42 protein-coding genes (1 of these 42 cut by a window edge) are annotated in these 57,671 nt (G+C 61.6%); 20 read left to right on the plus strand and 22 right to left on the minus strand.

The window, feature by feature from the left end:
• Both QB905_RS06910 and QB905_RS06915 read left to right on the plus strand, forming a co-directional pair.
• On the plus strand, positions 1-342 hold the final stretch of the coding sequence (locus tag QB905_RS06910; RefSeq protein ID WP_282973906.1) for a DUF1345 domain-containing protein. 348 nt of this gene lie to the left of the window's left edge; 342 of the gene's 690 nt are visible here — the last part of the coding sequence; its start codon lies off the left edge, out of view; the stop codon is at positions 340-342.
• Between the two features lie 67 nt (positions 343-409).
• On the plus strand, positions 410-628 hold the full coding sequence (locus QB905_RS06915; RefSeq protein ID WP_282973907.1) for a hypothetical protein: 219 nt from the start codon (positions 410-412) through the stop codon (positions 626-628).
• 349 nt (positions 629-977) lie between these two features.
• Here QB905_RS06915 and QB905_RS06920 read toward each other — a convergent pair whose 3' ends face one another.
• The 3 genes from QB905_RS06920 to QB905_RS06930 all read right to left on the minus strand — a co-directional run bounded on the left by QB905_RS06920 (position 978) and on the right by QB905_RS06930 (position 5,049).
• Entirely contained in the window at positions 978-2,867 is a 1,890-nt protein-coding gene (locus QB905_RS06920; RefSeq protein ID WP_282973908.1) for an SGNH/GDSL hydrolase family protein, read from the minus strand.
• Positions 2,868-3,034: 167 nt separating this feature from the next.
• Positions 3,035-3,496 (minus strand): response regulator, encoded by a 462-nt coding sequence (locus QB905_RS06925; RefSeq protein WP_282973909.1) that lies wholly within the window; start codon positions 3,494-3,496, stop codon positions 3,035-3,037.
• Entirely contained in the window at positions 3,496-5,049 is a 1,554-nt protein-coding gene (locus QB905_RS06930; RefSeq protein ID WP_282973910.1) for a sensor histidine kinase, read from the minus strand. The genes QB905_RS06925 and QB905_RS06930 overlap by 1 nt, the downstream gene beginning before the upstream one ends.
• A gap of 288 nt (positions 5,050-5,337) precedes the next feature.
• Here QB905_RS06930 and QB905_RS06935 point away from each other — a divergent pair, with 288 nt between their 5' ends.
• Positions 5,338-5,808, plus strand: a complete 471-nt coding sequence (locus tag QB905_RS06935) for a response regulator (protein WP_282973911.1) — start codon at positions 5,338-5,340, stop codon at positions 5,806-5,808.
• 13 nt (positions 5,809-5,821) lie between these two features.
• Here the strand turns inward: QB905_RS06935 and alkB are convergent, their stop codons facing one another.
• The gene (gene alkB, locus QB905_RS06940; protein ID WP_282973912.1) at positions 5,822-6,463 is read right to left on the minus strand and encodes a DNA oxidative demethylase AlkB; all 642 of its coding nucleotides are present in this window, start codon (positions 6,461-6,463) and stop codon (positions 5,822-5,824) included.
• The gene (gene ada, locus QB905_RS06945) at positions 6,463-7,512 is read right to left on the minus strand and encodes a bifunctional DNA-binding transcriptional regulator/O6-methylguanine-DNA methyltransferase Ada (protein WP_282973914.1); all 1,050 of its coding nucleotides are present in this window, start codon (positions 7,510-7,512) and stop codon (positions 6,463-6,465) included. The genes alkB and ada overlap by 1 nt, the downstream gene beginning before the upstream one ends.
• Positions 7,513-7,776: 264 nt before the next feature.
• Between ada and QB905_RS06950 the strand changes: the two genes are divergently transcribed.
• Positions 7,777-9,834: a BamA/TamA family outer membrane protein gene (locus QB905_RS06950; protein ID WP_282973915.1), complete on the plus strand. Its 2,058-nt coding sequence runs from the start codon at positions 7,777-7,779 to the stop codon at positions 9,832-9,834.
• A gap of 10 nt (positions 9,835-9,844) precedes the next feature.
• The gene (locus QB905_RS06955) at positions 9,845-14,173 is read left to right on the plus strand and encodes a translocation/assembly module TamB domain-containing protein (protein WP_282973917.1); all 4,329 of its coding nucleotides are present in this window, start codon (positions 9,845-9,847) and stop codon (positions 14,171-14,173) included.
• 417 nt (positions 14,174-14,590) lie between these two features.
• On the opposite strand, the gene QB905_RS06960 is transcribed toward QB905_RS06955, so the two are convergent.
• Complete coding sequence (locus tag QB905_RS06960) at positions 14,591-15,454, minus strand: alpha/beta fold hydrolase (RefSeq protein WP_282973918.1); 864 nt, start codon at positions 15,452-15,454, stop codon at positions 14,591-14,593.
• Positions 15,455-15,616: 162 nt separating this feature from the next.
• A complete protein-coding gene (locus QB905_RS06965) occupies positions 15,617-15,826 on the minus strand; it encodes a hypothetical protein (protein ID WP_282973920.1) in 210 nt (69 codons plus the stop codon).
• Positions 15,827-16,010: 184 nt separating this feature from the next.
• Here QB905_RS06965 and QB905_RS06970 point away from each other — a divergent pair, with 184 nt between their 5' ends.
• The 3 genes from QB905_RS06970 to QB905_RS06980 all read left to right on the plus strand — a co-directional run bounded on the left by QB905_RS06970 (position 16,011) and on the right by QB905_RS06980 (position 18,800).
• Positions 16,011-17,123 carry a heavy metal-binding domain-containing protein gene (locus tag QB905_RS06970; protein ID WP_282973922.1) on the plus strand — a complete coding sequence of 371 codons (1,113 nt, stop codon included), beginning with the start codon at positions 16,011-16,013 and terminating at the stop codon, positions 17,121-17,123.
• A 131-nt stretch (positions 17,124-17,254) separates the two neighbouring features.
• Positions 17,255-18,001, plus strand: a complete 747-nt coding sequence (locus tag QB905_RS06975) for a LuxR family transcriptional regulator (protein WP_282973924.1) — start codon at positions 17,255-17,257, stop codon at positions 17,999-18,001.
• A gap of 169 nt (positions 18,002-18,170) precedes the next feature.
• Complete coding sequence (locus QB905_RS06980) at positions 18,171-18,800, plus strand: SOS response-associated peptidase (RefSeq protein WP_282973925.1); 630 nt, start codon at positions 18,171-18,173, stop codon at positions 18,798-18,800.
• A 110-nt stretch (positions 18,801-18,910) separates the two neighbouring features.
• Here QB905_RS06980 and QB905_RS06985 read toward each other — a convergent pair whose 3' ends face one another.
• The 3 genes from QB905_RS06985 to QB905_RS06995 form a co-directional block, all read right to left on the minus strand.
• Positions 18,911-19,609, minus strand: coding sequence for a glutathione binding-like protein (locus QB905_RS06985; RefSeq protein WP_282973927.1), 699 nt, complete (start codon positions 19,607-19,609; stop codon positions 18,911-18,913).
• Positions 19,610-19,665: 56 nt separating this feature from the next.
• A complete protein-coding gene (locus tag QB905_RS06990) occupies positions 19,666-21,468 on the minus strand; it encodes a chloride channel protein (protein WP_282973929.1) in 1,803 nt (600 codons plus the stop codon).
• 107 nt (positions 21,469-21,575) lie between these two features.
• A complete protein-coding gene (locus QB905_RS06995; protein WP_282973930.1) occupies positions 21,576-21,728 on the minus strand; it encodes a hypothetical protein in 153 nt (50 codons plus the stop codon).
• A gap of 384 nt (positions 21,729-22,112) precedes the next feature.
• Here QB905_RS06995 and QB905_RS07000 point away from each other — a divergent pair, with 384 nt between their 5' ends.
• Complete coding sequence (locus QB905_RS07000; RefSeq protein ID WP_282973931.1) at positions 22,113-22,937, plus strand: kinase; 825 nt, start codon at positions 22,113-22,115, stop codon at positions 22,935-22,937.
• Here the strand turns inward: QB905_RS07000 and QB905_RS07005 are convergent.
• The 5 genes from QB905_RS07005 to QB905_RS07025 all read right to left on the minus strand — a co-directional run bounded on the left by QB905_RS07005 (position 22,928) and on the right by QB905_RS07025 (position 31,002).
• Positions 22,928-23,275 (minus strand): L-rhamnose mutarotase, encoded by a 348-nt coding sequence (locus QB905_RS07005; protein ID WP_282973932.1) that lies wholly within the window; start codon positions 23,273-23,275, stop codon positions 22,928-22,930. The genes QB905_RS07000 and QB905_RS07005 overlap by 10 nt on opposite strands.
• A 62-nt stretch (positions 23,276-23,337) precedes the next feature.
• Positions 23,338-25,614, minus strand: a complete 2,277-nt coding sequence (locus tag QB905_RS07010) for a glycoside hydrolase family 31 protein (RefSeq protein ID WP_282973933.1) — start codon at positions 25,612-25,614, stop codon at positions 23,338-23,340.
• A 132-nt stretch (positions 25,615-25,746) separates the two neighbouring features.
• A complete protein-coding gene (locus tag QB905_RS07015) occupies positions 25,747-27,324 on the minus strand; it encodes an alpha-L-fucosidase (RefSeq protein ID WP_282973934.1) in 1,578 nt (525 codons plus the stop codon).
• Between the two features lie 35 nt (positions 27,325-27,359).
• Entirely contained in the window at positions 27,360-29,417 is a 2,058-nt protein-coding gene (locus QB905_RS07020) for a beta-galactosidase (RefSeq protein ID WP_282973935.1), read from the minus strand.
• Between the two features lie 487 nt (positions 29,418-29,904).
• A complete protein-coding gene (locus tag QB905_RS07025) occupies positions 29,905-31,002 on the minus strand; it encodes a zinc-binding alcohol dehydrogenase family protein (RefSeq protein WP_282973936.1) in 1,098 nt (365 codons plus the stop codon).
• 230 nt (positions 31,003-31,232) lie between these two features.
• Here QB905_RS07025 and QB905_RS07030 point away from each other — a divergent pair, with 230 nt between their 5' ends.
• The gene (locus tag QB905_RS07030; protein ID WP_282973937.1) at positions 31,233-32,009 is read left to right on the plus strand and encodes an IclR family transcriptional regulator; all 777 of its coding nucleotides are present in this window, start codon (positions 31,233-31,235) and stop codon (positions 32,007-32,009) included.
• Positions 32,010-32,098: 89 nt separating this feature from the next.
• Here the strand turns inward: QB905_RS07030 and QB905_RS07035 are convergent, their stop codons facing one another.
• Positions 32,099-32,311: a YgaP family membrane protein gene (locus tag QB905_RS07035; protein ID WP_282973938.1), complete on the minus strand. Its 213-nt coding sequence runs from the start codon at positions 32,309-32,311 to the stop codon at positions 32,099-32,101.
• The gene (locus tag QB905_RS07040) at positions 32,308-33,606 is read right to left on the minus strand and encodes an NAD(P)/FAD-dependent oxidoreductase (protein ID WP_282973939.1); all 1,299 of its coding nucleotides are present in this window, start codon (positions 33,604-33,606) and stop codon (positions 32,308-32,310) included. The genes QB905_RS07035 and QB905_RS07040 overlap by 4 nt, the downstream gene beginning before the upstream one ends.
• A gap of 141 nt (positions 33,607-33,747) precedes the next feature.
• Between QB905_RS07040 and QB905_RS07045 the strand changes: the two genes are divergently transcribed.
• From QB905_RS07045 to QB905_RS07065, 5 genes are all read left to right on the plus strand, one after another.
• Entirely contained in the window at positions 33,748-34,074 is a 327-nt protein-coding gene (locus QB905_RS07045) for a rhodanese-like domain-containing protein (protein WP_282973940.1), read from the plus strand.
• A 33-nt stretch (positions 34,075-34,107) separates the two neighbouring features.
• On the plus strand, positions 34,108-35,133 hold the full coding sequence (locus tag QB905_RS07050; protein WP_282973941.1) for an efflux RND transporter periplasmic adaptor subunit: 1,026 nt from the start codon (positions 34,108-34,110) through the stop codon (positions 35,131-35,133).
• Entirely contained in the window at positions 35,130-38,420 is a 3,291-nt protein-coding gene (locus tag QB905_RS07055) for an efflux RND transporter permease subunit (RefSeq protein ID WP_282973942.1), read from the plus strand. Before QB905_RS07050 ends, QB905_RS07055 begins: the two co-directional genes overlap by 4 nt.
• Positions 38,417-38,722, plus strand: a complete 306-nt coding sequence (locus tag QB905_RS07060; RefSeq protein ID WP_282973943.1) for an ArsR/SmtB family transcription factor — start codon at positions 38,417-38,419, stop codon at positions 38,720-38,722. Before QB905_RS07055 ends, QB905_RS07060 begins: the two co-directional genes overlap by 4 nt.
• A gap of 102 nt (positions 38,723-38,824) precedes the next feature.
• Positions 38,825-41,383 (plus strand): PAS domain S-box protein, encoded by a 2,559-nt coding sequence (locus tag QB905_RS07065; RefSeq protein WP_282973944.1) that lies wholly within the window; start codon positions 38,825-38,827, stop codon positions 41,381-41,383.
• Positions 41,384-41,398: 15 nt separating this feature from the next.
• On the opposite strand, the gene QB905_RS07070 is transcribed toward QB905_RS07065, so the two are convergent.
• Complete coding sequence (locus QB905_RS07070) at positions 41,399-44,353, minus strand: sugar-binding domain-containing protein (RefSeq protein WP_282973946.1); 2,955 nt, start codon at positions 44,351-44,353, stop codon at positions 41,399-41,401.
• A gap of 258 nt (positions 44,354-44,611) precedes the next feature.
• On the opposite strand from QB905_RS07070, the gene QB905_RS07075 reads away from it, so the two are divergent.
• Positions 44,612-45,349, plus strand: a complete 738-nt coding sequence (locus QB905_RS07075; RefSeq protein WP_282973947.1) for an SDR family NAD(P)-dependent oxidoreductase — start codon at positions 44,612-44,614, stop codon at positions 45,347-45,349.
• An 81-nt stretch (positions 45,350-45,430) separates the two neighbouring features.
• Positions 45,431-46,150 (plus strand): FadR/GntR family transcriptional regulator, encoded by a 720-nt coding sequence (locus QB905_RS07080; protein WP_282973949.1) that lies wholly within the window; start codon positions 45,431-45,433, stop codon positions 46,148-46,150.
• 5 nt (positions 46,151-46,155) lie between these two features.
• Here QB905_RS07080 and QB905_RS07085 read toward each other — a convergent pair whose 3' ends face one another.
• Both QB905_RS07085 and QB905_RS07090 read right to left on the minus strand, forming a co-directional pair.
• Positions 46,156-48,624 (minus strand): beta-galactosidase, encoded by a 2,469-nt coding sequence (locus QB905_RS07085; RefSeq protein WP_282973950.1) that lies wholly within the window; start codon positions 48,622-48,624, stop codon positions 46,156-46,158.
• 7 nt (positions 48,625-48,631) lie between these two features.
• Positions 48,632-50,065: a sugar porter family MFS transporter gene (locus tag QB905_RS07090; protein WP_282973951.1), complete on the minus strand. Its 1,434-nt coding sequence runs from the start codon at positions 50,063-50,065 to the stop codon at positions 48,632-48,634.
• A gap of 310 nt (positions 50,066-50,375) precedes the next feature.
• Here QB905_RS07090 and QB905_RS07095 point away from each other — a divergent pair, with 310 nt between their 5' ends.
• A complete protein-coding gene (locus tag QB905_RS07095; RefSeq protein WP_282973953.1) occupies positions 50,376-51,995 on the plus strand; it encodes an MFS transporter in 1,620 nt (539 codons plus the stop codon).
• On the opposite strand, the gene QB905_RS07100 is transcribed toward QB905_RS07095, so the two are convergent.
• A complete protein-coding gene (locus QB905_RS07100) occupies positions 51,992-52,972 on the minus strand; it encodes a cation diffusion facilitator family transporter (RefSeq protein WP_282973955.1) in 981 nt (326 codons plus the stop codon). The two genes, QB905_RS07095 and QB905_RS07100, sit on opposite strands and share 4 nt — an antisense overlap.
• A gap of 133 nt (positions 52,973-53,105) precedes the next feature.
• Between QB905_RS07100 and QB905_RS07105 the strand changes: the two genes are divergently transcribed.
• Complete coding sequence (locus QB905_RS07105; RefSeq protein WP_282973956.1) at positions 53,106-53,990, plus strand: MBL fold metallo-hydrolase; 885 nt, start codon at positions 53,106-53,108, stop codon at positions 53,988-53,990.
• Positions 53,991-54,143: 153 nt separating this feature from the next.
• Positions 54,144-55,289, plus strand: a complete 1,146-nt coding sequence (locus tag QB905_RS07110) for a pyridoxal phosphate-dependent aminotransferase (protein WP_282973958.1) — start codon at positions 54,144-54,146, stop codon at positions 55,287-55,289.
• Between the two features lie 43 nt (positions 55,290-55,332).
• Here QB905_RS07110 and QB905_RS07115 read toward each other — a convergent pair whose 3' ends face one another.
• Positions 55,333-57,615 carry an outer membrane beta-barrel family protein gene (locus tag QB905_RS07115; protein WP_282973959.1) on the minus strand — a complete coding sequence of 761 codons (2,283 nt, stop codon included), beginning with the start codon at positions 57,613-57,615 and terminating at the stop codon, positions 55,333-55,335.
• Between the last annotated feature and the right edge of the window lie 56 nt (positions 57,616-57,671).

The raw sequence follows: 57,671 nt of genomic DNA on the forward strand, positions 1-57,671 counted from the left end.
GGGGCCTTGGGCGCCCTGCATATCGGCCTGTCGGTTCTGACCCTGCTCACCTCATGGGCCTTTATCCATACCGCCTTCGCTTTCCATTACGCCCACGGCTATTATTCGGCCCTGTCGCGCAATCCGAAGACACCCTGCCTGATCTTTCCCGGCAAGGACGCGCCCCACTATACGGATTTCCTCTATTTCGCCTTCATCATCGGCACATCGGGCCAGACCGCCGATGTCGATTTCGCTTCGACCCAGATGCGGCGCACCGGCCTTGTCCATTGCGTGATCGCCTATCTGTTCAACGCCACGGTGCTGGCACTGACCATCAATATCGCCGCCTCGCTGATCTGAATATGTAACCTTATGGCTGTCCGCGCCGTATCAGACGACATCTATACCGGCAGAAGGCGGGTTTCCGATGACGATCAGCACGAATTATCCTCAGCCCGTTCAGGTCAACGGCTTTACCTGCAAGACCTGCACGGATGTCGATTACGCCAAAAAGCATATCGATCCGGCCCATCCCAAATCCGGCCCTTACGGCGTCAATGCCGCCAGTGATCCGACGCAAAAGGCCAGTGCCGTAACCACTGCCGCCCTCACCGCGCCGGGCGTGACGGTCAGTGTCTATGCCTGAGCCCGCTTCTCTTTGACTTTAACTTTTCACCTCTCCCCACATGTGGGGAGAGGACGGGAGTTGAGCCACGCGAAAACGACCGGGTGAGGGGCATTCTGTAGGGTAGGAAGAGCCCCCTCATCCGGCCTTATACCAACTTGCGCAGCCCAGAACCTATTTGGGTGCAAGTTGGTATAAGCATTATTTGCAGCTCAAACGCCGCCATTTCTTTTAAGAAGAATGGGCTCCTCGCATAAGCTCGGACGGCCAGTCGGCCTTGCCAATTTGGGATGAGTCAAAGTCATCGCAGATTGGTATTAGCTGCACTCCGACCACCCTCTCCCCGCTGTGCAGGGAGAAGGGAAGCGCTTTAAAATGCCTTGCTGATCGACAAAAGGGCGGTCTGATTTTTTTGCTTCTTCGAGCCATAGGTGCCGCGATATTGCGCCGACACATCAAAGCCGCCGAGCTTCGTGGTCAGGCCAATACCCGCCAGCACGCCGGGGCTTTCGACATTGCCCATCGCGGTGGCAAAGGGCTGGGCGGTATTGTTGAGCAACTGGCCGCGCAGATCGCCTTCATCGCCGCTTAAGGTGCCTTCGTAACCGATGACACCATTCAGGGCCACGCTCTCAGTGAGCTGGCCTTTGGCGCGCAGTTCGACCGCGCCATTGGTGGCCGACACCTTGCGATCATCAAAGCCGACCGCCGCGATGGTGCCGAACTCATCAAAGCCCTGCATGGTGGCGGTGACGTAAGACAAACGCGCCAGAGGCGTGACGGTCCAGCGCCCGACCTGATGGTCGATCCCGGCCTGCAACGAAGCGGAATAGGCGCTGGTGCCGATATGGCCGCGCGAATTGCGGTAGGGGCCAAACAGGGTGGCGCGTTCGTAATCGGCATAGCTGCCCGCACCTGCGCCGACAGCGGCGGTGACGAAGACGGGGCCGGAATGCCAGTCATAGGCGGCATCCACACTGATGTCGGTGGCCTTGGCACGCACCATGAAGGCTTCGGTATCGCCGGTGACCGCCGTAACGCCAAATCCGAGGCTGGATGTGTCGCTGAGCGCAACCATCATGCCGCCGCGCAGGCCCGACTGGTTGAAATCATAGGCGCGGGCGCTGCTATCGACGACATCGCCGCCGATCATGCTTTGCACGCCCACGGTGCGGTTGCGCGTGCCCTGCGTGCCGACGATCTGCACGAAATAGCCGCCGGCGCGCGCATCATGCAGCAGACCCGCCATCTCAGCCGCCGTGGCGCGGCGGCTTTCATAGCTCTCATCGGCGAACATGGCCACGCCTTCGGTCAGGGTGGGTGTGTAGAGATATTGCGCCGTCAGATTGGCGATCAGCCTATGGCCCGCCGCTGTCGGGTGAACGCCGTCCCAGAACAGATAGTTGTTCTGCGTTGCCATCGAACCGGTGACGCAGGTCGAAACCATGATGCAGGCATGGCTAACATCCGTAAAACCATAGGCTTGCGGGTTGGCCGCAATAGCATTGAGCGCCGAAAAGACATCGACCTCGATGATATTGCTACCTGTGGCCTGCGCTGCCACCTGACCTAAGCCCACATGCAGGGCGGCGTTGAAGGTTTCGCCCGTATAGCCGGTCAGGGCCGAGGTATTGGCGTCGGTATTGAATTGCGGCACGGCGCCGAGATTGGGCAGGTTGATCACCAGAAGGGTTTTCGCCCCCGCCCCGGCCAGCATTCCGGCCTCGGTGACCACTGTGCCCGCTGCCGTGGTGGCCGCCGTCGTCATGGTGGCCTGAGCCGTGGCCGGATTGGCCGCCGCGCCCGGCAGGGCCTGGAACAGATCATTAGCCCCGGCCCACAGGCTGGTGACATCATTCGCGCCAAACTTTCCGCCCTCGGCGACAAAGGTCTGGATCTGCGTGTAAACGCTGGGGATGGGGCCGTTGCTGTTGGCGGCATTATCGGCGCGCGCCCCGCCCCAGGCGAAGTTGATACTGCCCGAATTGACCCCGGCGGGCGGGGTGAAATAGCTCAGCATGTCGCCGGACAGGTATTCGGCGAAGGTGCGGTCATTGGTGTAGCGGTGATTATAGGGGGCAGGCGGATTGCCGGTTGCCAGATACAGATTGCCATTATCGGTCAGGCTGTCGCCGAAGCTGACCAGCCGGTCATAGGCCTGCGCATGGGCAGCCCCGGCGGCCAGGCCTAAGGCCAGCAGAGAGACGGCGGACGCCACGACGGCATGATTCAGAAAGGCTTGGGGGAAAGCTTTTTTCATAACGACCCTGCAAATATGATTATCGAACGCCCGCCGGTAGGTTGACGTTTCCGTTAACGGAAAGCATCCACCTTTTCACCGCGTTTGACAATATTTCCGCAAGGGAAGGTTGTGTAGGATTTTGCACGCCTGTCACATTTGCGCCGCAGCCACATGATGCAGGCAGGTCAGGAGGCTTCGGGCGCGGGCAGGATGGCCAGCATAAAGAAGAACTGCTCGATGCTGGCGGCCACTTCGCGGAATTTTTGCAGGTCGATCGGCTTCACCACATAGGCATTGGCATGGTGTTCATAGGCGCGGTTGATGTCGGCCTCAGCCGATGACGATGACAGAACCACCACCGGAATGCTTTTGAGCGCCGCATCGGCCTTGATGGCGCGCAACACATCCTCGCCGCTCATGCGCGGCAGGTTGAGGTCGAGCAGGATGATGTCGGGCGTTTTCTGGTCGGCATATGCGCCCTCACGGCGCAGCATGGCCAGCGCCTTTTCGCCGGTATCGGCGATGCTCAGATTGTTTTTGATTCGTGCATCGCGGAAGGCGCGGGCCGCCAGCAGGGCGTCGCCGCGATTATCTTCCACCAGCATGATTTCCGCCGCACGGCCTTCGCGTATAAGCAGATGATCCATTAAGCCTCCTGTTCCGGGTTTTCCGGTTCCGATAAGTCTGGTGACGGTTCCACTGCCGGCGGGCGCAGCGTTTTCGCAATCGAGATATTGAAGCGGCTGCCCTCACCGGCCTTTGATTCGACCCAGATGCGCCCGCCGTGATTTTCGACGATACGCTTGCAGACGGCCAGTCCCAGACCGCTGCCCTTGATGCTTTCCCAGTTGTGCAGGCGGCGGAAAGGCTCGAACACCTGCTCGATAAAGGCCTCGTCGATACCCAGCCCATTGTCGCTGACCGAAAACTGCCAGAAGGCCCCGCCCTCGGCGGCGGCGATATGGATCACCGGCGTCTGGCCTTCGGGCTGGTATTTAATGGCATTGGCGATCAGGTTCTGGAACAGGCGCATGATCTGCACGGCGCTGCCATAGAGCTTCGGCAAGGGGTCGCTGGTGATTTCGGCGCCCGAATCGATAATGAGCTGGCGCAGGTTTTCGAGCACATGATTGATCTCGACCTGCATATCGACCTCGCCCAGGCTCAGGCCCTCGCGGCCCATGCGGGCATATTCGAGCAGATCCTGCACCATGTCGCGCATCCGCCAGGCCGAATCGCCGATGATCTTCAGATATTCGCGCCCATCCTCATCCAGCCGGTCGGCATAGTCATGCGCCACGATCTGGCTGAAATTGAGCATCATGCGCAGCGGTTCCTGCATGTCGTGCGAGGCCACATAGGCGAAACGCTCAAGCTCGGTATTGGAATCGATCAGGCGCTTGAGCAGGCGTTCGCGCGCCGCCTCGGCCTGTTTGGCGCGGGAAATATCGCGCAATATGCCGATATAGTGGCGCTGACCGCCGAGCTCGAATTCCGACACCGACAGGTCGAGCGGAAAGGTATGGCCGTCCTTGCGCCGCCCGGTCATTTCGCGGCTGAAGGCGCCAGCTCCCAGATAATCGCGGATAAAGCCATCGTGCTTTTTCTGATCGGGCTCAGGGATGAGGATCGAGATATTACGCGCCGTCACCTCGTCCGCCGCATAGCCGAACATGCGGATGCAGGCGGCGTTGAAGCTCTCGATCGTGCCGCGTTCGTCGATGGTGATGATGCCGTCGGTCACATTGTCCATCACCGCCGTCAGCGCCACCTGCCCCTGTTCCTGGCTCTGCTGGTACAGATCGGCCAGACGCGCATTGGCTTCGGCGAGCTGGCGCGGACTGGGCAGGCGCATGGCCAGCGGAATGCGCCGGATCAGCACAATCAGGGTGGCGATCGAGGTGATGGCGGTCAGCGCCTTGATGACACCCTCAATATAGTAGTTTGGGTGCCATAATACCCATATATTGAGCAGGTGAGTCAGGCCGCACAGCAGGATGAAGGCACCGAACAGCACGAAAACCGCCTGAAAAGGCAGGTCTTTGCGCTTGCTCAATATATACAGCAAAACCAATGGAATGCTGAAATAGGCGATGACAATGCCGAGATCCGACAGGACATGCAGCCACAAAACGCCGGGTTGCCACAGGAAGCAATAGCCATGCGGCATGAAGTTGCCGCCGCTGTCATGCGGGTTCATCAAGGCCTCCTGTTGTTACCATGTGCGATGACATTAATTCATCGCACATGGCAAGGCCGACACTCCGTTTTAAGAATGGCCGCCCAAGCCTATGTGCGAGGAGCCCATTGTTCTTAAAAAGAATGGCGGCGTCTGAGCTGCAAAAAGCCCTATCTTCACCGATTTGCCGCACCTCGCAAGCCCGCAACCGGGGCTTGCGCGCAGTTTGTGGACAAGATGGCGAAAGACCCTTGCCCCCCGGCGCGAAATGGTTGACAAATTTCACTGACGATCATCGCAGGCAGACGCATGACCAGACTGAACGAACGCGGGCGCAGCGCCCAGGTGCTGCTGGTGGAGGATAATCGCGGTGACGCCGTCCTGACGCGCCGCGCTTTTCGGCGGGCGCGCATCGCCAACGACATCACCGTGGCCGAAACCGGCGAAAAGGGCCTGAGCATCCTGCGCCGCGAAGGCGAATTCGGCGAATCCCCGCGTCCCGACATCATTCTGCTCGATCTCAACCTGCCGCACATGCATGGCCGCGACTTTCTCTCCACCGTCAAGGACGATCCGGCTTTACGCCGCATTCCGGTGATTGTGCTGTCCTCGTCCGCCGCCGATAACGACATCAATGCCTGCTATAGCCGCCATGCCAATGGCTATATCACCAAGCCGATCAGCAGCGACACCTATGATAATGTGGTGTCGCGCCTTGAAGCCTACTGGTTCGAGCTGATGCAGATGCCGCCCGACGAGCCGATTCCGGCTTTTTCCTGAGCGGTTCTTCTGCCTAAATTGCCTTACGAAAAGTCAGATTGATGCGGCGCGCGCCGGTCACAGCGTGCTGTCCGGCTTTCAGCGCTGCCACGCCGTGATAGGCCCGGCGATAAGCCCCACCCCACACCGCCACATCGCCGTGACGAAGTTCGACGCGCCGCACAGGATCCTGACGGCGCATACCGCCCCACAGGAACATCACCGGCAAACCGAGCGACAGCGAAACAATCGGCGCGCTGTCATCAGGTTCATCCCGATCCTGATGCAGGCCCATGCGCGCCCCCGGTTCATAGAGATTGATGAGGCAGGAATCGGGCGCAAACGCAAAACCGGCCTGCGCGGCGGCGCTGATCGCCAGTTCTTGCAACACTTTGGGCATAACGGGCCATGCCAGGCCGCTTTGTGGATCATGACGCTGATAGCGATAGCCGCGCCGGTCGCTGACCCAGCCCCATGCGCCGCAACTGGTCATGGCCGCCGACATGGCCTGTCCGCCCGGCGTCGTCATGCGGCGAAACGGCGCGGCAGCGGCAATGGCCGCCACCGCCGCCAGTACAGCCTTGTCCTGCGGCACGGCGAAACCGCGCAGGATATGCAAACCTTCAGGCGCGGGCTCAGCTTCAGGCTCCGGCAGATCGAACAGTTCGGCCTGCATCAGTCCGCTCGTTCCTGATCCAGCAAAGCCCGCTTACGCGCCACGCCCCAGCGATAGCCCGACAGCGCGCCATCGCTGCGCACCACCCGGTGACAGGGTATGGCCACGGCCAGGGTGTTGGCGGCACAGGCCCCGGCCACGGCGCGCACGGCGGCGGGCGCACCGATGCGCGCCGCCACCTCGGCATAGCTGGCCGTCTGGCCCGGCGGAATGGCGCGCAAGGCCTGCCAGACACGCTGCTGGAAGGCCGTGCCGCGAATATCGAGCGGCAGGTTCAGACCTACGCCCGGCATCTCAATCAGCCCCACCACCTGCGCCAGCTTCGCCGCAAAGACCGGATCATCGCCCATAAGCTGCGCTGCCGGAAAGCGATCCTGAAGGTCGCGCACCAGCACTTCGGGATCATCGCCCAGCGCGATGGCGCACAAGCCCTGTTCGCTTTCGGCCACCAGAATCGCACCCAGTCGGCACTGGCCGACGGCGAACCGGATGGCTTCGCCCGCCCCGCCCTTTTTATAGCGCCCCGGCCTCATGCCCAGCACGGCGGGCGCGGCTTCGTAAAAGCGCCCGCCCGAACCGTAACCGGCGTCGTAAAGCGCTTTAGTGACGCTGCCTTCGCCCTGCAAGCCGTCACGGACGCGCTGTTCGCGCAAAGCCCGGCCATAGGCGCGCGGCGTACACCCGGTAAGCTGGCGAAACAGACGATGGAAATGAAAGCGGCTGAGGCCCGCCTCTTGCGCCAGCGCATCGAGATCTGGCATCTGTTCCGCCGTTTCGATATGGCGGCAGGCCTGCGCCACCACAGCCGCCTGCCGGTCATCTTCGCGGGGACGGCAGCGCAGACAGGCGCGCAAACCCGCCGCTTCCGCCGCCGCGCAAGTATCGAAAAAAGCAACATTTTCCAGCCTTGGCCGCCGCGCAGGGCAGGCCGGGCGACAATAGATGCCGGTGGTGGTCACGCCATAGAAAAACCCGGCCTCGCGCACACGGGCGCAGACGGCCTGCCAGCGCGGATCGGTTTCGGGAATGAGCGAGGCGGCATGGGTCATGGTGTGATCTTTCGAATATAGGTTCATCCAAACCTTCACGCCACACTAAGTTACGTCTTCCTCACCCGCACTCCGCCGCTTGCGCTCAAATTCCCAATCCCGCCGCCTACGGCTTTTCACCGTTTCCATATCGATTTTTTGCGCACATTTAATTCAGGCAAGGCTATAGACAGACTGACAGCCCTTTATGCTTTTTCTCCGAGGCACATTTCCATCTCGAATCCGCCCGCCTGTTTCGCGCCGCTTGCCGCCTCCGTTTTTCCGGTGCTGACGGCCCTGTGCCTTGCCCTGTGCGCCCCGCCCGCCGCCGCGCAGGATCATCCGTCGCCGGTCACCCAAGCCCATCCGCCCATTATCAGCGACTCCGATTTCGACTCTGCCCTACCGTCTCTCGACCAGACCACAGCGCCGCCCCCCGGCACACCCGGCGAACTGCCGCCCACTGTAACAAAGCCTGCCGCAACGCCCGAAACGCCCGCCACCAGCCTGCCGCCCGTCACGGCCAGCGACGACAGCGAACTCGACGCGCCCCTGCCGCCACTGGCCGGTTATGATGTCAGCCCCCTGCCCGCCGCCTCAGCCCCGGTGGTGGTGGCGCAGATCAGCTACACCACCGATGTGACCGGGTTGAAAGACGCCGGCGTGGCCAGCCAGTTCAAGGATCTGAGCGCGCTGGAGACGGGCAAGGGCAAGGCGGCCAATATCGCTATGGTGCGGGCGCGCGCCAGCGAGGATGAGGCCCTGATCTTACGCCTGCTCAATTCGCGCGGCTATTTCGACGCTACCGTCACCACCACGCTCAAACCCGCTCCCGATCCGAACCGCCCGGTCCGAGCGAAACTGGTGGCCGTGCCGGGGCCGCTTTACCATTTCGGCCTTGTCGCCATCGACGCCAACCCGACCGAACCGCCCGACCTGATCCGCAATGCCCTGCCTCTGGCTCAGGGTGATGCGATCGTGGCCGATACGGTGCTGGCTGCCGAGGCCAATGTCAGCGTGGTCATGCAGCAGACCGGTTATCCGTTCGTCAAGGTGGGCGCGCGTGACATCGCCCTCGACCCGACAAAGGATACCGGTGATTACAGTTTGCATGTCGATACGGGCCAGCGCTCGCGCTTCGGCGGCTTCCGCACCGATGGCAAGCCCGCCTTCAGCGCCGCCCATGTCGGCGAACTGACGCGCTTCTCGCGCGGCGAGCTGTACGACAACCGCAAGGTCAATGACCTGCGCGACGCTCTGGTGGCCACCGGCCTGTTCCGCAGCGTGTCGGTCGAGCCGGTCGCCACCGACCAAAAGGCGCCCGACGGCAGCGATTATGTCGATCTGCTCGTCCATCAGCAGGCCGGGCCCGTCCATACACTGGCTGCCGAGATCGGCTATTCGACCGGCGAAGGCTTAACCGCCACCGGAAGCTGGCAAAACCGCAACAAGTTCCCGCCCGAAGGCGCGCTGATCCTGACCGGCGCCCTCGGCACGCAACAGCAGAGCCTGACCACCACCTTCCGCCGCTCCAATGCCAAAAAGCGCGACCGCACCTTCCAGCTCAGCGCCACGGCCAGCCACAATATCTATGACAGCTACGAAGCCTATACGACCGGCATTTCCGGCACGGTGTCGCGCAGCTCGACACCTTTGTGGCAGAAGGTCTGGACGTGGTCCTACGGTTTCGATGTCGAGGCCAGCCGCGAATCGAACAATCTCAGCCACAACGCCACCACCCTCTGGCAGGATTATTACTACACGGACTTTCCGGTGCGCATCGGCTATGACCGCTCCAACGACCTGCTCAACCCCACCACCGGTTACCGCCTGGCCAGTCAGACGACGCCGCAGGTTTCGCTATCCAATGGCGGCTCCAATGTCAGCGAAATTCTCGACGCCAGTTCTTATTATCCGGTCGGGCAAAAACTGGTCCTGGCGGTGCGCGGTCGCATCGGCACGCTGCTCGGCGGCAGTCTGGCCGACATCGCCCCGTCGCGCAGGCTCTATGCCGGTGGCGGCGGCAGCGTGCGCGGCTTCGCCTATCAGAGCCTGGGCCCGAAAGACGCCAGCGGCAATCCGACCGGCGGCCTAAGCGTGGTCGAGGCCAGTATCGAGGCGCGCTACCGCATCGGCGACATCGGCATCGTGCCTTTCATCGATGCAGGTCAGGCCTATGCCTCGGCCACGCCCAACTTCTCGAACCTGCGTGTCGGCGTCGGCATCGGCGCGCGTCTCTATACCAATTTCGGCCCCATCCGCATCGACATCGCCACCCCGCTCGACCGCCAGAAAACCGAACCCCTGCTGGCGCTCTATGTCGGCATCGGCCAGAGCTTCTAGGGGGAACGTCATGGCAGGCCGCAAAAAACCACCGAAAGCGCCTTTGAACCTGTCGGACGACCGGCCGGAAGACACCGTGCCCGCGCCGCATACCGAAACGCCCATCGAGCAGGCGAAGGAGGTCGCTGAAAAAGTGGCGCGCAAAGCCGGTTTTTCCTTGAGCGACATAAGCTGGGGCGTGATCGCGCGCCGCGTCGGCCTCACCATCGCCGCCATACTGGTTCTGCTCGGTGTGTTTCTGGCCGCGCTCAATACCCCGCCGGGTCGCCGCCTGCTGGTGCAACTGGCCACCGGCATCAAGCTCAATTCCGGCCTGCAATTCCAGATCGACCGCATCGACGGCTCTTTGTACGGCAAGATGACCCTGCACGGGCTGAAGGTGCTCGATACCAAGGGCGTCTTCATCGAAGCGCCGGTGGTGAATCTCGACTGGCGACCGTTCGGCTATCTCGACAAGCATGTCGATATTCGTGATCTGGACGCGCCGCGCATTGAGGTTTTGCGTCAGCCCGTGCTCAATCCTGAACCAGCGCAACCGGCTGGCCCGCTGCTGCCTGATCTGCGCATCGACATCAACCGTTTGCAGGTGGCCGATCTCGCCATCGATGCACCGGTCACCGGTCAGGCCTATCATTTACGCATCGGCGGGGCCACCCATATAGTGCACGGCGAGGCACGGCTTTTGCTGGAAGCCTTGAGCGACAAGGGCGACCGGCTCGATCTGCGCCTTGAGGCCGTGCCCGACGCCGACAGGCTCGACATCGACGCCCATGCCCGCGCCCCAAAAGATGGCGTGGTCGATGGCCTGCTGCACCTCCGCAAGCCGCTCTCGCTCGACCTGTCCGGCAAGGGAAGCTGGAAGCAATGGCAGGGCCATCTCACCACCGATTTCGGCACCGACACCCTGGCTGATCTTGGTGTAACGGCCCAGAGCGGCGTGTTCCATATCAAGGGCAGCACCCATCCCGACCGCATCTTAAGCGGTGAATCGGCGGCCCTGCTGGAGCCGCAGGTGACGGTGGATATGATCGCCAAAATGCAGGATCGCACCTTCGATCTCAACGGCCAGCTTGCCTCGCAGGCCATGAAGGTGACGGCGCTGGGCGTCGTCGATCTGGCGCATAATCATTTCAAAAAACTCGAAGTCCATGCCCGCCTGCTGCGCCCAGATGCGCTCGGCAAGGATGTCAACGCCTCCGACCTGCACGCCGATCTGCTGTTCGATGGCGCCTTTGCTACGCCGAAAATCCAATATGACATCACCGCCAAACGCTTTGGCCTCGGCGGCATCGCCTTAAGTGGCCTCGATGCCCAAGGTCAGAGCCATGCCGAGAGCCACGCCGACGGCACGGCCCTGATCATCCCGTTGAAGGCGCGCCTCGACAGCCTGACCGGCATCAATGCGCAGGTCGATCCTCTGCTGATGCACCTGAAACTCGACGGCCAACTGACCTTTAACGGCGCAACGCTGACCAGCGACACCCTGCACATCCGCTCCGACCGCGTGAAGGCCACGGGCACGATCATGGCCGATCTCGCCGCCGGTAAATATACGGCGAATGCACAAGCCAGCCTCAACAATTACACGGTGGAAAATCTCGCCAAGCTGAATGCCTCAAGCCATGTCAAGCTGGCCTACACCCATGCCGGACTGGCCGTGAACGGTACGCTCACCGCCCAAACGACGAAGATCCTCAATGACGGGCTGGCCAGGGCACTGGGCGGCAATGCCAAGATCAGCAGCGGCTATGCCTATGCGCCCAATGGCGTGCTGGCGATCAGGGGCCTTGATCTGAAAGCCCCCAAACTGTCGCTGCAAGGCAATGGCACACTGGCCACGGCGGGCCGGAATAATGGCGCGATCCTCTTCAAGGCGACGGCGCAATCAGCCGATTATGGCCCCGCCGATCTGGCGCTGTCCGGCACGATCGACCATCCCAGCGGCCTACTCCATGCCGCCCATCCGGGGCTGGGCATAGGCCTTGCCAATGTGACGGCGAATTTCGACGCTACGCCCGACGGTTTTGCGGTCAAGGGTGATGGCGGCAGCAACTATGGCCCCTTCACCGCCGACACCCTGATCCATACCGGCAGCCCGCTCACCATCGATATCCACCACGCCGATTTTGCCGGTGTCGGCATGACCGGAACCCTGACCCAGAACGCCGCCGGGCCCTTTGAGGGTATGCTGGCCCTGTCCGGCGCGGGCCTCAACGGCACAGCGAAGCTGGCCGCCATAAATACGGCTCAGGGGGCCACCCTCCACGCCATCGGCAATCAGTTTGATGTGCCGGGCAATGTGCCGATCCATATTGGCCGTGCCATCATCGACGCCACCCTTCTCATGCAGGATCAGGCGAAGATCGATGCCGATGTGCAGATGGCCGATGTTCACTATCAGAATATGGTGCTGTCCACGGGCCGCGCCAAAGTGGCGCTGATCGGTCAGACCGGTACGATCAGGGCCGTGGCCAATGGCGCGTCCAGCGGCAAGAACGGCGTGCCGCTCAATATTGCCGTCAGTGCCGACCTGTCGCCCGGACTCTACCGCGTGGCGGCGCAGGGCATGGCCAATGGCATAGGCTTCCATACCGATGCGCCCGCCCGCATCACCCAATCGGGCGCAGACTGGGTGCTGGCCCCGACCACGATCAAGATGGACGCGGGCAGGCTCGACATTGCCGGACGCTTCGGCGCGCAGAAGACGGCGCAGTTGCGGCTGCACGATCTCGATCTGTCGGTGGCCAATCTGTTCGCCGGTGATCTCGGCGTCAATGGCGTGGCCAATGGCGCCGTCGATTTCACACAAAGCGGCGATGGCCTGCCTTCCATGCACGCCCGCCTGACCGTCAAAGATTTCTCGCGCTCCTCGGCGGCGGTGGCCTCGGCCCCCGTCGATCTCGATCTCGATGCCCGCCTCGATCCCGATGGCCAGACGCAGGACAATTACGCCCACGCTCTGGTGCGCCTGAATGGCGCGGTGATCGGCCGCGTCAGGCTCAACCTCACCCCCGGCGCGGGCCAGGACTGGACACAGCGGCTCCAGAACGGCAATCTGTCCGGCGGCGTGCGTTATAATGGCCCGGCGGGCGTACCGTTTTCGCTGGCCGGTCTGCCACGTCAGCAACTGGCGGGCGCGGTGGCCGTAGCCGCCGATGTGTCGGGCCAGGTGGCCAGCCCGCAGCTTAACGGCGTGATCAAGGCCAATAACCTGACCTATGACAATGAACAGCTCGGCACCCGCATCACCCATATCGCGCTCGATGGCCGCTTTACCAGCGACCGGCTGCAACTGGACAGCTTTTCCGGTCAGGCGGGCGACGGTACTGTCAAGGCGTCGGGCTGGCTCAGCCTGGCCGCCGATCAGCATTTCCCGATGGCCCTGCACGCTGACCTCGTCAATGCGCGGCTGGCGCGCTCCGACGCCATCAATTCGGTGGTGTCGGGCACGCTCGATGTCGTCAATAACCCGACCGACGGTCCGCTGATCAAGGGCGATCTGCGCCTGCCGCAATTCAAATATCAGGTCGTCAAGCAAGGCGCCGCCGAGATCAATGTGCTGGATGGCGTGCATCGCAAGGGCGAAAGCCTGACCCCGCCAGCCGATAGCGGCGGCGCGCCCAGCAAATGGAAGCTCAATGTGCGCATCCGCGCCGACAATAAGGTGTTCGTGTCGGGCATGGGACTCGATTCGGAATGGTCGGCTGATTTGCGCGTCGGCGGCACCAGCGATGACCCTCAGGTCGTCGGCAGCATGAAGGCGATCCGCGGCGATTACAGCTTTGCGGGCCGCGCCTTCAACCTTGATTCCGGCACCATCACCTTTGATGGCGGCGATGTCACCAATCCTGAAATCGACCTGTCGGCCAGCGCCAACCTGTCCGACATCCAGGGCATTATCAAGATCAGCGGTTCGGCCCAACGCCCGCAGATCAGCTTCTCCTCCACCCCTGCCCTGCCGCAGGACGAGGTTTTGTCGCGGATGCTGTTTGGCGAAAGCGTCGCCAATATCTCGCCCACCGAAGCCCTGCAACTGGCCGCCGCCGTCAACAGCCTGAATGGTGGCGGCGACAAGCTTAATCCGCTCAATGCCCTACGTTCGGCCACCGGTATCGACCGCCTGCGCGTGGTCAGCGCCGACGCCGCCACCGGTCGCGGCACCTCGCTGGCGGCGGGCAAGTACCTGACCAATAATGTCTATGTCGAGATCGTCACCGACACCAAGGGCTTCACCGCCACCCAGTTCCAGATCGCTTTGGGCAAGGCTTTAAGCATCCTGTCGCAGACCGGCGGCGTCAACGGCACCAGCGTCAGCGTACGGTATTCAAAGGATTATTGAGGCAGGGCAAGGGACACAGGCCGTACCCTTGATTTGTGATGCACGGTTAAGTTCGCATGATGCGGAGGGGGGCGTGTTAAGAGTTGACCTCACTCCAGATTTCCCAAAGGGCTATCCTATGCGGACGCTCTGGCAACATGTGGTTACGGTCCCGCAACCAAGCGAAGAAGAGCCTACCTCCTGCTAAAGGGGGATGATATGAGTTAAAATCGCTTACTTCCCTCTCCCTGCGTAGCGGGGAGAGGACGGGAGCCAAGCGCAGCGCAGGCGACCGGGTGAGGGGCGTTCTTCATGCGCTTGCCAAACCCCTCATCCGGCCTTCGTTTCACTCCGGCCACCTTCTCCCCATCACCATGGGGAGAAGGGAAAGCTATGCGATACAAGCACACGTCATCATGCTCTCGCTATCAAGCCGCCTCACACCCGCCCCGCCATCGCCTGCAAAAACCCGTCAATCGCCGCCACGGCCACCGGTTCGTCGAGCATCGGCGCATGGCCGCGTCCGGGCACTGTGACGGCTTGCAGATCGGGATGGCGCGCCTGCATCGCCTCAAAGGTCTGCGGCGATAACAGATCAGATAATTCGCCCCGGATCGCCAGCACCGGCACGGCCTGCATCTTATCCCACAGGCCCCACATGTCGGGCGGAGCCGCGCCATCATCGGCAGCCTGAAACGGTTTGGCAATATCGGGATCATAGGCGGGCGCAGGCCCCTGCGGCGTATCGCGGTAGGTGCGATGCGCAAAGGCCAGCCAGTCGGCCTCATTGTAGTCCGGGAAGGCCACCTCATTGACGAGTCGCGTGCGCTCGGCGGCGTGCACCCAGTCACGCACCGGCCCGCCCTTGCCCGTATAGGTCTTGATGCGTTCCAGCCCCGCCGGATCGAGTTCGGGGCCGACATCATTCAAGACCACACCGATCACCATCGGCGCGGCCAGATTGGCCATCAGCATGGCCATGATGCCGCCCATCGAGGTGCCGATAATCACGCAGCGCGGAAGGCCCAGCTCGCCGAGCAAACCGAACACATCCCCGACATAGACAAGCGGCTGATAGTTAAGCGGCTCGGGGTCGTTATCCGACAGGCCGCGCCCGCGCATATCAGGCACAATCACCCGATAATGTGGTGACAGATGCGCCGCCAGGGCTTCAAAATCGGCGCTGTTGCGCGTCAGCCCATGCAGACACAGAACAGGCATCCCCTCGCCGCCATAATCACGCGCATAAAGGGTCAGGCGCGCATCGGCGCTGGCATAGCGGATGTCGGTATAGGCCGTCATGAGGGTCTCCGGGCTTTGCGCAGACCATAGCGGCTTACAACGGTAACGCCTAGAGCAACGAGCGTTTCATTTGACTTACAAATTGAATGCGAGATGCGGAAAAACGTAAAATGTAGAGTGGGTTGCATGCCTTTGCCCGATTCAATCAGAATGCAAACCGCTCTAGCCCTGCTGACCGCCCAGTACACCGCTGAACACCAGAAGCGTATAGCTGCCGATGGCCAGCAGCGCCACCACCAGCAAAACCAGTCCCATCTTGTTGTCCTCGCTCATCGGCATCCGCGAGCGTAAAGGCCGATTTTGCTGCGGCACCGGCTCACCGCGTTCCGGTCGCCGGTCATGGCGTGCAGCGCCATTCGGGTCAAAAGGCATATAGTTTCTCCATCATGCCCCCCCCAGCATCGCTTACCACCTTAACATCGGGCGAATAAGTTTCGTCAGCGGACAGAGCAAAGGCTCATAAAAAAGCGGTAAAGCTGCCCGCGATTCCCGTTGACAGGGCGGCAAAAGCGGCAGCACCCTGCGCCGATAAAACCATCCCTACAGGAGCAGGATCATGGCCAGCGTCACCGGTTTATCGGGCAACGAAATCTACTGCATGGCGCTGAAAGGTTTTAAGCCCGGCGAACTGGTGGTGGGCAACAGCGTCAATTCGATGGGCTTCTTAGGCTCGATCGGCGCAGGATTGAATAATATGCTGGGCGGCGAAATCCCGCAGGTGACGCAGATCATTCAGGATGGCCGGATGCACGCCTTCAACCGCATGGCCGCCGAAGCGGAAACGCACGGCGCATCGGGCGTGGCCGGGGTGTCAGGAAATCTGCGCGGCCTGTCCGGCAATACCGAATTCCTGTTTGTCGGCTCCTGCGTCAAGGGCCCTTCCGGTCGCTTCTTCACCTCGGCGGGCGATGCGCAGGAACTGTATTGCCATATGGATGCGGGCTACAAACCGATCCACCACGTCTTTGGCAATATCGCCTATTCGATGGGGGTGGGCGGCGGCATCCTGGGCGCGCTCAAGCAACTGGCGCGCGGCGAAATCTCGGAATATTCCGACATTTTCAACAAGACCCGCCACAAGGCGCTGGAACGGATCAGCGCCGCTGCCGCCGCCGATGGAGCCAATGCCGTGCTGGGCATTCGCACCACGGTTTTGCCGTGGATGGGCACGCATGAAATGGTGATGACGGGCACGGCCATGCACCATCCGGGCTTGCCTTCGGGTCAGGTGGCCACGTCCGATCTGACCGGCGAAGAACTGTGGTCGATGGCCAGTTTGGGCTATGCGCCGGTCAAGCTTCTGATGTCCACCTCCATCTATTCGCTCGGCATGGTGGGCGGCATCTTCTCGGCGCTGAAATCGCTGGCGCGCGGTGAAATTTCCGAACTGACGACGCTGGTACACGATGCACGCGAACACTGCATCGAACGGCTGAAACGCGAAGCCGATTCGCTGGGTGCCGAAGAGGTGGTCGGCGTCAAAACCTATATTATCGAAATCGGTCAGGGCCTGATCGAATTCATGGCCATCGGCACGGCGGTGAAGCCCACATCCGGCATGGGCGTGGCCACGCAGATGCTGCCCAGTCAGGCGGTTGTGCGCGACCGCGACACCTGGATCGACGGCGATTCCGGCTTTTCGCTGCTGCGCCAGACCGAGGCCAGCTAACGGGCTTCGCGCCTGACCCACGGCAGGAAGGCGGCGGATAAGTTGATCAAGTTTGGTAAATTGACGGCGACGACTGTAACGGGACATGTTACAAAGGCGACATCCAAATAAGGCCGCCCATCCCTGCCCTCATGCTTGATCGTACCCAGTTTTATCGCTTCGAAGATTTCATCACGGATACCGCCTATGCGCGTTCGGGTGATGAACTGTTCGCTCTTTTGCAAAAGGCTGTGGGGCAATATGGCTATGACCGGCTGATCTTTTCCGTGCCTTTTGACCGCGACCTGCCGCCGGAACTGAACAAATCGGGCCTCTACACCACCTATCCCGACGACTGGACGCGCGAATATATCGAAAAAGACTATGCCCGGCTCGATCCGGTGCTGCGCGCCGGCGGAACCCACGCCTACGCCTTCACCTGGCAGGAGCTGGAAGATAGCGACTCGATCAGCGACAGCCAGATCCGCTTCATGCGCACCGCCGCCGAAGCGGGGCTTCATTCGGGCATTGGCGTGCCCATCCGTGGCGAACGCGCCCTGGTGGCAGGGGTCGGTCTGGCCTCTTCCGAGCCTCAGGATGGCGCGGCCGCCCATCTCGACCTGATCAACGCCCTGTGCAACCAGTTTTATGTCGCCTTCAAGCGCCTGCACGGCCATCGCCTGCCGCCGAAGCCGGAGGTCGGCTATCTGTCGCCACGCGAGCGCGAAATCCTGAGCTGGATCGCGGCGGGCAAGACCGACGACGATACGGCCACCATTATGGGCATCAGCCGCAATACGGTCGATACCCATATTCGCAGCATCTTCCGCAAGCTCGACGCAGGCAACCGCGTCACCGCCGTGGTCAAGGGCATTATGCAGGGCCATATCCAGCCATGATCGCCGCCCCTCACGGATTCTCGTGATGGCAGGCGGGCGCATGATATGGTTTTGTCATCCTGTGTTGTTACAACACGATTCCAATAGCAAAATCCTGTTTTTAGCCTCTCAGGATTTGCACCGGGGGGTGCATTGGAACCGAGTTGTCCGCACATAAGGAGCAACACTTATGTGCGGACAGTTCGATGCGCTGACACAGCTTTCTCTTCTGAAAAATATCGTCGCCCTGCGCGAAGCCGTGCGTGACGACGGGGCCTTGCCGCAACGTATCGTCCCGACCGGCGGCGCGCCGATCCTGATTGAAAATCCTGAAACCGGCGCCATCGAGCAGATACCGGCGCGCTTTGGCCTGATCCCGTCATGGTATCGCGGCGCGCTGGCTGAGTGGAAGGCCTCCACCTTCAATGCCCGCCTTGAGGAAGCCTCGATCAAGCCGGTGTTTAAAGGCGCATGGCGCTATCGCCGCTGCATTGTGCCCGCCACTGCTTTTTACGAATGGTCTGGCCCTAAATCCGCCCGGCGCAGATGGCGCGTCACCCGCGCCGACAACCAGCCGCTCGCTTTTGCCGGCTTATGGGACGAGGCCTATCTGGCGGAAGGCGAAATCTGGAGCTTCGCCATACTGACGCGCGGCGCGGGCTCCGACATGCAGGCGATCCACGACCGCGAGCCGGTGGTTCTGCCACCCGAAGACTGGACACCTTGGCTGAAGCGCCAGCCGGTGGACTTACGCGCCCGCGCCGCCTTACGCCCTGTGTGCGAAGACTCTTCGCAAGAAATAACAGGCAGCCTGTTATAGCCGCGCACCGCAACTGAAAGCGGCACAACCCTCCTCCCCATTTATGGGGAGGTGCCGACGCCGTCGGCGGAGGGGTATGACTGGCCAGATAACTAAGCCTTGCCAGATAGCTAAGCCTTAGTCGAAGCCGCCGTCTGACCAAACAACACCTTGCGGGTGTCTTCATTGGGTGGCTCATTACGGATGTTCGCGCCCTTTTCATAGGCGCGCACCGTGGCCGGACGCGCGGCAATTTCCTCGAACCAGCGCTTCAGATGCGGAAAATCCTCCAGCTTCTGGCCTTGCCGCTCATAGGGCACGATCCACGGATAGCTGGCCATGTCGGCGATGCTGTAATCGGCCCCACCGAGATAGGCATGACCCGCCAGACGGCGGTCCATCACGCCATAAAGCCGATTGGTTTCATTGACATAACGATGGATGGCATAGGGGATTTTTTCCGGCGCATACTGGCTGAAATGGTGGTTCTGACCGGCCATTGGCCCCAGCCCGCCCACCTGCCAGAACAGCCATTCCATCACAGCTTTGCGGCCACGCACATCGGCGGGCAGGAAGCGTCCGGTCTTTTCGGCGAGGTAGGTCAGGATCGCGCCCGATTCAAACACCGTGATCGCCTCGCCGCCATCGGCGGGCGCGCGGTCGATGATGGCGGGCATCCGGTTATTGGGTGAAAAAGCGAGAAAGTCCGGCCTGAACTGATCGCCCGCGCCGATATTGACCGGATGTATCGCGTAATCGAGCCCCGCCTCTTCCAGCAACATCGTGATCTTATGGCCATTAGGGGTAGGCCAGTAATAGAGTTCGATCATGGCAGGGCTCCTGTATGTTATGCCGTGGACATGGGGACGGCCGGAGCGATGCGCAATCAGTTTTCGCCAAAGAAATCACGCTGCGAGCGTTCCAGTTCTTCGGCATAGCGCCGCGTCACATATTTTTCGGTGAGGATACCGAGCAGCTTGTGATCTTCACCGACCACGGCCAGATCATCGACACCGAAATGCTCGAAGACGCGCTGGATGGCGGCAATGTCCATATCGGGCCGCACATAGACCTCGGTCTGGCGGGCAATCTGGCTGGCGGGCGTATCGGCCTCGACCTGTTCGCCATAGGCTTCGGCGGTCAGTACCAGACCGCGATAATCACCGGCCTCATTGACCAGCAGCACGCGGCTGGTGGAGCCAAGCGGCACCTGTTCGCGCAAGGCCCCGATGCTGATCGTATCCGGCAATGTGGTGTGGTTCTTGCGCAGCAACTGCATGGCGGTCAGCGAGCGCACCCAGCCGATGTCGCGCGCATTGCGGACGGCCTCGCCGCGCAGGTGCAGCCGCCAGGTCGAGAAGGAATAGCCGAAACGTTCGCGCATAATGGCGCTGGAGCACAAAGCCGCCGTCACCACCGCCGCCGTCAGGGCGAAATCGTGGGTCACTTCCAGCACCAGCAGCGACATGGTCATCGGCCCGCCGACAATCGCCACGGCCAGGGCCGCCATGCCGACCAGGGCCGAATTGGTGACATCCAGTCCGGCGGCAGGCCAGAGATGATTGACGATCAGCGCGAAGGCCGCGCCGAGCAGCGAGCCCAGAAACAGCGAAGCGAAAAACAGACCGCCGCGAAATCCGAAGGCCAGGGACAAAACCGAGCCGCACATTTTTAGTACGAAAACCGCTAACAGGGTGGCGACGGACGAAGACTGGGCCAGAAAATACTGCATGGCCCCATGACCGGACGACAGGGCCTGCGGGGCCACGAAAGCGACCGGCATCAGGCAGATACCGCCGACCAGCGGCCGCCACACATCGCCAATCGGCAGGCGGCGCACCAAAGCCTCGGCGCTGCCGACCAGCCGGATGATCATGATACCTGCCCCGGCGCAGATCACGCCGAGCAGGGCGAACAGCAGATAGCCGGATAAGGCGATGTCGCGCCCCATCGTGCTGGCGATGACGAACGGCTCACTATTCATCAACTGGGCCGCCACCACCGCCGACAGAGACGCCGCCGCCACAGGGGCCAGTGCGGCGGGCGTATAGCCGCCCAGCACGATCTCAAACGCATAAAAACTGCCGGCCAGCGGCGCATTGAAGGCCGCGCCGATGGCCGCACCCGCCCCTGCCCCCACCAGGGTGCGCAAAGACGCGCGCTTGAGATCGAGCCACTGGCCGATTTTTGACGCCAGGCCGCCGCCCATCTGGGCATAGGCCGCTTCCAGCCCGACCGAGCCGCCAAAGCCATTGGAGATCAGGGTTTGCAGCGACACAATCAGGCTGTCACGCAAAGGAATGCGACCGCCATACAGGGCATTGGCCTCGATCACGTCGATCGGCGAACGGGTACGACGCGGCCAGATCAGCCGGACAAGGCCGAGCACCAGTCCGCCCAGCGGCAGGGCCAGCAAATGCCAGGGCTTGATACGCTCAAGCGCGCTCAGGCGCAGGTCGGAGGTGAAACCATACAGCAAGGACTGTAAGGCGTGGGCGGTGTGGCTGAGCAGGGCCGCCATCACCCCCGCCGCCAGACCAATGGCAGCGGCCAGCACGATGAACCAGACTTCCGAGCCCTGCAAATGGCGCTTGAACAGGGCCACGCCGCGCAGCACCGGCCGCTTGACCGCCTTACCCAGCAGCAGATCGTTGAGGTGTGGACTTACATTCTGACCAAACAGCGACATGAGGTGCCCCGCCTACGCGCATCACGCAGGCACAAAAGAGATTCTTCAGCAAAAGCTTAGGCTTCCCACATGGCATTGTGAAGACAATTCGCGCCGTTCGTGTGGTTTCAGTAAGCCAGTCTGGCCCTGACCGTCACCTTGGCCGCGTCAAAGGCCGATGTGTCGCGGCGCACCTGCGAGATCAGCGCCGCGCCTCGATCAGCCCGCAGCGCCCAGCATATTCCTGTGCGGTGCGCATAGCCAGACCGCGCCTGCACCATATCAATACTTAGAGCGCCAATCCGATCCAGTCGATCGGAACACACGCTAGAGCAACGAGCGTTTAATTTGACTTACAAATTGAATGCGAGATGCGGAAAAACGTAAAATGTAGAGCGGGTTGCCTGCCTTTGACCGATTCAATCAGAATGCTAACCGCTCTAATGCCACACTTGAGGCCCGCACGGCTATGGGCGATAAGGTGGTGGCCACTCTCGACCATTTCTTCACCGGAGAGGCAGTGATCAACCGGCTTGTTTAGATTGCTGCTCGATCTGATAGACTCAGATCGGCGCTCTAAGTTTTTGTTTTATCGCTCTTCCTTATCCAAAAAGCGGATCCACTTTTTGGGGGAAACGCTCTAAACTCCTGTAAGAAGACTCAGCATGACCGGACTTCTGCTGCCCGCCCTGACCGCTGACGTGACGCAGAGGCTGAAAACCGGCGGCGCGCGCCCCCTGTTCATCGGCCTGTGCGGCGCGCAGGGCTCCGGCAAGACGACGGTGACCAAGGCGCTCGGGGGCTCGCTCCGCCGCGACGGCTGGCGTGTGGCGACGCTTTCCCTCGATGATCTGTATCTGACGCACGCCGCACGCCAGCGATTGTCGCGGGATGTACATCCTCTGCTGGCGACGCGCGGCCCGCCGGGCACGCATGATCTGGCCCTGGCCCAATCGGTTTTCGACGGTCTGGCGGCGGGTCGGGCCACGCGCCTGCCGGTTTTTGACAAGGCTATGGACGACAGGCGGCCGTCATCGGAATGGAAACGGGTGGATGGCGCGTGCGATGTCGTGCTGTTCGAAGGCTGGTGTGTGGGGGCGCGGTCGCAGGCTGCGGCCGATCTCGAAACGCCGATCAATGATCTCGAAAAGCGCGAAGACCCGGATGGCCTGTGGCGGCGTTACGTCAATCAGGCGCTGGCCGGAGCCTATCAGGATCTTTTCGCCAGGCTCGACATGCGTATTCTGCTGGCGGCCCCTGATTTCAGCATCGTCGCCCGGTGGCGCACCGAACAGGAACACGCCCTGCGCCGCCACGCGCAGACGGGGACGCATATCATGTCCGATGCCGAAGTAGCGCGTTTTATCCAGTATTATGAGCGGCTGACCCGGCATATTCTGCACGAAATGCCGCACCGCGCCGATCTGGTGGTGTGGCTCGATGCGGCGCGCCAGCCGCTGCGCCTCACCCGCAATCCGCCTCAGGGCTGAGCGCTGAGCGCATATATCTTCTCCAGCCGGACCCATTTTTCACCGGGCGCGGCAAAGGGCAGCGCCTGCTGAAATTGCCACATCAGCGTTTCCCAGGCCTGCACTTGCGGATCGTCGCTTTCCGACTGGTTCTTGCCACTGTGGTCAAAATCGGGGCCGGGCGTCAGCACCATGACCATGCGATTGCCGGTCAGGAATATTTCCAGCTCGGCAATGCCCGCCTCGCGGATGGCGCGCGTCACCGCCTCGGGCGGCTTGCCCGGCTGGTGCCACGCCTTGTAGCTTTCGATTTTCGCAGGATCGTCTTTCAGATCGAGAATATAGTAGATCGGTTCCATATCGCACCCTGTCTGTCGGATAGATCGTGGGGCGTTCATCACGTCCCTCTATTGAAATAGCCTTACCGGCACTCCGTCAGGGAGACGGTTTGCGCCTTGCCATCATACCGGATCAGGCGTCCGCCCTTATCGAGCTTACACGTGACGCGCAAGGCAAGCTGCAAAGCCATGCCCGTATACTGGCCCTGACGCGCGCCCAGTGTCAGTGTGTGCGCGGCATTGTCCCAGTGCATGGCGATAGTGGCGTACTGGCCTTTTTGGTAACCATAGCCGTCGCCCGCATCATCATACCAGGTGAAGTCGCCATCCCGGCCCGGAAAGACGCGCAGTTCGGTCGGGGCCTTGCTCGGCGCATCGGCATAGGGCTTGACCGGCCCCAGTGGCAGGATGCTGCCCGCGCGCGCATAGAGCGGAATGTGGGCGAGCGGCGTCGCCGCCGCTACGGTCTGGCCGCCCGCCTGCCGCACGCCCGTCCAGACGTCGTACCAGTCGCCGCTGCCCGGCAAATAGACATTGCGCGTCTTGACGCCCGCCTCCAGCACCGGCGCGACCAGCAGCGTCTTGCCGAACATATATTCATCCGTCACGGTCAAGGCCTTGGGATCGCTGCGGAAATCGAAGGCCAGGGCCCGCATCATCGTGCCCTGATGCGCCGTCACGTCCCACGAGGTCGCATAGATATAGGGCAAAAGGCGATAGCGCAGCTTGACATCATCGATCAGGATTTTCTGCGTCGCCGGATCAAATGTCCATATCTCCTTGCCATTGCCCGCGCCGTGGATGCGGAACATCGGATTGAAGACGCCGAACTGATGCCAGCGGATGAACAGCTCGGCATAGGACGGGTCTTTCGCCTGATCGGGGCTGAAGAAGCCGCCAATATCGGCCGACCAGTAAGGAATGCCGCTCATCGAGAAATTCAGCGCCGCCGGTATCTGATTGCGCAGCGTCTGCCAACTGGCATGGGTGTCGCCCGACCAGGTGACGACGCCGTTGCGCTGCTGACCGGCATAGGCCGAGCGTGACAGGATGAAGACGCGCTTGTCGGGCTGGTCACGCAGCATACCGTCATGCACGGCTGTCGTGTGCATCAGCGGAAAAGCGTTATTGACCTCAATGCCCGGCCCGGCGGCGGTAGCGATCTCGCGCATCTCGCCCTTGGTGCCGCCCAGTTCGGCCTCGTCGCCATCCAGCCACCAGCCGTCGAAGCCAAAGACGCCGAGGCGGCTCATGATCTGATGCCAGTAGATGTCGCGGCCTTTCGGGTTCCAGGCGTCATACCAGCGCCCCCAGCCGGGCGGATAGACATTGGGATAGACACCGGGCAGAACCGCACCCGCCTTCTCGAGTTCGGCCAGCGTATCCGTGCCGAGATCAAAACGCGGCCACACCGAGATAATGGTGTGGACGTGCATATCGTGGATGGCCTGCACCATCGCCTTCGGATCGGGATAACGCGCCGGATCCATGCGCTGCGCGCCCCACTGGCCCGCCTGCCAGTATTGCCAGTCCTGCACCACGGCGTCGATCGGCACGCCCATCTGGCGGTAGCGCGCCGGGATCGAGATCAGTTCGGCCTGCGTGGCGTAGTGCTCCTTCGATTGCCACATGCCCCAGGTCCAGCGCGCCATCATCGGCGCATCACCTGTCAGCCAGCGATAGCCTGCGATGATGTCGTGAACTTCCGGCCCGGCAATGAAGTCGTAATCGATCCCCGGTCCGGTTTCGTTGCGTATCTCCAGCGGCGGCTTGCCTGCCACGCCGACATCGACATCCATGACCGAGGCGTTGTTCCACAACAGGCCGAAACCCAGCGGCGACACCATCATCGGCACGCCGACATCGGTATTGGCCTGTTGCAGATGAACCGTGGCACCGGTGTAATCGAGCAAACCGTTCTGGTGCTGGCCCAGGCCATAGATCGGTGTTTTCGTCAGGAAATCCTGCGTCGCGCCAAGGCCGGTATCGCGGTCGCCTTCCTGCAACAGCAGGTGATGTGACGTGTCGTAAAAACGGGTGCGCGCCGTCGCCTTATCGACCTCAATGCTGAGATCAGCCGTGGTCAGGACATAGGCCATGCCGGTATCGCTGACCTGAAAGGCCACCTTTGACGGCATGGCGATCACGGCGGGATTATAATTACCGGAAAAGCCGGGCGCGCCGAAGGTGACGTGAATAATCTTGCTGCTCCACGGATCGAGGCGCAGCACGCCCTTTTCCGTTGACAGGGCCAGCCCCGTATCCGAAGCCAGCCGCGCCTTGACCACATCGGCATGGGCCTGGACTCCGGCCAGAAGCGCCAGCGCGAAAACGACGTTGGCGATTTTCAGGTGCCGCATGGTTTCCTCCCGAGAGCAACGAGCATGTAATTTGACTTAAAAATTGAATGCGAGATGCGGAAAAACGTCAAATGTAGAGCGGGTTGCATGCCTTTGACCGATTCAATCAGAATGCAGACCGCTCTAGCCAGGTCAGGCCTTGAAGCTGATTTTGAAGGCGCTTGAATGGCGCGTGGGCAGGCTGGCCGGCAGATCAATCTGCAGGGCGGCGTCCGTCTGGCGAAATTTCAGAGGCTTGTCTGCGCCCAGCAGGTGGACGCTGCGCACGGCGCGTTTCTCATGGCCCGCCTTGCGGCCCAGCGCGGCGATAGATACCCTGCCGCTGGCTTCGCCGAGCGTGATGGCATAGAGGTCGCTGCCCTTGGTGGTGAAGCGGATGTCCTGCGGCGTGTAGTCGTCGCCCTCATGGAAGGCCCCGCCCGCGGCTTCGGTCGGGCCCTCGCCATAGATAACCCACGGACGGGTATCGTGGATCGCCTCGGCATTGACCTTCATCCACGCCGCCAGTTCATCAAGCAGGGTCTGCGATTCCGGCGGCAGGCTGCCATCGGCGTACAGCACCACATTGAGCAAAAGATTGCCGTTCTTGCTGACAATGTCGGTCAGCATGTGGATGACTTCGGGGGCGGTCTTGTAGGTGAAGTTGTCGCTGTAGAACCAGTCGCCGTTCGAGGTATCGGTCTGCCAGGGCAGCGGATTGATGCCCTTCAGCACGCCGCGCTCGACATCCTGCACGCAGGCGTCGGGATAGAATTCGCCCGAGCCGAGCGCCTTGCAATTATAGACGGCCTGCACCCGGCCCGCCTCAACGCTCTGATTATAGAGGTGAGCCACCAGCGAACGCCCGACCACACCGAACGGAATGCCGCCGTCGGAATAGAGCAGATCGGGCTTATAGGAATCGACCAGATCATGGATGCGGTTGAACCACATCTGATGATAGGCCGGATCGGTGGTGTACCAGGTTGCAGCGTCGCCCTTATAGGGCTCGTCGGTATTGTGATGATAGAGATCGGCATATTTGGGATCGGCGCCATCGTAATTGACGCCCAGTTTCGGCCAGAACTGATCATAGAGATGGCTGGGATACCACCAGTTATGGCTGGCACCCAGATGCTCTGACACGCCAAAGCGTAAGCCGCGTTTGCGCGCGGCTCTTGCCCATTCGCCGACCACATCGCGCTTCGGCCCCATAGCCACCGCGTTCCAGCGGTGGGTTTTGGAGTTCCACAGATCGAAATTGTCGTGGTGGACGCCCATGCTGACAAAGTATTTCGCACCGGCGGCAACATACTTGTCCATCAGGGCTTCGGGGTCGAATTTCTCGGCCGTCCACAACGGGATGATGTCCTTATAGCCAAATTGCGACGGATGGCCGTAGGTCTTGAGGTGGTGGTCATAGTCGGGATGGCCGGGCACATACATGAAGCGCGCGTACCAGTCGCCCTGGCGCGGCACGGCCTGCGGCCCCCAGTGCGCCCAGATGCCGAACTTGGCGTTACGGAACCAGTCGGGCGCCTGATAGGTTTCCAGTGATGCCGCCGTCGGCTTGAACGGGCCCGGGGCGATCGGCAACTGATAGTCGGGCGCAGGCGCAGGCTTGCATTCGCCGTCCGTCTGCGCCGCCGCGCTGGCCGCACCGGCCACGCCCAGACCAAGCGCCGCCACCAGCGGCATACCGAGAAGATTTCGCTTATTGATGTCAACCATGTTCCTGTCCCTGTTTCTTGTTTTGAAGTTAATCCCTATTGCAGCAGATCGACGCCGTCCTTGTCGAGGTGCAGCGTTCCGTGCCAGGTCTTGCCGGACAGCAGGCCCTTTTTATCACCATCGACAGGCACATCCTTCGCGCTGCCGCTGGCATTGACATAGAGCGTCCGGCCATCGACCACGCGCGCATAGACACCTTCGGGCGTCTTCGGGCCGGGGACGATGCTGAGCTGACTGTAAAGGCTGCGATACAGGGCCTGCAACATGGATGGATCGGCCATAGCCGCAACATAGATGGCCTGACCCTTGCCAAATTTATTGACCGTAACGGCAGGCGGCGTGCCGTCGAGATTGGAGAAGCGCGCTATCACCTTCGCCGTTGAGGGTTCGAGAATCTCATAGAAGGTATTGGTCGTGGCGAATTCGGTATCGCCGATCTTGCCCTTGAGCGGCCCGCTATTGCGGTAGAATTCGTTGGTTTTCAGACCGAACACATCGCTGAGGCGGCCCGGCAAAGGCGTATCGAACCACTGGTTATGCTCATCCACCTTGGCCGACTGCGCGGTCATGATCACCGTGCCGCCATTCTGGATATAGGCGCGCAGATGGTCGGCCGAAGCCTTGTCCATCAGGTAATCACCGGCCACCACCACCAGCTTGTAGGGGCTCAGGTCTTCGTGGCCGACATTGATGACGGCGGTGTCGATATTATCGTTAAAGATCGGCGCAAAGGCATTATGCTCCTGATCCAGATAGGGCATGGCGATATATTGCTTGACCGTATTGGACGGGCTGACAGGCGTGGTGGCGATGGCGGTGTCAAAGGAATAGGCGAAGGCCACCTGCGGGTCGAGCTTTCTGGGGAAGCCCATCTTTTCCATCGTCTTGAATTCCGAAGCGATCTGGCCCCACTCACCCAGCTTCCATGACGGCGTATTATCGTGATCGACCAGTCCGAACAGGGCCTGTTCTTCACCGCCCAGATGGCTGTTGAAGGTCCAGGCGAGAAAGCCTTGTCCGCCATTGATCAGGCCGAAATAGGCCAGCATCCGCGAATAGCCCTTCGCACCATAAAAGCCGCCGCCGCCCGCCTGAAATTCGTTAAACCAGCTCGGCGTCTGAAGCGCGCCCTTCATCCACATAGTCTCGAAAGCACCGCTGATCGGGTCACCGGCATAATAGCCGAAGGCGCCGTAACTGACATAGTCACGATAGGATGACAGATAGTCAAAGCCCTTGCGGCCAGCACCCGGCCACAGGTTCGAAATGGCGGGCTTGTCGGGCACATTCTTTTCGCGGATCGCTTCGAGATCCTTCAGATCATTCACGGTTACGTCCGACCAGAAGCGATGCAGATCGAGATAGCGCTCGAACGGCCCCGGCCCGTCGCCATAGGGCAGGCGCACCTCGTCCCAGTTGTCGATGCGCCGCGACCAGTTCTGGGTGGCCCAGACCTTGTTCAGCGTATCGAGATTTCCGTAACGATTTTTCAGCCAGACGATAAAACGCTGGCGGTCGGCTTCCGACCACGACATGAAGCCATTGCCGATCTCATTATCGAAACCGATGGCCAGCAAGGCCGGATGGTCGGCATAATGTTTGGTCAGCGTGTCGGCAAAATCCTTGACCAGGCGCTGGTAGTCGGGATCGCTGATGTCATCCATATAGCGCTCGGCCGGATAGAGGGTCGTGCCGTTCTGCGCCACCAGATTGACGCCGGGATATTTATAATGCAGCCAGATCGGCGCGGGCAGGCCTGAAATATCGAGAATGACCTTGATACCCGCCGCGTTCATCTGATCCATGACGGAATCGAAAGCCTTGAAGGTATAGGCGCCCTCGGCGGGCTCGAAATAGTCCCATGACAGGTCGCCCATGCGCACGACTTTGAAACCGGCCTTCTTCATCAGGGCAATATCGTTGCGGATTTCTTCAGGCGAGCGATCAACCGGCTGATAACAGGCTCCGACGAAAAGCTGGCCTGCGCCCGGCCAGTCGGGATGACCGGCGGCGGAGGCATCGGCATAGGCCGCACCAGCGGTCATGGCCATTACTGTGGCCGCCGCACCCAGAAGAAGGGCTTTCAAACACATATCCGTTTTCCTGCCTGTTCGTTACAGGGATTCCCCTTTCGGCGGCAGCCTCAGGCTTCGCCGGGAGAAGACACCCCGCTTTAGCTTTGCGCATATTCCAATCTGTACCTTCGAGCCTTGCGCATTTGGCCCGGCGCACATCGTCACCGCAGGTTTGTCATAAATCTACCGGAGGGCATAACAAGCCTGTAAAACATTTTGGCAAATTTGAATCCTCTACGCCCTCGGACAAAGGCTTCAAAAAAGAAAGCTCCTTGCGCTGCGATGACAAGGAGCTTCAGTGAGGTCGAGCTCGTCGCATCACCCAGGAAGGAATGAGCGGCGCACGGGTAACAGCCAATTTTCACGTCAGTGTCGCAGTCAGCGAAAACTCGGGTTGGCATTATGATAGTGCCGTAAAATTTCAGACTTGAAAAGCCATATATGGAATAAATTTTTACTTGTAGCATAAAAATTGTTCCACGCCTCGCCCGCCCTCACCTGGGAATCAACACTCCACCACGGCCTTGATGACGCCCGCATCGGGACTGGCCCAGGCGGGCATGGCTTTAGGCATATCCGCGAGCCGCGTGCGGTGGGTGATGAGCGCACTGACGGGCACTTTTCGATCGCGTATAGCCTGCACCACGGCTTCGAAATCGGCCACGGTGGCGTTGCGACTGCCCATCAGCGTCGTTTCGCGCTTGTGGAATTCCGGGTCGCTGAAGGTCAGGCTGGCCGCCACCACGGAAATCAGCACATAGCTGCCGCCATGACCGACATAGTGAAACCCTTTCTCCATCGCCGCTGGCGCGCCGGTGGCGTCAAACACGGTATCAAAAAATTCGCCGTCCGTCGCTTCGGCCAGCCGCGCATCGAGGCCGTCATCCACCACGAAGGCGCGATCAACGCCTAAGTGCTCTCGGCAAAAGGCCAGTCGCTCAGGCCGGGTATCCACAACAGTGACGTGCGCGCCTGACAGCTTGGCAAACAGCGCCGTGGCGATGCCGATCGGGCCTACCCCCACGACCAGAACGCGCTTGCCCTGCCCCCCGCCGACCAGACCCTCGCCAATCAGGCCCTCGCCAATCAGCCCCGAACGGCGCACGGCATGACGACCGATCGCCAGAAATTCGATCAGGGCGGCGCTGTCGAGGTCAAGCCCTTCGCAGCGAAAGACAAACGCTTCCGGCACCGCCAGATATTCGGCCATGCCGCCGTCACGATGCACGCCCAGAACCTGAATATTCATGCAGCAATTGGTCTTGCCCGTTTTGCAGGCGCGGCAATGACCGCACGACAGATAGGGCATGATATAGACAATATCGCCGGGGCGAAGCGCGCTCTGCGCATCGGCTTCGGCCACCTGCCCGGACAGTTCGTGGCCCATGACGCGCGGATATTGCAGATAAGGCTGGCGCCCGGCAAAAATATGCATGTCCGTGCCGCACACGCCGACACGCCTGACCCGCACCAGAACCTCGCCGGGGGCGCGCACCGGCCTGGCTCTTTTTTCGAGCGCCAGTTCCCAGGGTTTGACGCACACCAGCACATCCATGATGTCCGCGTCCAGGTCTGCAACTGCGTCCGATTCCGGCATGGTCATCGCTTCCTTCCCCCTGTTGAGAATTTTCAAGTTTTATGACCCCCTATGGCCCTACATTTTTTTAGTGCCACATGCAAAAGTATATTTTATCTACGGCCAATTTGCGCACTTTTGCCTGTGAAATTATATATTTCACCACGGGCCGCGCCCTGCTATGTATGGAAAAAATGCATCATCAGCACAAAGATGAACAGGCCGACCCACACGGGATCAGGCCATGAAAGCCAACCATGACGTCAAAAGCTAAAACCGCAACAGGCGCAAAATCGAAATCGCCGGTCTATTCGGCCCCTGCCCTGGAAAAGGGCTTCCGGGTCATCGAACTGCTGGCCGAACATCCTGGCGGATTAAGCATTTCGGAAATCGCCCAGGGCCTTGGCCTGTCGATGAGCGAGATTTTCCGTATGATCATGGTGATGGAGCAGATGGCCTGGCTCAAGCGCGGCGATGGCGACCGCTACCGGGTGACCACCAAGGTGCTCGATCTGGCCTTCAAAGCCACGCCCGCCGAAGAACTGGTGCACGCCGCCGTGCCGCATATGCGCGAACTGTCACGAGCGATTGAACAATCCTGCCATCTCGTCATCCGCGAAGGTGAGCGCGCCCTCGTCGTGGCCAATCAGCAGACCTTGGGGCCGACGGGCTTTTCCGTGCGCGTCGGCGCGATCCTGCAACTGGAAGCGACCTGCTCCGGCCATGTGCTCCTGGCCTTCAACGCGCTCGACAACGGCATGTTGCCTGCCGCGGTCGAGCGGGCGGGCGCCACGCAGGACGCCCTGCACCGTGTGCGCTCGCGTGGCTTTGAGATGATGAAAAGCGTGCGCACACTGGGCGTAACCGACATCAGCTTCCCGATCTATGCCGGCAGCGGCTACGCCCTGGCGGCACTCACCGTTCCCTTCCTGCAACTGATCGACGGCACCCAGACGGTCGATAAGGTCATGGCGCGCCTGCATTTGCAGGAAACCGCCCGAAAAATTTCCACCGATCTCGCAGGTGTCCGCTAGAGCAACGCGCGTTTTATTTGACTTATAAATTGAATGCGCGATGCGGAAAAACATAAAATGGAGAGCGGGTTGCGGAAATCCGGCCGTGCCTAAGGTCGGGATCGTGCCTCTGCGGCGGACTTCAGCCCCATAGCTTTAAAGACCATCGCCGCCGGACAGAATTTGGTGAAGGCGAACTGGAACAGATTCGCCCCCACAAAGACGGTCAGCCAGACGAAATAGGGGCTGACCCAGTAGGTCAGGGCCACGCTCAGCAGGGTCATAAAGCCCGCAAAGGCAAAAACGGCGCGCTCAATAGTCATGATGACTTCTCCTCTTTCAGCTTGTGTGCGCCCATCAGGTCGAGCGCCATCTTCTCGAAAAACATCTCGCTCTTACCGGCCTTGACCTTGCCGATGAAGTAGCTCTCAAATGCGGCTTTCGCCATGTGAACCCACTTGCCGGAGGCTGACCAGTTGATGTTGCGCGGCGGAATCTGCGGCTGGGCAAAGAAGGCCACGCCACCATCACCGAAATCGGCCAGGCAGATGGCGTTCCAGGTGGCTTCGTGGGTCGCCGCCTTTCCAGCCAGAATATCGCGGATATTGTGCGCAATGGCCGTACACATCGATTCGATCATGAAGCCGGTCTTGGGCACGCCCACCGGCACGGCCGTCTTGCCCGTCGGCGGAATGGCGACGCAGACGCCGAGGCCGAAAATGTTCGGGAAGGTCGGGTTCTGCTGATGTTTGTCGATCAGGATAAAACCGCGCGGATTGGTAAGTCCCTCAATGCCGCGCACCGCTTCGACACCGCGAAAAGCGGGCAGCATCATCGAAAAGCCGAACGGCAGTTCATGATCGGCCTTGTGCGCGCCGTCTTCGCTTAGTTCCTCGACGAACATCTTGCCGGGCTCGATCTTTGCCACCCTGGCATTGGTGATCCACTTGATATGGCGGTTGCGCATTTCCGATTCGAGCAGGCCCTTCGTGTCGCCCACCCCATCGAGGCCGAGATGGCCGACATAGGGCTCTGAGGTCACAAAGGTCATGGGCACGCGGTCGCGCACCTTTCTTTTCCTCAGTTCGGTATCGACGATCATGGCGAATTCATAGGCCGGGCCGAAACACGACGCGCCCTGCACGGCACCGATAATCACCGGCTGCGGGCTGGCCGCCAGAGCATCAAACGCTTTGGCCGCCTCGACCGCGTGATCAACATGGCAGACCGATGAGGTGAAGCCCTCCGGCCCCAGACCTTCAATCTCGTCAAAGGCCAGTTCCGGCCCGGTGGCGATGACCAGATAATCATAGGCCAGTACCGTGTCGTCGGTGAGGATCAGGCGGTTTTGGGCGGGCTCGATCTTTTTGGCGCCATTTGCATAAAGGCCGATGCCTTTTTTGCGCAGCACGGGCTCAAGCCTGACCTCGATGGCTTCACGGGTGCGCCAGCTCACCGCTACCCACGGATTGGACGGCACAAAATGATAGATGTCGCCCTTGTTGACGACGATGACCTCGGCCTTGTCGCCGACCGCTTCCCTGATTTCAAAAGCGGCGATGGTGCCGCCCAGGCCCGCGCCCAGGATGACGATACGGGGTTTCAGTTCCTTGTCCATATGGCTTCCTCCAAAACCGGCTATGCTCTGCCCGCCATTTTACCAACGGACAGGAATGCGTCTTGACCTTGCATTTGCGTTATCTTATATTCGTATTATCGAATTTGTAAATGATCTTTTTGCCATCGCGGAGTCCAGACCATGTTCAATATGTTCACTGTCAAAAATCTCAGCCCCGCCGAAGTTAAGGCCGGGCTGGATCAGGGCGGGATCGTGCTCGTTGATGTGCGCGAGCCATCTGAGCACAATGCCGAGCGTATCAAGGGCGCGATCAATGTGCCTCTGTCAAAACTCGACAGCGCGAAGCTGCCCGATGCCGAAGGCAAGATGCTGGTGATGCAATGCGCAGGTGGCGTGCGTTCAGCCAAGGCGGTCGGCATATGCCGCAAGCGCGGGCTGAAGGTCGATCACCATCTGGCGGGCGGCATAGGCGCCTGGAAGGCCAGCGGCCTGCCCACGGTCCGGTAACTAGCTCATCCTATACACCTTCAGGAAATCCGCATGGTACGGTTCAAAACCTCACTTATCGTCCTGGCCTTTGCCGCGTCCGGCATAGGCCTGTCTGCCTGCGGTCACAAGGAGGAGGTGACGCAGGTCAAGGCCTTCCGGGGCGAAACGCTTCAGGTCGAGCCGAAGCTGATCGAGGATGTCAAACCGGTAGCGGCAACCCTGACCACACGCCAGATGGGTGAGGCCACGGCGCGGGTGTCGGGCATTCTGACATCGCTGAAGGTGCGCGAAGGCGATATGGTGACCAAAGGCCAGGTGATCGGTTTCGTAACCGATCAGAGGCTCAATCTGCAAACCGGTGCCTATAATGCGGCCACCTCTGCCGCCGAAGCCCAGGCCAGTCTGGCGCGTGCGGCGCTTAGCCGCACCCAGACGCTGTTCGACAAGGGCATCTATGCCCAGGCCAAGCTCGATCAGGACAAGGCCGCTGCCGAAGCCGCCGAGGCCAATGTCAGGGCGGCGCGCGCCCAGGCCTCGGCCAGCGGTGAAGGCGCTCGGCAAGGCGCTATTCTGGCCCCGGCGTCCGGACGGGTGATCCACGCCACCGTGCCTGTCGGTTCGGTCGTTATGGCCGGTCAGTCGGTGGCCACCATCACCGCCGGCAACCGCGTGGTGCGGCTTGAACTGCCCGAAGCGCAAAGCAGCGCACTGACGCAAGGTCAGTCCGTCTCGCTCGATGCCGGTGGCGTCCGGGCCACGGGCGTGATCAGCGAAATCTACCCTTCCGTCACCGCCGGACAGGTGGTGGCCGATATGACCGCGCCGGGCCTCGATCAGGTCGTGATCGGCCAGACGGTGACGGCCTTTATCGGCGTCGGCCAGCGCACCGCCATCGTCGTGCCGAAGCGTTTCGTCACCACGCGCTATGGCCTCGACTATGTTCGCCTCGTTGAAAAGAATGGCGCGCTGATGGAAACTATGGTTCAGACCGCCCCCACCGGTGACCCGGATGAGATCGAGATTCTGGGCGGGGTATCGGCCGGTGACAAGATTGCGGCCTATGGAGCGGGGCAATGAGTGAAGACAACGGGAGCCAGCCCTCACATGAAAAAAAGCTGGGCCTTTCCGGCCGCCTGACCAAGGCGACTTTGCGCTCACCCCTGACGCCTCTGTTTCTGATCGTCGCCATACTGGTGGGCCTGCTGGCCGTCATGTCGATCCCGCGCGAGGAAGAGCCGCAGATCAGCGTGCCGATGATCGACATCTCCGTCGCCGCACCGGGCATGAAGGCGGTCGATGCCGAGCAACTGATCGCCAAACCGCTCGAAACCATCGTCAAGAGCATCAATGATGTCGATCATGTCTATAGCTTCATCGACGACGACAAGGTGCTGGTGACGGCGCGCTTCAAGGTCGGCACCGACCCCGATAATGCCGCCATCCGCGTTCAGGAAAAACTGAGCGCCAATATGGATCGCCTGCCGGTGGGCATAGCCCCGCCGCTGGTGCAGACGCGCGGCATCAATGATGTGCCCGCCATGATCATCACCCTGTCGCCGAAGCCCGGCACGGGCAATGAACTTAATGACACGGCGCTGTATAATCTGGCCGAAAAGTTGCGCGGCGAACTGGCCAAGGTCGAGAATGTCGGCCTGACCTTTATCGTCGGCGGACGCCCCGAAGAAATCCGCATCGAGCCCGATGCCGCCGCCATGACCGCCCACGGCGTATCGCTCGATGCCCTGATGAATGCCGTCAAGGGCGCCAATACCAGCTTCCCGGCCGGTTCCATTCGCCAGAACGCCGAGGCCGTCAGCGTCACGGCAGGCCAGACCCTGCAAACCGCCACCGATGTCGGCATGATCACCGTGCCCTCGGTCACCGGCGATACGGTGCTTGTCCGCGATGTCGCCACCGTGGTTCAGGCCCCGCGCGAAGACCAGTCGCACGTCTTTCGCTATTCGCACCTCGCCAATGGCACCTGGGTGCAAACCCCGGCTGTCTCCCTGGCCATCGCCAAGCGCAAGGGCGCCAATGCGGTGGTTCTGTCAGGCGCGGTGCTGCAACGTGTCGAGAGCCTGAAGGGTTCGCTGATCCCCGATAATGTGCAGGTATCGGTGACGCGCGACTATGGCCACAGCGCCAATGACAAGGCCAATGAACTGCTGTTCCACCTGGCCCTGGCCACGGTGTCGATCGTCATCCTGATCGGCTTTACCATCGGCTGGCGCGAGGCAGGCGTGACCGCCGTGGTCATCCCGACCACCATCCTGCTCACCATGTTCGCCTCATATCTGATGGGCTATACGATCAACCGCGTCAGTCTGTTCGCCCTGATCTTTTCCATCGGCATACTGGTGGACGACGCCATCGTCATGATCGAGAACATCTCACGCCACTGGGGCATGAATGATGGCCGGTCGCGGTTCGACGCCACGGTCGATGCGGTGGCCGAGGTCGGCAACCCGACCGTCATCGCCACCCTGACCGTGGTGGCCGCCCTTCTGCCCATGCTGTTTGTGTCGGGTCTGATGGGCCCCTATATGGCCCCCATTCCGGTCAATGCCTCAGCGGCCATGATCTTCTCCTTCTTCGTCGCGGTGATCCTGGCCCCGTGGCTGATGATCCGCTTTGCCCGCAAGACCCTGAAGGCTGGCGAGCACGCAGGCCATGCCCACGATCATGAAGGCTTTATCGGCGTCATCTATCGCCGCGTGGCCTCCAGCATCATCAAGGATAAAAAGAGCGCCGGGCTTTTTCTGGCCGCTGTCGGCATCGCCACCCTGCTGGCCTGCTCCGCCTTCTATTTCAAGGCGGTGACGGTCAAGCTTTTACCGTTCGACAACAAGTCCGAGCTTCAGGTGATTGCCGACCTGCCCAGGGGCACCTCGCTCGAAACCACCCAGCGCATCCTCAATCAGGCGGCGCAGATCACGACCCAGATGAAGGAGGTCGAGGCCATCGATTCCTATGCCGGCACCGCCGCGCCGTTTAATTTCAACGGTCTGGTGCGCCACTATTATTTTCGAACCAATCCCGAACAGGGTGATCTCAATATATTGCTGGCCCCCAAGGACAAAAGATCGCGCGAAAGCCACGCCATCGCCATCGACCTGCGCAACCGCCTGAAGGCGATTGCCCTGCCCGCCCACGGCGTGCTGAAGGTGGTCGAAGCGCCACCGGGGCCGCCGGTCATGGCCACCCTGCTGGCGGAAGTGTATGGCCCCGACGCCGCCACGCGCCGCACCGTGGCCGAAAAGATCAAGGCGATCTACAAGTCGATCCCCTATATTGTTGATGTCGATGACAGCTATGGGGTGGCCCCGCCGAAACTGGCGATTGTCACCAACCGTCACCGCCTCGAAGCGCTGAATGTTTCTGATGGGCAGGTCTATGCCTCATTGAGCGCCCTAATGAACGGCCAGGTGCTCGGCTATTCCGACCGGGGCGATGGCCGCGATCCGCTTGAAATCTCGCTGCGCCTGCCGCAGTCCGAGCGCACCTATGATCAGGCGCTGCAATCCATGCCGGTGGCCGCCTCCACCGGGCCTGCGGGCACGCGGCTGGTGTCGCTGGGCGAGGTAACGACCGCCACCCAGACCACCGGCTCCACCCATATCTATCGCCGCGATGGTCGCAATGTCGATATGATCATGGGCGAAATGGCCGGCAAATATGAAGCGCCGATCTACGGGATTCTGGCGGTGGATAAGGCGATCAAGAATGCCGACTGGGGCAAGCTGCCCACACCCGCCATCCGCCTGCATGGCCAGCCCGAAGACGAAAGCCACGCCACGGTTCTGTGGGACGGCGAATGGGAGATCACCTGGGTCACCTTCCGCGATATGGGTGCCGCCTTCGGCGTGGCCCTGCTCGGCATCTATGTGCTGGTGGTCGGCCAGTTCAAAAGCTTCAAACTGCCTCTGGTCATCCTGACGCCGGTGCCCCTGACCCTGATCGGCATTGTCATCGGTCATATGCTGTTTCACGCGCCGTTTACGGCCACATCGATGATTGGCTTTATTGCGCTGGCGGGGATCATTGTGCGAAACTCGATCCTGCTCGTCGATTTCATCCGTCATGCCGACAAGTATGACAGCGACGGCCATAAGCGCCCCTTGCAGGCCATCCTGCTCGATGCAGGTGCCACGCGCTTCAAGCCGATCCTGCTGACGGCCCTGGCGGCCATGATCGGGGCCAGTGTCATCCTGACCGATCCGATCTTTCAGGGTCTGGCCATTTCGCTGCTGTTCGGGCTTTTTTCCTCAACCCTTTTGACAGTGCTGGTCATTCCCGCCATCTATGTCGTCATGCGGGGTGATTCCACGGTGGGCGATTCGGCGAGTAAAGGCGTCAACTCATGAGGCAAGATACCTCCCCTATGGTGTTGGCGGCCAATGCTCAGAAGGCGACGCGCCTGCTGAAGCTGATGGCCAGCGAACAGCGCCTGATGATTCTGTGCAAGCTGAGCGACGGCGAGCAAAGCGCCGGTGAACTGACCGAACTGGTGGGCTTAAGCCAGGGCGCGGCCTCTCAGCACCTGCAAAAGATGCGCGCCGAGGGTCTGGTCGAAACGCGGCGCGACGCCCAGACCATCTATTACCGCCTGGACGACGACGCGGCCCGTCAGGTGATCGACCTGCTCTGCACCATCTACGGCAATTAGAGTTTCATGCACCTCGAAAGCATGACGAAACGGTTATAACTGTTTTCTTATTTTATTCTGCTTACTGCCTTTGGCGATATGTAGGCAATTCGAGAAGGTGCCGTGCACGAAATCGACGCGAACACCCCACCGGATTCATCACAGCAGGTCGCAGACGCACCTGTGCAGGCCAGCGCCTATCTGGCGGCGATCATCGATTCATCCGACGACGCCATTGTCGGCAAGAATCTCCACAGTGTCATCACCTCATGGAATTCATCGGCGGAACGGATCTTCGGCTATAGCGCTCAGGAAGCCATCGGCCAGCCGATCACCCTGATCATCCCGCCGGAACTGCGCAGCGAAGAAGACGCGATCATCACGAAGATCAGGGCCGGTCAGCGCGTCGAGCATTTCACCACCGACAGGCTGACCAAATCGGGCCAGATCGTCAATGTGTCGATCACCGTATCGCCGATCCGTGACGCGGCGGGGCGAATCATTGGTGCCTCCAAAATCGCACGCGACATGACCGCCCAGAAGCGCGCCGAAGTCCGTCGCATGGCACTGACGCGCCTGACCGACGACATCCGCGACCTGAACGAGGCTGAAGACATCGCCTTCGCCGCCGCCCGGATTCTGGGCGAAACCCTCCAGATCAGCCGCGTCGGTTACGGTCTCATCGACACGGTCAGCGAAACCATCACCATCGAGCGTGACTGGAACGCGCCGGGCATCAAAAGTCTGGCGGGCGTGCTGCACTTTCGTGATTACGGCTCCTATATCGAAGATCTCAAGCGCGGTGAAACCGTCGTGTTCGCCGATGCCGAAAAGGATCCGCGCACCGCACACATGGCGGCGGCGCTCAAAGCGATCAGCGCGCAGTCGGTCATCAATATGCCCCTGACCAATCGCGGGCAGTTCGTGGCCCTGCTCTACCTTAATCATGTTACGGCACGCGACTGGCCCGAAGACGATCTGGCCTTCGTGCGCGAAGCCGCCGAACGCACGCGCATCGCCTCAGACCGCGCGCGCGTCAGCGCCGAATTGCGCCAGAGCGAGTCGCGTCTGCGCGATCTCAATAGCCAGCTCGAGGGTCGGGTGCGCGAAGCCCTGGCCGAGCAGCGGGTTCTGGCCGACATTCTGGAATCGACCGATGCCTACGTGCAGGTGGCCGATAACGCTCTCAACTGGCTGGCGATCAACCGCGCCGCCAGCGAAGAATTCGAACGCATCTATGGCGTCCGCCCGAAGGTGGGCGACAATATGCTGGAAGCGCTGCGCCACATTCCCGAACAGCAGGCGACGGTCGAACAGGTCTGGCGACGCGCCCTGACGGGTGAGGCCTTTACCCTCGTCGCGCAATATGGCGATCCCAGGATCGACCAGCGCTTCTATGAAATGAAGTTCAACCCGCTCTACAATGAAAACGGCCAGCAGGTCGGGGCCTATCAGTTCGTTTTTGATGTCAGCGAACGTATGCGCAGCGAGGCCCGGCTGCGCGAGGCCGAAGACCAGTTGCGTCAGGCGCAAAAAATGGAAGCTGTCGGCCAGTTGACCGGCGGCGTGGCCCACGATTTCAACAATATGCTGGCCGTCGTTTCGGGCTCGCTGGAACTGCTCGACCGCCGCACCACCATCGGCGATCCGCGCGCCAAGAGCCTGATTTCCTCGGCGCTGGAGGCGGCGCGCCGCGCCGGCAGCCTGACCCAGCGCCTGCTGGCCTTTTCGCGCCAGCAGCCACTGAAGCCCGATGTGACCGACGCCAACAGGCTGGTGGCTGGCATGTCGGATCTGTTTCGTCATTCGCTCGGTGCCGACATCCAGCTTGAAACCGTGCTGGCTGGCGGCCTGTGGCGGCTGCATGTCGATCAGAATCAGCTTGAAAACGTTCTGCTCAATCTCGCCGTCAATGCACGCGACGCCATGCCGGGCGGCGGACGCCTGACCATCGAAACGCAAAACGCCCATCTCGACCAGCGCTATACGGCCAGAGAGGTCGGCCTCGCGCCGGGGCAATATGTGATGATCGCCATCACCGATACAGGTTCGGGCATGACTCCCGACGTCATCGCCAAGGCGTTCGATCCGTTTTTCACGACCAAGGAGGTGGGCAAGGGCACGGGCCTCGGCCTCAGCCAGGTCTATGGCTTTGTCAAACAGTCAGGCGGTCACATCAAGATCTATTCCGAGTCCGCTCAGGGCACGACCATCAAAATCTACCTGCCGCGCCACACCGGCGACCCACTGGACACGCCCGATGACGAGGATACGCACAGCCTGCCCGCAGCCGAGGGCCGTGAACTGATCCTTGTTGTCGATGATGAAGATCTGGTGCGGCAGTTTTCCACCGCCGCCCTGAGCGATCTCGGCTATCGCGTACTCGAAGCCAACAATGCGCGTACCGCCCTGACCCTGCTGAAGGACAGGCCGGACATCGACCTTTTGTTCACCGACATCGTCATGCCGGACATGAATGGCCGTAAGCTGGTTGATCTGGCGCACGAACATCGCCCCGGCCTGCCCGTTATCTACACCACCGGCTATACGCGCAACGCCATCGTCCATAATGGCGTGCTCGATGCAGGCGTCGAACTGATCGGCAAGCCCTTCACCCTGGAAGAACTGGCAACCCGGGTCAGGAACGTCCTTGACCGGGCGGCGCTTGACCGTCAGGGCTGAAAGGCCTGCCTTGCCCTATTGCGTCCTGATCTGGCCGGGATCCACAATATCACTGGTGGCGGGCGGCGTGGTGACCGTGACCGGTGCCACATAGCGCGTCGCCAGCCAGCCATCGAGCGCGTCAGGCGCAATCGCGGTCTGCGGCTGGAAGGCCTCCGACGCCATATAGTCGAACAGGGAACGCCTCAGCGACGGCGCACCGGCATGGCCGGACAGGCCCGCTTCGCTGAGGTCGAACGATGTCGCCATCAGCCTGCCCTGCCCCACCCGGCATTCAAACAGCATGGCCAGACGCAGATTGCGGTTCCAGTCGTCGATCGGCTGCACCACAGGCGTCAGGTCACGCGGCAGGGCCTCGACATTCATCGCTGTGGTTCTGGCCAGCAGGTCGCTCCATTGCCAGTCGCAATGCGCCTCGGTCGGGAAACCGCGCAGCGCCGCATGATCGGCGTCATTAAGCAGGCCCAGCATCCAGGTGCGCCTGGGGTTCATCAGGCGGTTCCAGAACACCGGCACCGTCGTCAGGGCCAGATCGGGCACCGGCTGATCGGGTGCCCCCGACAGGAACAGGACGCGCCCGCCCGCCGCCAGAGCCGCCTTCGCCGCATCCCACGACGCGGTGACGGTCACGCCCTCCGGCACGGACGCCTTCACCTCTGCCGGATAGAGCCAGAACGGCCAGCTATTGCCAAACGCCGTGCCTTGCAGCGCCACCTCCAGCCGGTAGGCCGCCGGGGCGGGCAGATGGGCAAGCGCCATCGTCACCGTGCCGAGCGCCAGATTCTTGCCGCGCGGCACATCGCGCACCGGCAGGACGCCCGACGCCACGGCCTTGCCCGCTGCATCCGTGATGCGCCAGACGGGCGCGATGCCTTGAAGCGGCGCGGGGCCATAATGGGCCAGCTCGATGTCGGCGCTTAAGGTCTGGTCGCTGGTGAACACCCGGTCTTTCAGCCGCGCCAGCGGCACGGTGGCGCCGTTATACTGGCGGAACGCTTCGGGCGTCACATAGCCTTTTTCTTCCCAGAAGGCGTCGAGCATGCCGATCAGCGCCCCGCCCTGCCCCAGATAGTCGTGCAGGTCGAGCAGTTCATAACCCGAATAGGAGGGCGTGCGCAGATTGGCCTCGATCTCCTCCTTGTAACAGGCGACCTGAAACCGGCCAGATGCCTGCGCCAGCGCCTTGTTGCGCGGCAAAAGCCCATGTTCCTCGGCGGAATCGCGCATGATGATATAGTTGCCAGGGTGCATATAGGGTTCTTTGCCCGAACCGATGCCATCGGCGAAGGCGGCGTAATCCCCTTTGCCGGAAAACTTGTCGATGACGGAAAAATCGGGATAGGCGCACCATTGCCCGACCTCGTGGCCGATGCAGGGAAGGCTTGCGCCCTGCCGCACCTTGCGCAAACTCTCTTCGTAATCGGAACCGAACCAGCCTCTGGGACCGCGCGCCAGCCCGCCGGTAATGAGATAGTCGGCGGCGAACGGCGTGCCCGGCCCGCCCGGCGGCGGCGCCCAACGGCCCGTCCCGTCCGTATAGAGGCGGCGCGGATCGGCTTCGCGCCACGCCCTGTCCCAACCCGGAAGCTGTTCGGCGTAATGGCCGGCGGGCTCATTACTTGCGGCCAGCATGATCAGCGACGGGTGATTGCCATAGGCTTTCAGCAGACGCTGCGTCTCATCGTTCAGCACGGCCAGCATCTTGCCATCGGGATCGAAGCTGTTCCACATGCCGCATTCGGGCTGGAGGTAGAAACCGGCCTCGTCGGCAGCGATGAAGGCGGCTTCGGGCGGGCACCACGAATGGAAGCGGATGCCGTTCAGCCCCCAGTTTTTGCAGATGGCGATGATGCGCGCCCATGTCGCCACATCGGTGGCCGGATAGCCGGTCAGCGGGAAACCGCCGCCATCATGGGTGGCGCGAAAATTCAAAAGCTCGCCATTCAGGCGGATATATTGGCCGTCAGCCCTGATCTCGCGCATCCCGAAGCGCACGTCGCGGCGGTCGTCGGCCTGCGGCCCCGTCAGGATCACGCTTAAGCTTTGCAGCACAGGCGTGAATTCCGACCAGGCCTGCGCGTCCGGCATGGGCACATCCAGCACGGCCTCGGCGCCATCCTTCGTCCAGTTGACCGGCACGGACACCGCGCCCGCCTTCAGCACGCCCTTGCCCGGCTTGCCAGTCAGATTGCCAAGGCGCACGCGCACCCGCGCCGATTTCGCGGCCAGATCGGGGAAAACCTGCACATCGTCGATCCATACCGGCGTGGTGGCGGCCAGTTCGATCCGCCCGACAATGCCGTTCCAGGTCGCGCCTTCAGCGTCCGACACCGAATGGCCGTCCGGGCGGTAGGGCGGGTCCTGCATCCGGTTGTCGATGCGGATCGACAGGCGGTGCTTTCCGGGTGTCAGCAGGCCGAGATCGACATCGTGCGGCGCGACCAGCGAACGATTGCTGCCCGCCAGCCGGTCGTCGATATAGACATCGGTGCGCCAGCGCGTGCGCTCAAGGCCCAGCGTAACGCGCTTGCCCGCCCACGCCGCCGGAATATCTATGTCGCGCTGATACCAGGCGACGCCAAGATAGTGACGCACCGGCTGCGACAGATAGGGCACTTCGACATGGCTGGGCTGTGTATAGGCCTTATATTGCGGCAGCAGATACCAGCGCATGTCGCGCGGCAGGGCGGCCACGAACTGGGTTTCGGCGGTGATCTCATCGCCATAGCCCTGCGTTTGCAGAATACCGGGCAGTTGAATATCGGCCTCGCCCGTCAGATGACGCCCAAACCAGCCCGACGTTACGCCTTTATCGTCGCGGTCAAGCGCGAACCGCCATGTCCCGGCCAGCGATAAGGCCCCTTCGCTGACGGGCTGGGCCGGAACCGAACGGGCATAGAGGGCCAGCGTAGCGGCGGCAGCGCCGCCCGCAGCCAGAAAGGCGCGGCGGTTCAAGGGGGCTTGGGTCATGTGTGGCCTTCCTGTTTTTCAACTTTGCAATATATATTATATATTGACGCTGTTGTTTTCAATCCTATAACGGGCTTATACCAAGCTGCGATGCTTTGACTCATCGCAGCTTGGCAAGCGCGACTGCGCGTCGCCGCGGATGCGGCGAGCCATGCGGCGCTTGAGCTGCAAAAAAATGCGAATACCAACTTGCACCCAAATAGGTTCTGGGCTGCGCAAGTTGGTATTAGCTGCGGGTTTACGAGCATAGGGTGGATCATGCGCTTCAAGGACAAGGTCATCATCATCACCGGCGGACTGGGCGGCATCGGTCTGGCCTGCGCCCGGCAATTTGCCTGTGAAGGCGCAAACCTCATGCTCGTCGAACCCAAGGCCGCCCCTGACAATCCGGCCATCGACGATCTGCAAAGCCTGGGCGCGCCCGCCGTGGTGATGGCCGCGTGCGATGTGTCGGTCGAGGCCGAGGTGGTGGCGGCCTGCGCCACGGCCCTGCACCGCTTTGGCCGCCTCGACGTGGTGGTCAATGTAGCCGGGGCCATGATCTATAAGCCGATCATCGACCTGACCGGCGCGGACTGGCAGCATTATCTGGGCGTCAATCTGATGGGGGCTGTCCATTTCACGCGCGAAGCCTTCCGCCACATGAAGGCGGGCGGCGCCATCGTCAATGTGTCGAGCATCCACGCCTTTCAAACCTCGGCCAATGTCGCCCCCTATGCGGCGGCCAAGGCGGCGCTCACTTCGCTGACCCGCACTGCCGCCATCGAAGGCAAGCCGCTGGGCATCCGCGCCAATGCCGTCCTGCCCGGCGCGATTGATACGCCCATGCTGTGGGCCAGCCCCAATATCCAATCGGGCGCAGAAGTGCTTTTGCCCGAAGATGTCGGCCAGCCTGAAAACATCGCCGCCGCCGTCGCCTTTCTGGCCAGCCCGGAGGCGGCCTTCATCACCGGATCGAGTCTGGTGGCCGATGGCGGGCGTCTGGCCAAGCTCTGATGATGGTCGTCTGTTGTATTGCCGCCATATCGTGATAATCAGGCGGACATGACCTCTCATGGTCAAACCGGAGCCGGGAATATGCGTGGACGGAGCGAACCGGCCAATATTACGGAAACCATCGTCCACGACCTCGGCGTCGCCATCGTCACCGGGCGCTTCAATGACGGGCCCTTCCCCAAGGAAAGCGAGTTGTCGCAAACCTATGGCGCGGCGCGCACCGTGACGCGCGAAGCCGTGAAGATGCTGACCTCGAAGGGGCTCCTGACCTCAAGACGGCGGCGCGGCATCGTCATCAATGACGAAGGCAAATGGAACCTGCTCGATCCCGATGTGCTGCGCTGGCTTCTGGGCCGCGATTTCTCACTGTCGCTGCTGATCGAATTTACCGAAATCCGCCTGAGCATCGAACCGGGGGCGGCAGCCCTGGCCGCGAAACGCGCCACCCATGACGAACGGGCCGGAATCGCCGCCGCCATCGACCGCATGTTCGCCGCCGATCAGAGCCTCGACGACCCGCTGGAGGCCGACATCGCCTTTCACGCCGCCGTTCTCGACGCCAGCGGCAACCGTTTTTACCGCCAGCACCGCGAAATGATCGCCACGGCCCTGCGTTTCAGCATCCGCAAGACCAATGACCTGAAGGGTGTGCGCTTCGCCAGCGCCCTCGACCACAAGCGCGTCGCCGACGCCATTCTGGCCGGCAACCCGTCCGCCGCCGAAACGCAGATGCGCCAGTTGATTCAGGGCGCACTCGACCTGATGGAGCGCGTTCAGCGCGACGAACAGGGCCGGGTTTAAAACCGCTACCGCGTGGGCGGCGTCAGCACCAACTGGTATTCCGGCACCAGATCGACGCCTTTCAGCTCGGCCAGTTGCGGCTGACCTTTGAAATCAGGCGCATAACGGGCGTCGATATAGATGGGCGCGTCCGCCCGCAGCGGCATGACGGTCAGGGTCAGCGGGGCTTTCAACAGATCGGGAAAACGCTTCAGCCCCACCACCCAGTCCGGCCCCGACCAGAAATCGTCGTCGAGCAGCGCGCCCTTGCCAAACAGGCGGCCAATATCGCCGCGATAACGGATGTGCATATAGAGGTTGCTCAGTCCGTCTAGCGCATGGGGCGGCACGGAAATCTGCCACGCCGCCGCCACGCCGAACTGTTCGGGATAGGGCTGGAGCGCGGCATGTGCGCGTCCGCCGATCATGACGGGCGGCGCCTTACCCGCCGGACGCAATGGCTGCACCGAAGCCGTCAGGCTGACCGCTTTGGCCTGCGCGCGCCAGGTCTGGAACAGCCCCGATGTGCCCCCCGACGTGCCCGATGTGAGCGGCAGGCTGGCCGCAGGCTTCCCCGCCAAAGCCGGAAAGACCTGCACGTCGAAATCGCTCTTGCCCTCGGAACGCAGGGTGAGGTCGCCATGATCGCCAACGAAGACGGTAGCCGGGGTCAGCACCAGCCGCCGCCTTCCGGCGAAATCGACGACGCTGGCGGATTGCGCATCGGCGGCGGACAGCACGATGACCGACACGTCATGGCCATTGGCACGCAGGCGCAGCGCCTCTCCCCTGCCCGGTCGGATGGCACTGACGATCAGCCGCCCGTCATGGTGCGACACATGGCCGGAAGCGGTTTTCAGCGCTACGCCTTCGTCAAAGGCAAATTCCGGTGCGATCCCGTCACTGGCGGCAAAGACGTAGGTGGCGTGGCCCGCCCCATCCACGATCCGGGTCAGTGGCTGGGCCGTCGCCCAGTCGAGCCGGATACCGTCGAGGTCGAAACGGAAGGGCCAGATAAAATAGTCCCCGTCGGCCACCTTTACCGGCCTGTATGGAAATTGCAGCCGCCCGTCCGGCAGATCAATGTCGAAACGCACATCGGTGTGCGCGGCCATCGCATACTGGCGCAGATAATTACCCACGAAGATAAAGCCGCTGTCGCCCAGCGAGCGGACATCCCAGCGCAGGGTGTTCAGGTCGTCCTTGCCCTGCGGCAGCTCTGAGGGGGCATGAACCGCCATCGGGGCCAGCCGGTCGCCGAAGCTGTTGAGGAACAGGTTGAAAGGGCGGATGGCGGCCAGAACGGGGTGGGCCTGACCATATTCACCGAACGGGGCCTGAAAATCATAATTGATGATCGGCACATCGTTAAAGCCGCCGATCAGGGCGTTTTCTTCAAAGGTGGTGTCGCCCGCCGGATTGCGCCCGCCATGATACATGTAATAGCCGTAGAGATTGACGCCCGAACCGAGCTGCACCGGCACCATAGCGGCAATATCATCTGCGGTGACCAGGGTGCGGCGACGGTACATGATCGGCAGGCCACCCGCATATTCCGCACCGAGAAACGGCGTCGTCTGCATATCGGTCATGGCCGTGCCCTTGCCCGTCGCCACGGTCTGCGCGCCGGTTTCGCCCGCCACGCGGCTGGAAAAGCGGAAACTATAGACTTCGCTGGGCGGGGATTGCGTCTGGCCCGTGCCCCACGGCGCATCGGGATAGCCGCCAAAGACGGGCACAACCTCGCCGCTGGGATAGATGGCATTGTTCCAGCCCGTCACCGTATAGAGCGGCACGTCGAAGCCGATCCGGCGCGCCATGTCTTTCAGGGCAGCGATATGATCGGCGCCGCGTCCCGGCCCGCCCTGATTATATTCGTTTTCAAGCTGGATGGCGATGACCGGCCCGCCGTCCTTAAACAACAGCCCCTTCGCCTGATCATAGACGTGCTGCCAGTAGCGCTCAACGAACCCCATATAGACGGGGTCGTTCTGCCGCGTCGGGGTCTGGGCGACCAGCCAGTCGGGCAGGCCGCCATAGCGCACCTCGCCATGCGCCCACGGGCCGAGACGCAAAACCACCTTCATATCGTTGCGGGCGCACAGTTGCAGGAAACGGCGCAGGTCGCGGTCACCGGAAAAGTCGAACACGCCCGGCTTTTCCTCGTGATACTGCCAGACGACATAGGTCGAGATAATATCGACGCCCGACGCCTTCATCTTGCGGATTTCGACATCCCATTCATCGGCGGGCACGCGGGCATAGTGGAACTCACCCATCACCGGCAGCCACGGCTGGCCGTTGCGGGTCAGGTAGCGGTTATTGATGCCGATGGTTGAGCCATCCGGTGCTTGCGATGCCCCCATGTGCAACTGGCTGCTGACCGGCGCGGCGGGCTGAGCGCGCGCATCGGCATGAACGGTTTCGGCCATGACCGGCATGGGCGACAGCAAGGCCAGCACAAGGCCGATCCACAGGACTTTCAGAGACATCATGACCGCCCTATTTGCGCCGGGTGAGCTGGGCTTCGATCTCTTCCAGCGACCGGCCGCGCGTTTCCGGCACGGTCAGGGCGATGAAGATGACGCCGGCGAGGCAAAAGACGCCATAACACCAGAATGTGCCCGCCGCGCCCAGTTGGCGGTTGAGGATCGGGAAAGTGTAGGTGACGGCGAAACAGGCGATCCACAGGGCCGATACAGCCACCGACATGGCCAGTCCGCGGATACGGTTGGGGAAGATTTCCGACAGCAGCACCCAGGTGACCGGGGCCAGCGACATGGCGTAGGCGGCGATGACGGCCAGGGTCAGGGCCAGCACGACCGGGCCGGTAATGCCGAAATAGAAGGCCGCGCCCAGCAGGCCGTGCAGCACGGTGAGCGCCCCCGCCCCCCACAGCATCAGGGTGCGCCGCCCCAGCCGGTCCACCGTCGCCGTGGCCACCAGCGTAAAGACCAGATTGATCGCGCCGGTGATGACGATATTGAACATCACCCCGCTCAGATCATAGCCCGCGCCGCGATAGATTTCCTCGGCATAGTTGAAAATGACATTGGTGCCGCTCCATTGCTGAAGCACGGCCAGACCGATGCCGATCAGCACCAGTCCCATGATTGCCGGACGGAACAGTTCGCTGACCGCGCCGCGCTCGCGGCTTTCGCGGCTTAAACCCGACTCGACCGCCCGCACCTCGTCCTCGGCATAGGCGTCGCCGCCGATACGGCGCAGGATATGCAGGGCCTTGTCACGCGCGCCGCTCTTGATCAGCCAGCGCGGGCTTTCCGGCACCAGAAAGGCACAGACGAAAAAGACCAGAGACGGCACGGCCACGGCGGTGAACATCCAGCGCCAGCCGAACTGGCCCTGCCAGGAGGCGCGAATGGCGTCGGCGGACAGGCCATTGGCGATATGACCGGCGATCAGCAGGTTGACGATCTGGGCGGCCAGTATGCCGATCACGATGGTGAGCTGGTTCAGTGTCACCAGCCGGCCCCGCCAGCGCGCCGGAGCCACTTCGGCGATATAGGTAGGCGACACATTGGACGCGATGCCGATGGCCACCCCGCCCAGTATGCGCCACGCCACGAAGGTGTTGAACTGATGCGACCAGCCTGTGGCCACTGACGATACGCCGAACAGTAGCGCGGCCGCGATCAGCAGTTTCTTGCGGCCAAAACGATCACTGACCGCGCCCGACAGGATCGAGCCAAGAAGGCAGCCCAGCAGGGCGCAGCTATTGGCCCAGCCGATCTGTTCTTCCGAGGTCAGGTGGAAATAGGGTTCGTAAAATGGCTTGGCCCCGCCGATTACCACCCAGTCATAGCCGAACAAAAGACCGCCCAGCGCCGCGACCGCCGAAATCATCCAGATATAGCCGAGATTGAACCGGTCATGGGCCGATACCGCCCCATCGCCGCCTTCTGAAAAACTATGCATATCCTGATGTCCCTGATGCGTGCCGTATCGACTTCTTGGCCGCAATTAGGGTGTATCACATGGCTTTCGTCAAGATATATATTACATATATCGGTCTTTCGTGGGCATGAAAGCCCATGTGCAGCGTGCATAGGGCTTCTTAATGTGTGATGCTTTCATCCCCTAACTTTCAGGAAACGTACACGAATATAATGTTGCCAATGTAGCAACATTATATTCACAGTGAAAAATAGCAATAGATTGTATTTTAAGCTTTATTTATTTAAAATTTCACCTAAGCCTTCGCTTATAAGTTTCCGGGGGCCGGGTCATGGATGCAAGAGTCTTTTTTGAACGCCGTGGCGTTTGGGCCTTCGGGCTTGGCTGCGTAGCCGTTACCGTCGGCGTTTTGCTGCATCTGCCAATGTTCTGGATGGGCCGCATGAACGGTTTCCATCTGGCAGGTATGCCGATGGATCCCGGCATGATTTTCGGCATGTTTCTGATCGTGGCCGGTATAGGCGTGGCCGCCTATGGTTTGCTGCCGCGTGGCATCACCCGGCAGGTGGTGGCGGCGAAGCGTATCTCCGTTCATGCGCCGGAAGACGCGCCTCTGGGTGGTGCACACTGGCTGCTGATGGCCGTGCTGGTAGTGGCTCTGACGATCGATGTGATGAAGCCCGCAGCGCTCGGCTTCGTCATGCCGGGCATGGTGGCCGAATATGGCGTGCCCAAGGCCCATGCCGCGCTGGTGCCATTTTTTGCCCTGATCGGCACGGTCTGCGGCTCGGTTTTGTGGGGCATTATCGCCGACATCTATGGCCGCAAGGCGTCGATTCTTCTGTCAGCGGTCGTCTTTGTCGGCACCTCGATCTGCGGTGCCATGCCGTCGCTCGAATGGAATATGGCCATGTGCTTCCTGATGGGGCTGGGCGCGGGCGGCATGTTGCCGGTCACCTATGCCCTGCTGGCCGAAACCATGCCGTCAAAGCATCGCGGCTGGGCGCTGGTCCTGGTGGGCGGATTAGGTGCCGTGGGCGGCTATTTCGCGGCGTCGGGCTTTTCGTGGTGGCTGGTGCCGCACTGGAGCTGGCGCATCCTGTGGCTGCTCAACCTGCCGACTGGCCTGCTGCTGATCTGCATGGGCGGACTGATCCCCGAATCGGCCAAGTTTTTGCTGGCGCGCGGCCGCGATGATGAGGCGCATAAGGTGATGGCGCGCTTCGGCACGATCAGCCACCAACTGGCCGAGGACGAAGAGGACGAAACCGAGGTTATATCTCACGGTCATGGCGGCCACGGTCATGCTCAAGACGGCCTGAAAACCCTGTGGACGCCCGCCATGATCGGCAAGACCGCCGCCCTGATCATTGCCGCCCTGGCCTGGGGGCTGATCAATTTCGGCCTGCTTTTGTGGATGCCAAATGATCTCGTCTCCAAAGGCTATTCGATGGCCGTATCGTCGAAGCTGCTGGCGGAATCGGCGCTGATCGCCTTCCCCACCGTCTTTGCCTGCACCTGGCTTTACAGCCGATGGAGCACCAAATGGGCCCTGACATCGATGATCGCGGTGACCCTGGCGGGCCTGATCGGCGTCTGGGCGCTGGAAGCGCATCTGTTGCCCAGCCCCGTCCTGCCCGTGGCCCTGCTGATCATCGGCTCCAATGGCATGATCGCCATTCTTTTGCCCTATGCTTCGGAATCGTATCCGATGAAGATCCGTGGCCGCGCCACCGGCTGGGTGGCTGCCTGCACCAAGGGCGGCGGCGTACTGGCGCAATCCTTAAGCATCACGGCGCTTGTGCCCGCGCTCGGCATTGTTGCGGCTTTTATTCTGGCGCCAATTGTGCTGACCCTGTTCCTGTTCGTCCGCTTCGGCACCGAAACGCTCGGCCTCGATCTGCGCCATCTCGAAACCCCGCCTGAAAACTCGCCTGAAAGCCCTGTCTAAACCGGCATGTCCGGGCAAGGCGAACACGGCGTTTCACCGTCGCCGATCTCGATCTGCACCGTGGCGTGCTGCACGCCGTGATCATGCGCCAGCCGGTGGGCCAGATCGTGCAGGAAGGCATCACCCGGATGGCCGTCGGGCATGACCAGATGGGCCGACAGGGCGTTTTCGGTCGTGCTCATGCCCCAGACGTGCAGGTCGTGCACCTCGCAGACACCGGGGCGCGACGCCAGCAAGGCGTAGATTTTGGCCAGATCAATGCCCGGCGGCACGGCCTGGAGCGACAGATTGACCGAGTCGCGCAACAGCCCCCAGGTGCCGAGCAGAATCACCGCCGCGATGATCAGGCTGACCACGGGATCGAGCCACGCCCAGCCGGTCAGGAGGATCACCCCGCCCGCCACCACCACGCCCAGCGACACGGCGGCGTCGGCGGCCATATGCAGGAAGGCTCCGCGAATATTGAGGTCGCCCTTCGCGCCGCTCATGAACAGGAGCGCCGTTATGCCATTGACCACAATGCCCGCCCCGGCCACGGCCATGACTGTGACGCCTGCCGCTGCCTGCGGATGGGTCAGGCGCATGATCGCCTCCCAGCCAATGCCGCCCAGCGCCACCAGCAGGAAGACGCCATTGCCGAGCGCCGCCATGATGGTCGCCCCGCGCAGGCCATAGGTATAGCGCGCCGTCGGTTTTTGCTTGGCCAGCAGGGCTGCGCCCCAGGCCATGAAAAGCCCCAGCACATCGGACAGATTATGACCGGCATCGGCCAGCAACGACAGCGAATTGGCGCGCAGGCCGAAAATCACCTCCGCCAGAATGAACAGTGAATTGAGCGCGATGCCGATCAGGAAGGCCGTGCCGAAATCCTTCGGCGCATGATGATGGCCGTGCCCGCCATGCCCATGCCCATGATCATGGTGTTCATGCCCGTGGTGGTCATGTCCATGATGGTCTTGCCCATGATGGTCTTGCATAGCGCTCAACTCCTGCCTTGTCTGTGATTGACAAATCCCACGCATGGGGTCAAATGAATTCGCATCTAAAGCCTTGTTTTTACAGAATTTAGAAACGTTATCTCATAACCGCCGCACCCCATTGAGAGATGTCATGAAACGCCTTGCCCCCGCCCTGCTGGTTCTGTTCGCCGCCGCCGCCTGTCAGGCGCAAAACGCACCCGGCAAGATGGTGCCCGCCGCCGAGGCGCACAGCTTTCAGATCGGCACGCTGCGCCTGACCGCCCTGCACGACGCCGACTTCAATCCGCCCAATGACGGCAAGGTGTTCGGTGTCGATCAGGGGGCGGCGGCGGTGGCGGATGTCTTGCAGGCGCATGGCGCGCCCAAAAGCCCGATCCACCTCAGCGTCGATGCCCTGCTGGTGCAGGATGGCGCGCATCTGGTGCTGATCGATACCGGCCTCGGCCCCAAGGCCAATGGCGCCCTGATGGGCAGTCTGGCCAGGGCCGGGGTTCGTCCTGCCGCCATCACCGATGTGCTGATCACCCACGCCCACCCCGATCATATAGGCGGACTGACCACAGCCGACGGCAAACCGGCCTTCCCGAACGCCACGGTGCGCATGTCGGCCACCGAATGGGCATGGGTGAAAAGCAATCCCGGCATGGCGGCATTCGTGGCCACCATCGGCCCGCAGGTGAAGCCCTTTACGCCTGGCGATATTGTGGCCCCCGGCATCACTGCCATCGCCCTGCCCGGCCACACGCCCGGCCATTGCGGTTATGAGATCGTGTCCGGCAAGGACAGGCTGATCGACATCGGCGATACGGCCCATTCCAGCATCATCTCGCTGGCCGAACCGGACTGGAACATCGCCTTCGACAGCGACAAGGCCGAGGGCCGCGCCACGCGCCGCGCCGAACTGACCAAACTGGCCGCCAGCCACGAAGAGGTGTTCGCGCCGCACTTCCCCTTCCCCGGCATCGGCACCATCTCGGCCAGCGGCGATGGTTTTGTCTGGAACCCGGCGAAGTAGAGCCAGCCTTACTGCATTTCCCCTCCGGCACCTCCTCCGTAAACGGGGAAGGATGACGGTAGTGATTCATTGCTTTTCCGTTTATGGGCAAATGCCAATGACGAGAGAGGGGGCGATTGCCGCCGCCCCCGTCGGTCTGCTACAGCGGCAGGCATGACCGACACAGATCCCGACGCCATCCAGCCCTTCCTGACGATGGAGATCAGCCGCGCCGCCCACGCGATGGCGGCCTCAGGTGCGTCCGTCATCCATATGGAGTTCGGCCAGCCCTCCACCGGCGCGCCCAAAGCGGCCATTGCCGTGGCGCATCGTGTGCTCGACGCCGATCCGATGGGCTATTGGGAAAGTCCGGCGCTGAAAGAGCGCCTGTCGCGTCACTATTGCGAAAACTATGGCCTCAGTATCGCGCCGGAGCGCTTCATCCTGACCTGCGGGGCCTCGCCCGCCCTGGTGCTGGCGCTATCCGCCGCCTTCCGCCCCGGCGCGCGCATCGCTCTGGCGCGACCCGGCTATGTCGCCTATCGCAACAGCTTGCGCGCCCTGGGTCAGGTGCCGGTGGAAATACCGTGCGGCCCGGACAGCCGCTTCCAGTTGACCGCCGAGGCGCTCAGCGCGCTCGATCCGGCCCCCGATGGCGTCATCATCGCCAGCCCGGCCAATCCGACCGGCACGATCCTGCCCACCGCTGAACTGAAAGCCATAGCCGAAATGTGCCAAAGGCGCGGCATACGCCTCGTTTCCGATGAAATCTATCATGGCCTGAGCTATACAGACCCGGCCCATTCCATCCTTGAATACGCACCTGACGCCTTTGTCATCAATGGTTTTTCGAAATATTTCAGCATGGTGGGCTGGCGGCTCGGCTGGCTGGTAGCGCCCGATGACCTGCGCCATCGCGCCCGCGCCCTGATGAGCAATCTCTTCCTGACAGCGCCTTCGCTCAGCCAGCACGCTGGTCTGGCCGCGCTCGATGCCGGTGATGAATTGCGCGGCCATGTCGCAACCTATGCCCGCAATCGCCAGCTTCTGCTCGATGCCCTGCCCGGCATGGGGCTGCGCCGGATCGCCCCGCCCGATGGCGCCTTTTACATCTATGCCAATGTCGGCCATCTGACCGATGACAGCCTCGCCTTCTGCCATAGGATGCTGGCCGACACCGGCGTGGCGGCGGCGACGGGGCGCGATTTCGATCCGGTGGACGGCCATCGCTTTATCCGCTTCAGCTTTGCCGTTTCGACCGAGGAAACCGAAGACGCAATTCGGCGGTTGCACGACTGGTTCGCCCGCCAGCCCTCATGAAAAACGGCCTGAGACGATAGCCTCAGGCCGTTTCGTTAACAGCTTACATCGGGCCACCGGGGCCGCCGGGGCCACCGGGGCCATGACCGCCACCACCGCCCCAGTGGCGTCCGCCCGTCTGGCTCTGATCATTACCCGCGCCACCCAGCATATAGGTCAGGCCGATATAGAAGGTCGGGGCCTGCAACGAACGCGACGACGAACCGAACACGGTGCCATTGTCGGTGATGGTTTTGAACTTGGCGGTACGGAACGGATCATTGACCGTAGCCACCATCGCCACCTTCTGCGTGAAGTTATGACGATAGGACAGATTGCCCATCATAAAGGGCGAGCGATAACCCTGACCGGTCAGGGTCTTGCCGGAGCTGAAATAGCTGAACTGCACGCGATCCGTCTTGGTCACCTGATAATCGAGGCTGACGCGGCCGCGCAGCGAAGTGCCCGATTGCTTGCCCGCCAGCGTGCCTGTATCCAGTTCCTGCTGCGACAGATTGCCATTGAGCATCACGTTCAGCTTGGGCGTCAGCTTGCCTTGCAGGTTGAATTCCAGACCGCTCGACTGGCCGGTGCCGAAATTGCGCTTGGTCGTCAGCAGAACGCCGTCGCTGAGGAAGTAAGAATAGTCGGTAATGCTGTCGGTATTATTCTGATAATAGCCGCGCAACTGATAATTGATCTTCTTGCCGGTATATTCATAGCCCAGCTCGTAGGAATCGGTTTCCTGCGGGCGCAGATTGGGATTGCCCTGGGTCACGTTCTGCGCATCGACATAGACCGTATAGGGATTGAGATCCTGCGGCTGCGGCCTTTGCAGGCGGTGCGAATAGGAGAAGCGGATCTTGCCCGCGTCCGACAGGTCATAGGTGGCGAAGAAGCTGGGGCTCAGCTTGGTATAGGCGATATGGCTGTCCACCCCGGCATCGATGCGGTGGGTGGTGAGATCAAGCGCCTCGGCGCGTACCCCGCCCATCACCGTCCATTTCGTGCCGATCGTCGTTTGATAGGTGACATAGGCGGCACTCAGGGTCTGCTTATAGGCAAAATCGCTCGAAAGCTGGCTGCTGATCGTGGCCGGATCACCGAGCGGATCGGGCCCGGTGGCCACATTGACATAGTGGTTGTCATCATAGGTGATCTGCGCCCCCGTCGTTAAAATGCCATTGGCCCCGACATTGCGCGCGTAATCGACGCTGAACACGCCGTTCTGCGTCTTCGATTTCGACAGCTTGGTATCGACCAGATTGTCGCCATTGGCATAGGCGTTGAGATTGTCCGAACTGGTCTTGCCGTCGGATGAGCTGCCGCGCAGATCGACCTTCAGCGTTTCACCCGGCTGGTCGCCCGTATGGTTCCAGTTGAGGTCGATGCCTGCATCCTCGCGCGGGCCCTTGCCGGTCGAGGTGCGCGTATAGTCGCCCAGGCTGCCCGGCGGCAAGGCCCCCGTCAGGCTGTAATTGGCCACGGAATCGGTATCGAACTGGCGGCGCGCATAGTTGATCTGGGCGCCGACCGAATCGATGTCGCTGATATTGTAATTGATGCCGGCATTGGCCGAGGCGCTGTCGATGGTGTTCTGGCTTTTGCCGGTCTGGCTCTGGCCGCTGACCACATCGCCGGTGGTCGGATCAAGGCGATTCAGCACGGATGAGGTGTTGGAATTGCGATTGTCGTGGCGCACATTGAGCCCGCCCGACAGGGTCATCTTGCCCGAATTGCGCGCAATCGACAATGCGCTGTTATAGCGATCCTGCGAACCGATATTGGCGATCAAAGCGCCCGATGTGCCGGGTTTGCGGTTCTTTTTCATCACCAGATTGATGATGCCGCCCGTGCCGTCCGAGCCGAACTGCGCACCGGGATTGGTCATGACCTCGACCGAATCGATGTCGCCCGACGACAGGGATTGCAAGGTGGCGGCCCGGTTGTCACCCTGCAACATGGCCGAGGGCTTGCCGTCCATCAGCACGGTGACATTGGCATTGCCGCGCAAGGTCACATTGCCATCGGGATCGACATTGACCGACGGCACCTTGTTCAGCGCGTCCGCCGCCGTGCCCGAAGCGGAATCGATATTCTGACTATTGTCATAAACCTGCCGGTCGATGCGGTTCTGCACGGGCGGCTTAGTGCCCACCACCGTCACGGTCGTGATCGGCCCATCACTTTTTTTCTGGTCGTCCCCTTTCTGAGTGTCAGGCGCGGCAGCCGAAGACGCATCGGCTGCTGCGGGCGGGCTCGCTGGCGTCGCGGCGGGTGCATCCTGCGCAAAGGCCGGCACGCCGCCGGCAAGGCCCAGCAGCATCAGGCCGCACAGGCCTGTCATGCTCCTGAGGCGACGGGCGGACGAAGAAACAGTCGAGTGGGTCATACAGTTGAACT

The organism is Asticcacaulis sp. EMRT-3, from assembly GCF_030027245.1.
Lineage (GTDB): Bacteria > Pseudomonadota > Alphaproteobacteria > Caulobacterales > Caulobacteraceae > Asticcacaulis.

Bases quoted from the DNA above. Each gene is read 5' to 3' on its own strand.
- QB905_RS06915 (WP_282973907.1), top strand. From the start codon at position 410: ATGACGATCAGCACGAATTATCCTCAGCCCGTTCAGGTCAACGGCTTT.
- QB905_RS06920 (WP_282973908.1), bottom strand. From the start codon at position 2,867: ATGAAAAAAGCTTTCCCCCAAGCCTTTCTGAATCATGCCGTCGTGGCG.
- QB905_RS06925 (WP_282973909.1), bottom strand. From the start codon at position 3,496: ATGGATCATCTGCTTATACGCGAAGGCCGTGCGGCGGAAATCATGCTG.
- QB905_RS06930 (WP_282973910.1), bottom strand. From the start codon at position 5,049: ATGAACCCGCATGACAGCGGCGGCAACTTCATGCCGCATGGCTATTGC.
- QB905_RS06935 (WP_282973911.1), top strand. From the start codon at position 5,338: ATGACCAGACTGAACGAACGCGGGCGCAGCGCCCAGGTGCTGCTGGTG.
- alkB (WP_282973912.1), bottom strand. From the start codon at position 6,463: ATGCAGGCCGAACTGTTCGATCTGCCGGAGCCTGAAGCTGAGCCCGCG.
- ada (WP_282973914.1), bottom strand. From the start codon at position 7,512: ATGACCCATGCCGCCTCGCTCATTCCCGAAACCGATCCGCGCTGGCAG.
- QB905_RS06955 (WP_282973917.1), top strand. From the start codon at position 9,845: ATGGCAGGCCGCAAAAAACCACCGAAAGCGCCTTTGAACCTGTCGGAC.
- QB905_RS06960 (WP_282973918.1), bottom strand. From the start codon at position 15,454: ATGACGGCCTATACCGACATCCGCTATGCCAGCGCCGATGCGCGCCTG.
- QB905_RS06965 (WP_282973920.1), bottom strand. From the start codon at position 15,826: ATGCCTTTTGACCCGAATGGCGCTGCACGCCATGACCGGCGACCGGAA.
- QB905_RS06970 (WP_282973922.1), top strand. From the start codon at position 16,011: ATGGCCAGCGTCACCGGTTTATCGGGCAACGAAATCTACTGCATGGCG.
- QB905_RS06975 (WP_282973924.1), top strand. From the start codon at position 17,255: ATGCTTGATCGTACCCAGTTTTATCGCTTCGAAGATTTCATCACGGAT.
- QB905_RS06980 (WP_282973925.1), top strand. From the start codon at position 18,171: ATGTGCGGACAGTTCGATGCGCTGACACAGCTTTCTCTTCTGAAAAAT.
- QB905_RS06985 (WP_282973927.1), bottom strand. From the start codon at position 19,609: ATGATCGAACTCTATTACTGGCCTACCCCTAATGGCCATAAGATCACG.
- QB905_RS06990 (WP_282973929.1), bottom strand. From the start codon at position 21,468: ATGTCGCTGTTTGGTCAGAATGTAAGTCCACACCTCAACGATCTGCTG.
- QB905_RS06995 (WP_282973930.1), bottom strand. From the start codon at position 21,728: ATGGTGCAGGCGCGGTCTGGCTATGCGCACCGCACAGGAATATGCTGG.
- QB905_RS07000 (WP_282973931.1), top strand. From the start codon at position 22,113: ATGACCGGACTTCTGCTGCCCGCCCTGACCGCTGACGTGACGCAGAGG.
- QB905_RS07005 (WP_282973932.1), bottom strand. From the start codon at position 23,275: ATGGAACCGATCTACTATATTCTCGATCTGAAAGACGATCCTGCGAAA.
- QB905_RS07010 (WP_282973933.1), bottom strand. From the start codon at position 25,614: ATGCGGCACCTGAAAATCGCCAACGTCGTTTTCGCGCTGGCGCTTCTG.
- QB905_RS07015 (WP_282973934.1), bottom strand. From the start codon at position 27,324: ATGGTTGACATCAATAAGCGAAATCTTCTCGGTATGCCGCTGGTGGCG.
- QB905_RS07020 (WP_282973935.1), bottom strand. From the start codon at position 29,417: ATGTGTTTGAAAGCCCTTCTTCTGGGTGCGGCGGCCACAGTAATGGCC.
- QB905_RS07025 (WP_282973936.1), bottom strand. From the start codon at position 31,002: ATGACCATGCCGGAATCGGACGCAGTTGCAGACCTGGACGCGGACATC.
- QB905_RS07030 (WP_282973937.1), top strand. From the start codon at position 31,233: ATGACGTCAAAAGCTAAAACCGCAACAGGCGCAAAATCGAAATCGCCG.
- QB905_RS07035 (WP_282973938.1), bottom strand. From the start codon at position 32,311: ATGACTATTGAGCGCGCCGTTTTTGCCTTTGCGGGCTTTATGACCCTG.
- QB905_RS07040 (WP_282973939.1), bottom strand. From the start codon at position 33,606: ATGGACAAGGAACTGAAACCCCGTATCGTCATCCTGGGCGCGGGCCTG.
- QB905_RS07045 (WP_282973940.1), top strand. From the start codon at position 33,748: ATGTTCAATATGTTCACTGTCAAAAATCTCAGCCCCGCCGAAGTTAAG.
- QB905_RS07050 (WP_282973941.1), top strand. From the start codon at position 34,108: ATGGTACGGTTCAAAACCTCACTTATCGTCCTGGCCTTTGCCGCGTCC.
- QB905_RS07055 (WP_282973942.1), top strand. From the start codon at position 35,130: ATGAGTGAAGACAACGGGAGCCAGCCCTCACATGAAAAAAAGCTGGGC.
- QB905_RS07060 (WP_282973943.1), top strand. From the start codon at position 38,417: ATGAGGCAAGATACCTCCCCTATGGTGTTGGCGGCCAATGCTCAGAAG.
- QB905_RS07070 (WP_282973946.1), bottom strand. From the start codon at position 44,353: ATGACCCAAGCCCCCTTGAACCGCCGCGCCTTTCTGGCTGCGGGCGGC.
- QB905_RS07075 (WP_282973947.1), top strand. From the start codon at position 44,612: ATGCGCTTCAAGGACAAGGTCATCATCATCACCGGCGGACTGGGCGGC.
- QB905_RS07080 (WP_282973949.1), top strand. From the start codon at position 45,431: ATGCGTGGACGGAGCGAACCGGCCAATATTACGGAAACCATCGTCCAC.
- QB905_RS07085 (WP_282973950.1), bottom strand. From the start codon at position 48,624: ATGATGTCTCTGAAAGTCCTGTGGATCGGCCTTGTGCTGGCCTTGCTG.
- QB905_RS07090 (WP_282973951.1), bottom strand. From the start codon at position 50,065: ATGCATAGTTTTTCAGAAGGCGGCGATGGGGCGGTATCGGCCCATGAC.
- QB905_RS07095 (WP_282973953.1), top strand. From the start codon at position 50,376: ATGGATGCAAGAGTCTTTTTTGAACGCCGTGGCGTTTGGGCCTTCGGG.
- QB905_RS07100 (WP_282973955.1), bottom strand. From the start codon at position 52,972: ATGCAAGACCATCATGGGCAAGACCATCATGGACATGACCACCACGGG.
- QB905_RS07105 (WP_282973956.1), top strand. From the start codon at position 53,106: ATGAAACGCCTTGCCCCCGCCCTGCTGGTTCTGTTCGCCGCCGCCGCC.
- QB905_RS07110 (WP_282973958.1), top strand. From the start codon at position 54,144: ATGACCGACACAGATCCCGACGCCATCCAGCCCTTCCTGACGATGGAG.
- QB905_RS07115 (WP_282973959.1), bottom strand. From the start codon at position 57,615: ATGACAGGCCTGTGCGGCCTGATGCTGCTGGGCCTTGCCGGCGGCGTG.